Below are 53,769 nucleotides of genomic sequence, written 5' to 3'. Positions count from 1 at the left end.
TCCGGAGGTAGGCGTCGAGGTCACGGCGGTCGGGGTCGAGCGGATCGTGGATCGCGGCGAGTCGTGGATGCCCGAAGCACTCGTCAGACATGCGGCCGGACGTATGCGGGCCGAGAACGAACGGCTACCGGGTTCGGGACGGCGCGTGCCGGTACGCACCTCCAGCGCGCCCATTGATCCCGAAGTCCGTCACTGCGCTGCCGGCCGGGTTTCCGGTGGTCGGCCGGGGTGACGGTCGAGGAGGTCGGCGAAGGCCGCCGCCGCGTTGTCGGCGCGCGCCGGGTCCGCGGCGACCATGCGGTCGAGCGCCAGGCCGTCGAGTGTGGCGAGGATGAGGTCGGCGAGCGGCTCCGCCTCGCCCGCCGCGACCCCCAGGGCGAGAAGGCCGCTCCGCAGCGGCTCGCGCCACGGCCCGCGCAGTTGTTCGACGGCGGCCCTCCAGCGTTCGGGTTCCTTGGCGGCGAGGACGGAAAGGTCGAGATAGAGCCGGGTGGCCTGCGTGCCGCTCGGGTGCGCGAGGCTGGACCACAGATGCCTGACGAGGTCGGCGACGCTGCGCACCGCCTCGCCGGGAGGTTCGGCCGCCGCGGCCAGCCGCTGCTGCGCGAGCGCGAGGGCGGCGCCGACGAGCCGTTCCTTGCTGCCGAAGTGGTAGATCAGCATGCGGTCGCTGGTGTTCAGGGCGGTGGCCAGCGGACGCAGCGACAACCCGATCAGACCGTGTTCGAGCACGTAGTCCAGCACTTGCTCGGCCAGCTCGGCACGACGATCCATGGCTCGACCGTAGCAGTCCCGCCCACGAATGTAGCGCATGCTACATTCGTATGCATGTAGCGACTGCTACATCCAAAGGGGGTGGCGATGATCGTGAACAGGATTGCGCCCGTACTCGCACCGCTGGTGTGGGGAGCGGTCGCGGGGGTGAGTACGCCGCGCGGGCCGCTGACCCCGGCAGCGGCGTTGACCAGCATCGGGCTCAGCCTGGTGGTGGGCGGGGTCGCCGGATACCTCGCCAGGTCGCGATGGGCGATGATCGCGGCGCCGGCGGTGTTCGCCCTGGTCTTCGAGATCGTCCGGACCGGCGCGGAAGGGCCGAGCGTCGACGCGCCTCAGGGCGGGCTGTTCGGAGTGCTCGCGTTCCTCGCCGGGCGGGGCGTGCACGGGCTGCTCGCGTTGCTTCCGATGCTCGTCGGCGCCGCCTGGGGAACCGGCCTGGCCAGATCAGGACAGGGAACCGGCCTGGCCCGATCAGGGTCGGGAGCGGGCCGCGTCCGGCGCCTGCTCGGCCGGACGCTGATCGGCGTGCTCGCGGTGATCGTCGCCGCGCCGGCGATCGGCGTCGCGCTGCCCGCGAGCACCGCCCCGATCGCCGGTGAGCGTGCCGTCGCCGAGCTGACGACCGTCCCGAGCGGCTCCCACCGGCTCGGACTGATGATCCGCGGCCGGGACACGGCCAAGCCGGTCCTGTTGTTCGTCCCCGGCGCGCCCGGCGCGGCCGAACGCGGAGCGGTGCGCAGGCATCTGTCCGCGCTGGAGGACCACGCCGTCGTCGCCACCCTCGACCGCCGCGGCGGCGGCAGCTCCTACCCGGCGCTCGAACCCACCGCCACGCTGACCCCGGCGAGCGAGACCGGCGACATCCTCGCCGCCGCGGACTACCTCAGAACCCGATTCGGCAAGGACCGGATCTACCTCCTGGCGCACTCCGGGGGCACCCTGCCGGCGGTGCTCGCCGTGCAACGGCGGCCCGAGCTGTTCCACGCCTACGTCGGCGTCGGTCAAGCAGTGAACACCGGCGCCGCCGACCGCGTCCAGTACGCCGACACCCTCGCCTGGGCGCGCCGCCACCGTGACCGCGACCTCGTCGCCGCGCTGGAGGCCGTCGGGCCCCCGCCCTATGCCGGCATGTACGGTTACGAGCCGATGCTGCTCGCCGAGAGCAAGGTCTACGCGACCGGGAACGGACAGGGCGGCCTCGACGAGAGCCTGGCGGCGCCCGAATACTCCTTGCTGGACAAAGTGCACCTCGTCACCGGCTTCCTCGACGCCTACGACCGCTACTACCCGCGGGCCCGCGACCTCGACCTGCGGACGCGCGTCCCGCGGCTCGCCGTCCCCGTCCACTTCATCGACGGCGCCGACGAGGTCCCGGAACGCAGCCGGCTGCTGGACGACTGGTACGCCACACTCGTAGCGCCGCACAAGGAACACACCGTCCTGCCCGGCGCCGGGCACCGGTCGCTGTTCGAGCAGCCGGACGGGTTCACCGACATCCTCGTCGGGCGCGTCCTGGCCACCGGCGCCAGAACGCGCATCTGAGCGGGAGCACGCCCCGGTCGCGGTCGCGCCCCTGGTCCCGTTCGGAGGCAGGCGTGCCACGGTTGGAGAAGGCATGAGCGCGGGTACGAATGGCCGTGGCCCCCCGGTCGACCGAACAGCGATCACGGGGGACTCATGGCGCACAGCAACAGCCACAAGCAGCAGCAGCTCGACCAGTACCGGGTGGATTCCGCCAACACGCGCTACACCACCGACCAGGGCGTGCGCGTCGACGACACCGACAACTCGCTGTCGATCGGTGAGCGCGGCCCGACGATCCTGGAGGACTTCCACTTCCGGGAGAAGGTGACGCGCTTCGACCACGAGCGCATCCCGGAGCGGGTGGTGCACGCGCGCGGCTCGGGGGCGCACGGGGTGTTCCAGGTGTATGAGTCGCTGGCCGAGTACACCTGCGCCGACTTCCTGTGCGATCCGGCGCTGCTCACACCCGTGTTCGTGCGCTTCTCCACGGTGGCGGGCTCCCGCGGGTCGGCCGACACGGTGCGGGACGTACGCGGTTTCGCGACCAAGTTCTTCACCCGGCAGGGCAACTACGACCTGGTGGGCAACAACTTCCCGGTGTTCTTCGTGCAGGACGCGATCAAGTTCGCCGATTTCGTGCACTCGGTCAAGCCCGAGCCGCACAACGAGATCCCGCAGGCGCAGTCGGCGCACGACACGTTGTGGGACTTCGTGCAGTTGCAACCGGAGACGATGCACACGGTCATGTGGCTGATGTCGGATCGGGCGATCCCGCGCAGCTTTCGCATGATGCAAGGGTTCGGTGTGCACACCTTCCGGCTGGTCAACGCCGCAGGGCGGGGCACGTTCGTGAAGTTCCACTGGCGGCCGGCGCTCGGCACCCACTCGCTGGTCTGGGATGAGGTGCTGCGCATCCAGGGCAACGACCCCGACTTCAACCGGCGCGATCTGTGGGATGCGATCGAGGCCGGCCAGTACCCGGAGTGGGAGCTGGGCCTGCAACTGGTGCCGGAGGAGGACGAGCACAAGTTCGACTTCGACCTGCTCGACCCCACGAAGATCATCCCGGAGGAGGAGGTGCCCCTGCGGACGGTGGGCAAGATGACGCTCAACCGCAATCCGGACAACTTCTTCGCCGAGACCGAGCAGATCGCCTTCTGCACCGCCAACGTGGTGCCCGGCATCGACTTCACCAACGACCCGCTGCTGCAGGGCCGCAACTTCTCCTACCTCGACACCCAGCTGCTCAGGCTGGGCGGCCCGAACTTCCAGCAGATCCCGATCAACCGCCCGCTCGCGCCAGTGCACAACGACAACCGCGACGGCTTCCACCAGCACATGGTCCATACGAGCCACACCAGCTATTCCAAGAACTCCATCAGCGGCGGCTGTCCCGCGACCGGAGTGCTGGCCGGTGACATGACCGGCGTCTTCAGGCACTACACCGAGCGGGTCGAGGGCGAGAAGATCCGCCGGCGCAGCCCCAGCTTCGCCGACCACTACAGCCAGGCCACCCTGTTCTGGAACAGCATGTCGGACTGGGAGCAGCACCACATCATCAAGGCGTTCCTGTTCGAGCTGGGCCACGTGCAGCGCCGCTACATCAAGGAGCAGGTGGTCGAACGACTGGCCAACGTGGACACCGGGCTGGCCGGGCATGTGGCCGCCGGGCTCGGCCTGCCCGCCCCGGCTCCGAAGGGCAGCAACCACGGCAAGTGCTCCCCGGCGCTCAGCCAGGCCGGCCAGCCCACCAGCCTGGCCACCCGCAAGATCGCGATCTTGGTGAGTGACCAGACCGACGCCGGCGCCCTGCATCCGGTGATGCAGGAATTGGAGAGCGGCAAGGCGGTCTGCGATGTGATCGCGCCGCACGAGGGGATGGCCGGATCGCTGGCAGTGGACAAGCAGGTCAGCGCGGCCTCCTCGGTGCTGTACGACGCGGTGCTGTGCACCGGCGGCGAGGAGCTGACCGGCAACGGGCAGGCCGTGCAGTTCGTCCGCGAGGCGTTCAAGCACGGCAAAGCCATCGGCGTGCTGCCGGACGGCGTACCGCTGCTGGAGGCCGCCGCCCTGCCCGGACGCCAGGGCGTCGTCGACTCCACGGCGGCGAACGGCTTCACCGGGCAGTTCATCGCCGCCATCCTGCAACACCGCCATTACGACCGGGACGTGGCCGCCTTCCCCGCCTGAGCAGGCTCATGACCCGCCGCTCAGCCTCATGCGTCCACGACGCGGCCTCACCCTGGCCACCGGCGAAGGTCACCGGCGAGGTGATCAAACACCGGAGTCCGGAAACGGAGCGCGGGCGGTCCTGCAAAGAGACCCGAACCCGGCCTTGGCCCTATCCAAACGACGAACTGCGGTAACTACCGCCATGGGCGATACGTTCGCGGGCCCGCCCGCCGTCATGTTCCACCGATGCGGCGGTCGGGCCCGCCCGCGCGCGCGGGTTCCATCGACACCAGCCATCGACCCTCGAGAGGGGTTCACGGTGCCATACATCACCACCCGTGACAACGAGCAGATCTTCTTCTACGACTGGGGCAGCGGCCCGCCGGTGATCTTCATCCACGGCTGGCCGCTGAACGCCGACGCCTGGCACGACCAGATGAAGATGGTCGTCGACAACGGGTTCAAGGCGATCGCGCACGACCGGCGCGGGCACGGTCGCTCGAGCCAGCCCTACGACGGCTATGACTTCGACACCTTCGCCGACGACCTGGCCGATCTCATCAACACCCTCGACCTGCGCGACGTCACGCTGGTGGCACACTCCATGGGCGGCGGGGAACTGGCCCGCTACGTCGGCCGGCACGGCACCTCCCGCCTGAGCAAGGCGGTGCTGCTGTCGGCGGTGCCGCCGCTCATGCTCAAGACGCCCGACAACCCCGAGGGCACGCCTCAGGAGGTGTTCGACAAGATCAAGAAGGGCATCCTGGCCGAGCGCTCACAGTTCTGGCGCGACACCGCCGACGGCTTCTTCGGCGCCAACAGGCCAGGCAACAAGGTGACTCAAGGCAATAAGGACGCCTTCTGGCTGATGGCCATGGCCGAGAACATCCAGGCCGGCGTGGCGTGCGTGGACGCCTTCTCCGCCACCGACTTCACCGCCGACCTGAAGAAGTTCGACATCCCCACCCTGATCGTTCACGGCGACGACGACCAGGTCGTGCCGATCGCGGCGTCTGCCGACAAGTCCGCCAAGATCATCCCTGACTGCGTGTACAAGGTGTACCAGGGCGGCTCGCACGGCATCGCGCTGGTGCCTGGCGACAAAGAGAAGTTCAACTCCGACCTGCTGGACTTCCTGAACGGCTGACTTGCTCCATCTGACGGGCGAGACCACCGACCTCCCGCGGCCCCGCCCGTCAGATGGAGGCGACCATGCATCCTGGCGATCAGGGAAACGCCGACTGGTAGGTTTCCCGCGGCATCGCCCTCGCTTGCCGCACCACGTCCGGAGCAGCCCGTGCCCTCCCGCCCACCGGAGCTGAGGGCCGTCCGCTGCGCCCGGCCCGACCTCGGCTCACGGCCGCAGTTGCTCTTCCAGGGCCGACTGCAGCCGCGCGACCTGTTCCGGTCTGGCACGCGGGGCGACCACGGAGGCCAGCTCGGACAGCGGCAGGCGCAACCCGCGAGCGGCCAGGGCCGCCGGATCGCCGATCACGCCATGGGCGGTCATCACCCGTGTCAGGCGCTCCCACAGCCAAGCGTCGTCGACGGCGTCCGCGATCACTTCCGGGGACGCCGGCGGCGGCAGCTCGGCCTTCCACTGATGACGGCCGGGGCCGGTCCTGAACGGTTCGCGCCCCGGCAGGTGCACGATCGCCTCGGTCCCCGGCGGCACCCGCGCTTCGAGGATGAGGGTGCCGTCACTGATCCGCCACGCCACGCCCGCATCGCCGTACGGGGTCTCCAGATCGGCCTCTGCCCAGGTCAGCCCATGTCCCGGCAGCGGGCGGACCTCGATCCGCCGGTAGCCGGGGGCGGCGGGCGCGAGGCCGGCCACCCGCCGGTGCAGCCAGTCGGCGACCGCGCCCAGCGCATAGTGGTTGAACGAGGTCATCTGGCCGGGGTTGATCGAGCCGTCGGGCAGCATGCTGTCCCAGCGTTCCCAGATCGTCGTCGCCCCCATCGTCACCGGGTAGAGCCACGACGGGCAGGAGCGTTCCAGGAGCAGCCGGAACGCCAGGTGCGGGTATCCCGCCTCGGTGAGCGCGTCCGTGATCAGCGGCGTGCCGACGAATCCGGTCGCCACCCGGAAGCCGTTGGCTCGCACCAGGTCGGCCAGCCTCGTTCCAGCCGCTTCCCGCTGCTCCGGCGTCGGCAGCAGGTCCCAGTGCAGGGCCATCGCGTAAGCCGTGGGAGTGTCGCTGACCATCAGCCCGCGGTCCGTGACGTAGGCGGCCGCGAACGCACGCCTCACCTGCGCCGCCAGGTCTCGGTAGCGTCGCGCGTCCTCGCTCATGCCGAGCACGGTGGCGGTCCTGGCCAGCAGGTCGGTGCTGCGGATGTAGTGCGCGGTGGCGACCAGGTCCTTGTCCGTGCGGGAGTCGCCGGGCGCGTCCGGCGGGGCGGCCGGGTCCAGCCAGTCGCCGAACTGGAACCGGCCGGCCCACAGGCCGTCCTCCCCCGCGAAGGCGCGCAGCCGTTCCACCCACGCCCGCATGCTCGGATACTGCTCACGCAGCACCTCGGCGTCGCCGTAACGCTCGTAGAGGGTCCATGGCACGATCGTGGCCGCATCGCCCCACGCGGCGGCAGCGGGAAGGATGTTGTGGTGGACGTTCGGCACCACGAACGGCACGCAGCCGTCCTCGAACTGCTCCGCCGCCAGATCCCGCAACCACGAGGACAGGAAGGACGAGCAGTCGGCCAGGAAGGCGGCCGCGGGCGCGAAGACCTGGATGTCGCCCGTCCAGCCGAGCCGTTCGTCCCGCTGGGGGCAGTCGGTCGGCACGTCGAGGAAGTTGCCGCGCATGCTGCGCACCACGTTGTCGTGGAGCTGCTGCACATCGGGATCCGAGCAGCGGAAATGCCCTGTGGGGCGCAGGTCGGAACTGAGGACGACCGCTTCGACCGACTCGATCTCCTCAGGAGCCACGCCACGCAGCCCCGCGTACCTGAAGCCGTGGAAGGTCAGCGACGGCTCCAGCACCTCGGTCCGTCCACCGGCCAGCACGTAGCGGTCGGTGGCTTGGGCACTGCGCAGGGGGCGGACGCCCAGTTCACCGTCCTCCAGCACTTCGGCGTGCCGGACGACGACTTCCTGCCCGGCACGCCCGCGCACGCGCAGCCGTACCCAGCCCACCAGGTTCTCCCCGAAATCCACCAGCAGCTCCCCCGACGGGGCCGCGTACCGCCTGCCGCCCGGCACCGCGGCGACCGGCCGAACAGGCGGAGAGTCGCCGGGGAAGAGCTGGTCGAGCGGCTCGTCGAGCACCTCCACCGGTTCGCCCGGTCCGCGCCCGATCCGCAGGTCGGTGGTCTGTCCGTCGTAGAGGTCGTCAGCGAGGACGCCCGTGGCGTGGGCCCGCCAGCTCTCGTCGGTCACCACCAGGTGCGTGCTTCCGTCGGCGCACTCGATCTCCAGTTGCGCCAGCAGTGCGAGCCGGTCGCCGTACAGGGCTCGCTCGCCGCGCGAGTAGAGCCTGCCGCGGTACCAGCCGTTGCCGAGCAGCGCGGTGACCTCGTTCTCGCCCGGCCTGAGCAGGGCGGTCACGTCGTGGGTGCGGTAACGCAGCCGCCGGCCGTAACTGGTCCAGCCGGGCGCCAGTTCCTCGTCGGTGACGCGCTCGCCGTTGATCCGCGTCACGTGCAGCCCGAGCGCGGTGACATGCAGGCGGGCGCGTGTCACCGCCGCGGGCAGCTTCACGGTACGGCTCAGCAGCGGCGCGGCGGTGAGCACCCCGCCGAGGGTCCGCGGCGAGACGAAGCGCGCGCTCCAGTCCCCGGCGCCGAAGAGCGGCGTCTCGAAGGCCAGCGGCCGGCTCCAGTCGCCCCAGCGGCCCCGGCTGCCGACGCTGACGCGCAGCGCTCCGGCGGCGCGGGAGTCCAGTGGGGCGAACGGCCATCGCACGCCGAGCTGTTCGGCGCCCTCCGCCGTGTGCACGACGGGTCGCCTGCCGGCGAGGGTGAGCTCGACGCGGTAGGCGTCGAACGGCTCGGTGGTCCGCCAGGACAGACGCGGTCGCGGCGCCGGCATGCCGTGCAGCCGCAGGTCGACGCTCACCGGACCGCCACGGGGTCGGCGGTGGCCGGCATGCGGCGGCGCAGCGGGAAGATCCACGTCCAGGCGATCAGCGCGGCGATGAGCACGGCGGCGAGCAGCACCACCATCAGCGCCTGGGGGCTGGCGTCGGCGATCACCGGGGTGACCAGCGCGAAGCCCGCCGCCACGAACCGGGTGAAGGCTATGGCGACGCCTTGCGCGGTGCCTCTGATCAGGGTGGGGAAGAACTCCTGCGACCACACCTTGAAGATGACCTCGCCGGCAAAGCTCGCGCCGATCGTGATGGCGAACTTCAGGATGATCAGCGTCACCGTGTTCAGCCCCACGATCAGCGGGATCGCCGTTCCGATCGCCATGATCGCGACACCGATCGTGTAGAGCAGCATCCGGGCGGGCCCGTCCACGTACTTCATGAAGATCAGGATGGTGAGGAACCCGAGCGGATAGGCCAGCATCCCCACGAGGGTGGCCGTCGACACCTGCGCCCCGGCCACTTCGGTGAACAGGAACGTCTGGAACTGGCCGAACGTGTTGGCGACCAGGTTGCCGACGGCGTAGAAGAGGCCGAGCCCGACGACGGCGCCGAGGAGCGGCCTGGACGTCAGCACGCGCCAGGAGTCACCGCGCACGCCCTCGGCCGGGCCGGCCTGCTGCCGGTCGCGCTCGCGTACCCACTCCTCCGACTCACGCAGCCTCCGGCGCAGCACGAGCACCACCAAGGCCACGACGATCACGTGCAGGTAGATGATCCGCGCGCCGATCGTTCCGGTGCCCGAGACCAGGAACGCGATGAGGTAGGCAGCGAATCCGCCACAACTCCAGAGCACCTGCGAAAAGGCGACAAGCCTGGCACGCCGGCCTTCCGGCGCCTCCTCGGCCACCAGCGCCAAGGAGGTCGGAATGTCGGCGCCCATCGCCAGCCCCGTGACGGCCACACCGACGAAGATCATCCATGGCTGGACGGCGAAGGCCAGCAGCAGGAGACCGGCGACGAAGACGACCAGATCGTAGGTGAACACCCTGCGCCTGCCCAGCAGATCCCCGAGCCGCCCGCCGAACACGGCTCCAAAGGCCAGGCCCAGCGTCAGGACGGACGACGCCGTGCCGATCATCCACGGGCTCAGCCCGAGCTGCTGCTTGTACAGAACCAGCGCGGTGCCGGTCCCCACGATGGTGGCCGCGTCCATGTAGGAGGCCATGCCGCCGAGCGCGGCCGTCCTCCAGGCACGCCTGGCCGTCGTCTGTGTCATCTGCGTCGATACCTCGTGTAGGGGGTTCCACGGCCCGCACGCCGCTGGTCCGCGTTGTGTGAAGCGACTATTGTGGATCGATCTACATTTTTCAAGAGGGAAGTTCCGGACCGCTATGTTGCTGACATGAGTTCCTCGCGCCCCACGATCTCCGACGTCGCCGCCGCGGCAGGGGTGTCACGGGCTGCCGTGTCGAAGGTCCTGCGCGACGCCTACGGCGTGAGCCCGCGCATGCGCGAACGCGTCGAACGGGCCATCGCCGAGCTCGGCTACCGCCCCCGGGAAGCCGCCCGCGCCATGCGCACCGCCACCCGCACCATCGGGGTGGCCGTCCCCCTGCTGCGTGGCCAGTTCTTCGCCGACATCCTCGACGGCGTCTACGAGGAGCTGGACACCGGCCCCTACCGGATGCTCGTCTCCCCCTTCGACCACGAGACCAGCGAGCGGAACCCCGGCATGGAGTCGTTGTGGGACCGCGAGGTGGAAGCGGTCATCGTCGTCTCGCCGAAGGTGCGCGCGTCCTGGCTCGACTCCTTCGCCCAGCGGCTGCCGACGGTGGTGGTGGCCAGGCACGACGCGAGCGACCATTACGACCGCGTCGTCAACGACGACCGAGCAGGCGCGACCCTGGCCGTCGAGCACCTGGCGACGCTGGGGCACCGGTGGATCACTCACCTCTCGCACAACGTCTCCGGGCCCGGCATGCTGAGCCCGCATGCCGTACGCGAGTCCGGCTACCGCGAGGCGATGCAACGGCTGGGGCTCGACGCGTACCTGTCGGTGGTGACCTGCGGCGGCAGCGAGGCCGAGACCTACCGGGCCACGGCGGCGCTGCTCGACCGGGGGGATCCGCCGACCGCGCTGTTCGTCGGGTCCGACCAGGGAGCCTTCGGGAGCCTGCGGGCGCTGTCGGAGCATGGACTGCGAGTGCCCGATGACGTCTCTGTCGTGGGCTACGACGACACCCAGTTCGCCTCGCACCCGCGCTTCTCGCTCACCACCATCGCCCAGTACGGCACCGCCATGGGCCGCGTCGCGGCCGACCTGGCACTGGAGCGGATCAAGGCGCGCACGGAGGCACGGGAGTGGGTGTCACAGCCGGCGTTGATCGAGCGTGAGTCCACGGGCCCCGTACGCCTTCTCTGACGCCACCGGCCGGTGACGCCGCGGGCGGTCCGCACCAGGGTCGCCATGCGGCGCACGGCCTCCGCAGGAGGACGGAGAGTGCCTGGGTGCGCCCGGCTCAATCGCCTTCACGGTGGAGTCCCGAGCCGGTGACCAGGGCGTCGCCGAGTTCGGAGCGCAGGTAGAGGACCGAGCGGCCGTGGCGGGCGCTGGCCAGCAGGCCGGCGGCGCGCAGGGTGCGAAGGTGCTGGTTGACGGCCGAGGTGGTGACGCCCAGGCGGCCGGCCAGCTCGGTCGAGGAGGCGGGGGCTTCGAGCGCGGTGAGCAGCCCTGCCCGGGTGGCGCCCAGAAGGTCGGTGAGCACCGCCGGGGAGGTACGGGGCTCGGACTGCCAGAGCGTGCCGGCGCCCCGGGTGCCGTACATGACCAGAGGGGGCTCCGACGGCGAGATGGGGGTCGTGGGGGCCCGGCTGAAGAGGGTCGGGACCAGGGTGAGGCCCTCGCCGCTGGTGGCGCGCCGGTAGCGGGCGTCGCTGATCAGCCGCATGCGGACGACCCCGTCCTGCAGCTGGACGCGTTCGTTGAGGCCGGCGAACATCGCCGCCAGGCCGTGGGCCGAGATGACCTGGCCCCGGTGGACCACGTCGGCCTGCAGGACCGCCCGCATCCTGGGCCACCACGGCGCGAAGCAGGTGCGCCAGTAGTCGCGCAGCGCGTCCAGGATGCGGGCCGACGGGTCGCCGCGCAACGGCTCGGGGAGCCGGGGGTGGATGGAGCGCAGGTCGTCGAGCACGCGGCCGGCGGGCACGCGGGCCAGGGCGGCGAACTCGTCGTCGATGCGGGTGAGCGGCGCATGGGGGCGGGGCGACAGGTAGTCCGGCGTCCACATGTCGTCGTTGGTGAGCGCGCGCAGCAGGGGCACGTCCAGCGTGGAGCGGACCTGCTCGGTGCGGCGCAGCCAGGGCAGGTGCACCGGGTAGCGCCCGGGGTCGCGGAACGTGCGCAACGACAGCGTGAGCTCGTTGAGCGGCGAGATGGCGAAGCGGACGTCCGCGACGTCCATGCCCGCGAGCTCGTACTCGATCAGCCCCGGCATGAAGCCATACGCTACATCAATTGGCGACAAACGCCCTATCGCGGGATAAAGGCCCCCGTGATCCAGACGTTCTTCCCCAGCGACCGCGTCGCCCGCTCGCTGACCCTCAGCACGATGGCGTTCGCGCTCTCCAGCGGCGTCTTCTACACCGTCAGCACGCTGTACTTCACGCTCGTCATCGGGCTCGGCGTGCAGACGGTGGGTCTCGGGCTGGGCATCGCGGGCGGCACCGGGGTGCTGGCCTCGTACGCGGGAGGGTGGCTGGCCGACCGGGTCGGCGCGCACCGCGTCCAGACGGTGGCGACGGGGCTCAACGGGCTCGCACTGCTCGCCTACACGTTCGTCTCCGACGCCGTCGTGTTCACCCTGATCGCCTGCACGGCGGTGATCATGCGTTCGGTGGGGTCCTCCGCCAAGCAGGCGATGCTGGCCCGGTGGTACCCCGGCCCGGAGCGGGTCGAGATCCGGGCCCGGATGCGGGTGGTCACGAACGTCTTCATCGGCCTGGGCACGGGCGCCGCCGCGGCGGCGCTGCTGATCGGCACCGCGGCGGCCTACCGGGTGGCGATGGTCGCCGCCGGGGTCCTGCTGCTGGCGGCGACCGTGCCGCTGGCCGGGCTCGGGCGTCAGGTGCCGGAGCTGGCCGCCAGGATGACCGCCGTCAGGCAGCGCGCGGCGTCCGGCGGGCCCTCGCCGCTCAGGGACCGCAGGTATGTCGCGAGCGTGGTGTGCAACGCGGTGGTGGCCATGCAGTTCGGCCTGCTGACCGTCGGCGTGCCGCTCTGGGTCGCCACCACCGACGCGCCCACCGCCATCGTCTCCGTCCTGCTCGTCCTGAACACCGTGGTCGTCGCCGCGCTGCAGGTGCGCGCCTCACGGGGCACCGACGACGTGCGCCAGGCCGGGCTCACGGTCAGGCGCGCCTCGTGGCTGCTCGCTCTCGCCTGCGGTCTGTACGCCCTGGCCGCCTACGGGAACGTGATCGTCGCCTGCGTCCTGTTCGTGCTGGCCGCCTTCGCCCACACCATGGGAGAGATCCTGGGCGAGGCGGGCGGCTGGGGCATGGCCTTCGAACTGGCCGACCCGCGCAGCGCGGGCGCCTACCAGGGGCTCAGCCAGACCGGTTACGCGCTGGCCGCCATGGTCTCGCCGATCCTCGCCACCACCGCCGTCGAACACCGTACGGCGGGCTGGCTCGCCCTGGCCGCGCTCTTCGTCCTGGCCGGCACGGGCGCCGCCGCGGTGGCCAGGCACGCGGCGTAGGGGTCAGGCGAGGGGTCAGCCGTCGACTCCGAGCTGGCTCAGCAGCGTCGCGTTGTCCTCGATGTGCCAGTCCTCGATGATCTTGTCGGTGCCGACGTGCTGGATGTCGATGGCGTTGAAGTCGACGCTCTGGCCCTTGCCCTGGACGCCGTTGAAGGCGCCGGTGAAGTGGCCGCGGAAGACCAGCCGGGCGGTGATCTTGTCACCGGTGACCAGCAGGTCGGCCAGCTCGCAGGTCAGGTCCGGCACGGCGGCGCGGAAGTTCTTCGAGGCGAAGACCGGGCCGGTCGGGCCCTGCGGACGGCCGGCCGGCAGGGTGTTGTCCTTGAACCGCGGGCTGACCGCGGCGTCCAGGTACTTCTGCTCGCCGGTGTTCCAGAACGTGTACAGCTGCTGGGCCAGGTGGACCTCCTGGGCCGCGCGCCTGTCGCCGATCGAGCGGTCCACGGTGATCGCCTTGGGCTGGACCAGGTCGGGTGAGTGGTCGATCAGGCGCTGGGGCCAGGCGTACGGGCCCTGCCGGTGACCGTCGTCGTGCGCGTGGGCGGCCGTGACGATGCCGCCCGCGAGGCTCGCCGCCACGGCGACGACGGCGACGCGGACAAGGGTGCGTGAACGCATGAGCGGTACTCCTCGGATCAGCCGGCACGCTCGGCGCGTGCCGGGAAGGCCGTCCGGTCCCTTCGACCGGGCGGAAGAACGGGGTGATGACGGGTCAGATCTGACGCAGTGCGCCGCCGTCGACGGCCCACTCGGCACCGGTGACCTGGCCCGCGAGCGGCGAGAGCAGATAGGCGATCACCCGGGCCACGTCCTCGGGCTCGCCGAGCCGGGCACTGGGCAGCCGGCGCACCTCGCGGACGAAGTGGTCGACGGCCGCCTCCGGCGGGAGGCCGAACTGGGCGCCGAGCTGCTCGGCGAACCCGCCGGGGGCGTCCCACAGCCGGGTGCGGGTGGGGCCGGGGGCGACGACGTTGGAGCGCACCCCGCGCGGGCCGAACTCGCCCGCCAGGGTCTTGGACAGCGACAGCAGAGCCGTCTTGGCGGCGGCGTAGTCCACCAGCGGCACATCCGGCAGGCGAGCGGCCTCGCTGCTGACATGGACCAGCGAACCGCCGTGCTCCAGCAGGGCGGGCAGCGCGGCGCGGGTCATGCGGACGACCGAGTGGAAGTTGAGGTCGAACGCCGTCCGCCACTGCTCGTCGGTCACCTCCAGGAAGCCGCCGCGCGATTCGAGGCCGCCGACGTTGTTGACCAGGCCGTCCAGGCGTCCGTGACGGGCCAGTACCTCGGCCACGATCTGGGCGGGCGCGCGTGGGTCGGTCACGTCGGCGGCGACGGCGCTCACCCGGGCTCCGAGCCGCTCGATGCCCTCCGTCCCGCGGGCCGTGCCGACCACGAAGGCGCCTTCGTCCGCGAGGGTGCGTACGGTGGCCGCGCCGATGCCGGCGGAGGCTCCGGTGACCAGGAAGACCTTGCCTTCCAGGTGAAGATCCATCAACTGCTCCTGATGTCAGTCGGGTCGGGATGATTCGGCGGGCGGCGGTCAGGCGAGGCGGCCGCCGCCGTCGACGTGCAGCACGGTGCCGGTGACGTAGGGGTTGTCGATGGCGTAGAGAACGGCCTTGACCAGGTCCTCGGGGGTGCCCACCCGGCGGGCCGGGTTGCGTTCGGCCACCCCGCGCAGGAACGCCGCCTTGTCGGCGCCCATGCCGTCCCAGGCGCCGGTGTCGACGATGCCGGGGGAAACAGCGTTCACCCGGACCGGCGCGATCTCCACCGCCAGCGCCCGCACCAGGAAGGCCAGCGCGCCGTTGGTGGTGGCCATCACCGTGCGCGCGGGCGCCGGGCGCCAGGCGACCACACCGGAGAAGAAGGTGAACGAGCCGTGCTCGGACACCTGCCCCGCCAGGTTCTTGGCCAGCAGCAGCGGCCCGATCACCTTGGCCGAGAACGCTCGCTGCACGTCGGCCGCTTCGAGGTCCTTCAGCGGGCCGTTGGCCGGCACCGCGGCGGTGGAGACCAGATGGTCGAACCGGCCGAGACCTCCGGCGAAGTCGGCGATCGACCGCTCGTCGCAGAGGTCGAGCACGCGGACCTCGGCGGGCCCGGACAGCTCGGCGGCCGTCCACTCCAGCTTGCGGAGATCCGGCCCTGCCAGCACGACGGCGGCGCCGGCCGCTGACGCGGACCTGGCCAGCGCGCGCCCGGTGTGCGAACCCGCGCCCACCACGACGAGCCGTTGTCCCTTCAAGCGCGTGTCATCGGACATGGGAGAACTCCTTCGAACAGTCGGGGATCAGCCGCCCGACCTTGCCGGCGGCGGCCACGTCCACGACTCTGGCTCACCCACCTGCCATGAGTCCAAGGCTTGTTTTCTACCGGATCGATAAACTCTGCTCATGGCGATGGCGACGCTCCGGCAGCTCGAATACCTGGTCACCGTGGTGGACCTCGGCTCCTTCACCCGTGCGGCCGAGCACCTGCACGTCACCCAGCCCGCGCTCTCCCACCAGATGCGGGCGCTGGAGACCGCGGTCGGCGGCCCGCTGCTCGAACGGCTCCCTCGCGCGGTACGCCTGACCCCGATGGGCAGGGCGGTGCTGCCGCACGCCCGCGCCGCGCTGGCCGAGGCCGAGCGCCTGCACAGGGTGGCGCGGCGCACGGCCGGACTGGAGGAGGGCGAGGTGGAGGTGGCCGCCATCTACTCGGTCAGCCTGGGCATCCTGCCGCCCGTCCTGCGGGCCTGGCGCGGCCGGCACCCCGGCGTACGGATCCGGCTGCGCGAGTACCCGCACGCCGACCGGCTCCAGGCCGCCATGGCCGCCGGCCGCGCCGACCTCGCCGTCGGCCCTGTGCCCGCCGGTTGGGAGGGACCGATCCGCGAACTCGGCGTCGAGGAGTTCGGGATCGTCCTGCCCGCCGACGACCCCCTGGCCGGCAGCCCCACCGGCAGGGTCGCCCTCAGCGATCTGGCCGACCGCGCCTGGGTCCACTACGCCCCCGACAACGGTCTCGCTGATCTGCTCGACCAGGTCTGCACCCAAGCGGGCTTCCACCCGCAGGCGGCGGTCCGCGCCGAGCAGACCTCCGCCGCTCCTCTCCTCGCGGCCGCCGGACTCGGTCCGGCCCTGGTTCCGGCCAACATCATCCCGCCCCACTTCGACGGCGTCCTGCTCCGCCCCGATCCGCCGATCCGCCGCGCTCTCGCCGCCTACACCCGCACCCGTCCCGACGCCATCACCGTGGCCTTCGCCGACCTCCTCGCCCAGCAGGCGCGCGTCAACCCGGCGTGCTTCCCGGCGACCGCCGTCTCCCAGGAGCGAGCGGCTGCCGACGCGCCGTCGAATCCGCTCTGATCAACGTGGCGTCGGAGGTCCCGCGCCGTTCGACCTCCCAGCGCGACCCCGCACCTCGCGCCGCATCACCGCCGAGTACGGCGCCCGTCCCCCTCGCGAGGCGCCGGCCGTGGCCGCCCTTCGAGGTCGGCCAAGAGCGACAGCGCCAGCTCCTCCAGCCGGCGATAGCCCGTCGAGGACGCCTGGTCCAGCGCTTGACGGGCGTACTGGAGGGCGCGGTCGTGCATGCCCAGGCCGGCATGCGCGCGGGCGAGGCCGAGCAGCGGCCTGACCTGCAGACGCCGCATGCCTGCCGTGACGGCGTAGGTGAGCGCTTGCTGGTGGGCGTCCAGAGCCTCGCCGTGATGTCCGGTCATCGCCCGGACGGTGCCGAGCACGTGCATGGCGCTGCACATGGCATAGACGTGGCGCGCTCCTTCCGCACGCTCACCGGCCAGGAGCGCAGCCTCAAGGGCGAGGTCGAGACGGCCGCGGTCACGGTGGATCTCCGCCAGCGTGGCCAGGCTCTTGGACTCGGGAACGTGCAGGTCGCGTGCGCGGTCGTGGCGGAGCGCCTCGGTGGCGAGGGCCAGTGCCTCGTCCAGGTCTCCGCTGAGGCGCCGGACGGTGGCGAGCTCGTTGAGGGAGTGGCTCAGCTCGCTGTCGCGCAGGTTGCGGTGGAGGGCGAGGGCGTCACGCAGGTGTCGTTCCGCTGCCTCCAGGTCGCCGTATTCCAGGTGCACGGCGCCCAGGTTGCCCGTGGCGCGGGCCTCGCCGTAGGTGTCGCCGATCTCGCGGTTGAGCTCCACGGACCTGACGAGATGGTCGATGGCCTGGCCCAGCTCGCCCTGGTCGTGGCAGGCCGCGGCGGCGTTGTTGTGCGCGGCGGCGGCGCCGGCGGACCAGTCCGCGCGCTCGCTGTGCCGGACGGCCAGCTCGCAGGCGGCTCGGGCGGTGGAATAGGCGGCGCGGCACAGGGCGGCCGTGCCCGCACTGAGATGCGCCGCCGCCAGGCCGAGCGGGTCGTCCTCGACGGTGGCCGCGTGCACCGCGGCGTCGGAGACCGCCACGATGTCGGCCAGGCTGGTGGCGGTGTGGTGGACGAAGTGGCCGCGCAGGGCGTCGGCGATCAGCCAGGCGTGCCGCCTGGGCCCGCTGATCGGAGGCCGGCGGGCGGCGGGGGTGAGGGCGGCGGCGTCGGCGGCGTGCAGGGCGAAGGCGACGAGGTTGGCCTGTTCGGCGCTGAGCCAGGCCATCGCCTCGGCGCGGGGCCTGAGCCCGGAGGTGACGGGGAGCGGCAGGCGGGTGATCGAGGGACAGGCGCTCTCGGCCGCCGCGACGGCCTCGGCCAGGTACCAGTCGCCGAGGCGTTCGAGGGCCTGGACGCCGGTCGCGGGGGCGTCGTCGCGGAGCGTGAGCTCTCCGGCGTACTGGCGGAGCAGGTCGTGGCAGGTGTACCGGTACGGCCGGTGCTCCTCGATCAAATGCGCGGCGGCGAGGCGGTCCAGGAGCTGTTCGGCCTCGGCGGTCTCGACGTCGGCCAGGCAGGCGGCGGCCGGCGCGGTGATGTCCGGCCCTCGGATCAGCCCCAGCAGCCTGAACAGGCGCCGCTCCGCCTCGGGCAGTCCGGCGTACGACAGCTCGAACGCCGCCCGGACCGCCACGTCGCCGTCGATCCGCAGCAGGTCCAGCCCTCGCGCGGACAGCGCGGCGGCGTACTCGCCCAGCGACCTGCGCGGGCGCGTCGCCAGCGTGGCGGCGGCCACGCGCAGGGCCAGCGGGAGGCGGCCGCACAGCCGGACGATCTGCTCGGCCGCCTCCGGCTCGGCGGACAGCCGCTGATCTCCGACCATGGAGGCCAGCAGCCGGACGCTGTTGTCCTGGTCGAGCACGCCGAGCGACAGATCTCGGGCGCCGTGGGAGACGGCCAGCCCGGCGAGCGCGTTGCGGCTGGTGACGAGGACCAGGCAACCCGGAGCGCCGGGTAACAGGGGGCGTACCTGCTCGGCCGTGCGCGCGTCGTCGAGCAGCACCAGCATCCGCCGGCCCGACAGACGTGAGCGGTACAGGGAGGCCGCCGCCTCCTGCTCTTCGGGGATGCGCTCAGGGGGCACCCCCAGCGAGCCGAGCATCCGGACGAGTGCCTCCATCGGCGGCATGGGCGGCCGGGGCGCGTGCCCGCGCAGGTCGACGTAGAGCTGGCCGTCGGGGAACTCCTCGGCCACGAGATGGCTGAACCGTACGGCCAGGGCGGTCTTGCCCGCGCCGGCCGCGCCGGTGACGGTCGTGACGGACGGGGTGCCCGCGGCGCAGGCGTACCGGCGCAGCAGGGCCAGATCGCGCTCGCGTCCCACGAAGCCGGTCACGTCGGCGGGCAGTTCGGCGGGCGCCTGCCCGGCTTCGTCGCACCCGTGGAAGGGTTCGAGGTCGAGGTCGAGGTCGGGGGCGTCGGCGAGGATGGCCGCTTCCAGCCGGCGCAGCTCGGGCCCGGGGTCGAGGCCGAGTTCGTCCGCCAGCAGGGCTCGCCCCTGCCGGTACACCTCCAGCGCGTCGGACCGCCGCCCGGAGCCGTGCAACGCCGTCATGAGCAGCCCCCGCAGGCGCTCTCTCAGCGGATGTTCGGCGAGCAGCTCCGACAGCTCGCCGACCACGTCGCGGTGGCGGCCGAGGGCGAGGTCGAGTTCGGCCCGCTCTTCGAGGACGGCCAGGCGCAGTTCCTCCCATCGCCCGGCGAAGGCCGCCAGCTCCTCCAGTTCCAGGTCGCCGAGCACCGGGCCGCGCCACAGAGCCAGGGCCTGGCCCAGGAGGTCGGCGGCCTCGGCATGCCGTCCCGCCTGAGCCGCCTGCCGGCCCCGTTCGATGCGCTGCTCCGCGAGCTGGGTGTCCACCAGGCCGCCGGCCAGCCGATAGCCGGACCCTTCGGTCCTGATGATCTCCGACTCGGCGCCCGCCCTGCGTAAGGCCTTGCGTAAGGCCGCCACCGCGATCATGACCTGGTTGCGTACGGTCGCCGGCGGGTCATGGCCCCAGGCGGTGGCCAGCCGGTCGATGCTGAGCACCTGACCATGGCCGGCCGCCAGCATGGCCAGCACCTGCCGGGCCCGCGAACCGCCCAGCCGCACCGGCCGCTCGCCGACCGACGCCTCGACCCGGCCCAGAATGTTGAACCGTACGTGGTCTGCCCCCATGTGATCACGATAGCGAGGGCGGTCGCCACACGTCGTCGGCGCGGCGGGCGAGCAGGCCCAGCGGGGTACGGCTGCGAGCGGTGACAGCCGCCGATGGCCGCCACCCTGGTCGGGGTGGCGGCCATCGTGGTGGTGGCGGTCAGTGGGGCCGGTGGGCGAGCTCGGCCGTGGAGGCTCTCTGCTCGTGAAGAGGTTCCGGACCCGAAGCAGGGTTCACTTGACGTCGATCCGGTCGTAGGTGCCGCTTGAGAGCGTCGGCAGCGACACCCATCTGCTTTCAGCTCCGTAGATGCTCATCCCGCTGCTCCCCACCGGGTTGGCGTTCTGGCGCCACCCCCAGACGGTGAAGGTCCTGATCTTGCTTTTCGGGCCGGTGCAGTTGACGGAGAATCCTCTGATGCCTCCACCGCGGACAGTGCGAACCTGCTTGTAACAGTGCAGGTCAGAGGCAATCTGGACGGTAGTGGCGGAGGCCGATCCCGCAGGGACAGCGATGAATCCGCTCACTGCTACGAGCCCGATGATGAATGCGCGGCGCGTTGCCGTCGTAGGTCGCATGCGGCACACCGTAGGACGCAGCCCTATGGATCGCCTTTGGATTCAACGCTTTTGGCCGGCGGCAACGCCCGGCCCGAGATACAGGAGAAGGTCCTGACCTGTGTGTTCCCGCTCAGGCTGAAAGTGGGTGACGATCCCGAGCCCGGCGGGATGAACTGATTCTGCCCGCCAGTGCAGCGATCACTTTGTCTGGGTGGCGAATCCGGGTTCCAGACAATCCATCAGCCATCAAGACTGGCTCCTGCCTGCCCTTATCCGCTCGGTGGGCCGCCCCTTTCACGACCTGGGACCGTCCAGGCAACAAAGCGAGGAGAACTCATGCTGAAAAGGTTCATCCCGGCAGCCGTGGCCGTCGCCGCTCTGACTGGGCTGGCGCTCGCGTCACCGGCGAGCGCGGCGAGCCTTCCCGATCGCATGTACGGCTGCGCGCGGGGCGACATCTGCATGTACTCGTCCCCGGTCCCCTCCGCGGCGACGAAGATCGGGATCGGGCGGGGCGAGGACTGGAAGTCCAGCGCGTCCAGCCCGTCGTACTGGAACGTCCGCTCGGTGTTCAACTACGGATACCCGGACTACGAGGATCACGTCGCCCTCACCGTCCGCGCCATAGGCGACCAGTTCTATGGGCCGGTTTGCATTCATCGGGCAGAAGAGGGCAATCCCGCGGCCGGCATCAGGTCTTGGTCCTACGCGAATGAAGTCCCCGAGATCGACTGGATCAACGCCTCGCAGTACCCCTGCAACGAATAGTCGCCATGAGCGAGCTCCGGCTCTTCGAGGCTCACTCCACGAGCGGAGCAGCAACACTCGAAAGGAACATGATGAAAACCTCAGCTGCCCAAATTCTTACCCGCGGCCTGATTGCGCTCGTCGCATCTGCGATTTTGCTCGCTTTCGCGCCCGCCACTTCGGCTTCCGCCGGCACGGCGACAGTCCGAGGCTGCCGTTCGGGACAGGTGTGTCTCTACAAGGATCGCCTCGAGGCCGACTCGCTCATGGCCGCCAGCTATACGAATCTCGCCAACCGACTGCTGGACAAGGGGCATTACTACTGGGTGTTCAACAACGGGGTCGCCCAACTCGGCGCTGACCACTATCGATACCAGACCCTATCCTGGGGCACATACACGAGCTACTGCATCCACTTCAACACCCAGACCGGCTATTACATCGACCACGGAAGCGCCGGGCTCATCGACGCCATAGGACAGAACATCGATCTGGTGAACAAGGGTTGGGGAGGAGAATGCTGAGGCAAATCGACTCTGACCTGAGCCGGTATTAAACAGTATTCTCAAGGTCGACGCGGTCCCATCTGATCAGGAGAATCAGATGGGACGCCGTCGCTTCGGACGGTTCCTAACCGTACGAGCTGATCCGAGCCGAGCCGCGACCGCCACTTCACGGCAAGCTCGGCAGTTGGCCTGTCGAGGTAGTCGTTCACCCGCAGGCGCGGATTCAGCTTGCCCGTGGTGGTGCCGCCTTCGTAGAGGGTGGTGCGGGTGCCGTCGCAGACGCCGGCGGGCCCTTGTGGACGCCTCCCGCTTGTCATCCTGGTCGGCGGGTGGTCTGGAGCCGGTTCACCGCCTCGACGACGGGTGCCGCGCCGTCCTCTGCCGAGACCTGGGCCGAGAGGGCTTGGGCCCGCCGGCGGCATGCCGGGTCGGTGACTGCGGTGGTGAGCGCGGCGGCCAGCCGTGCGGGCGTCAGGCGGCGGAACGGGACGGCGGCCGGGGCCACGCCGAGTGCCGTCAGCCTGGACGCCCAGAACGGCTGGTCGTTCATGACCGGCACGGCCACGGTGGGCACCCCCGCCCGCACCCCGCTCGCGGCGGTGCCGGCGCCGCAGTGGTGGGCGACGGCAGCCAGCCGGGGGAACAGCCAGTCGTGCGGCACGTCGCCGATCGCCAGCACATCGTCGGAGATGTGTCCCCGCAGGCCGGTCTGCAACACGCCGCGCAACCCGGCCCGCCGCAGTGCCTGCACCGCCAGCTCGGTGTACTGCTCGGCCCGCGTCCCGGCCAGGCTGCCGAAGCCGACGAAGACCGGTGGGGGTCCTGATGTCAGGAAGTCGCGCAGCACGGGTTCCGGCTGCCATCCCCGCGGCCGGGGCGGCCACCAGTAGCCGGTGATCTCCAGCCCTGGCCGCCAGTCGGCCGGGCGCGGCAGCACCAGCGGGCTGATCCCGTGGAAGACCGGCCAGCGCGTGCTCTCCCGGTGCCGGTAGAGGGCGCGCGGGGTCATCGGGGGCAGTCCCAGCCGGGCCCGCATCTTCGTGCCCAACCCGGCCAGCAGCGGACCGGCGGCGGGCAACTCGAACGCGAGCCGGGCCGCCCTGCGGTTCCCCCACCGTCCGAGCGACCGCTGGAACAGGCTCATGACCGGTGGAAAGTCCCCTGTGGGGTCGACCGGCTGCAGGTGCACCCCCATGCTCGGCACGCCCATCGCCTCGGCGACGTGACAGCCGGGCGCGCCCGCGACACCGAGCAGGAGCAGGTCGGCCTCCTGTCCGGCGAGCCCGGCCAGCCCTTCCACGAGCTGCTCGCTGTACTCCTTGAAGGCGCTGATGGACAAGCGGCCGGTCAGCGCGCGGAGCGGGTCTCCGGGAAGCGGGACGTACCCCAGGCCCGCCTCGGTCACCAGCTCCGCGTACGGCTCGTGCGCGGCGATCACCACCTCGTGCCCGGCCTCGCGTAACCGCGTCCCCAGCCCCGCGTACGGCGCCACGTCCCCACGCGTGCCGACTCCGACGATCAGAACCCGCATCTGGATCCCCCTGTCGCCCGCTTTTGTCATACAGTCGCACGATAAACGGGAACGAGAGCTTTTACCATGCGCTCGCATGAGAAAGTGGCGGGAGATGCCGAAGATCGTCGACCACGACGCCCGGCGGCGGCACATCGCCGAGGCCGTGCACCGCGTCATCCACGACAAGGGCATGGAGAGCGTCAGCCTGAGGGAGGTCGCCGCCGAGGCCGGCATGTCCATGGGGGCGGTGCAGTACTACGTCACGACGAAGGACCAGATGCTGCTGCTGGCGCTGGAACGCATCGGGATCTGGATCGGAGACCGGGTGACGGCGGTGGCCGCGCGCCAGTCCACGCCGCTGGAGGTGCTGCGAGCGACCGTGCTGGAGCTGTTGCCGCTGGATGAGGAGCGCAGCTACCTCAACCGCATCGGGCAGGCGTTCCAGGCGAGCTCGGTGGTGTCGGAGAACCAGGCGGCCGCGATGCGGACGGGGTATTCGTCCTTGCTGTCCTTCCTCGCCGAACAGATCAGGGCCGCCCAGACCGCCGGGCAACTCGCCGCCCACCTGGACGCCGGCAAGGAGGCGAGCATCCTGTACGCCTTCGCGCAGGGCATCGTGAACGCCACCCTGGTCGGGCACTACACGCCCAAGGAGGTCGCGGCGTTGCTCGACCACCACCTGGCGCGGCTCCGCGCGGAGCGATCGCCGTAGCGGCCGTGACGTCGTCGGGCAGCGGCTCGGACGCGCTGATCACTCGGCCTCCGTGCCGATGACGCCGCCGTCGAGGGCGGCGGGGGACGCGGCGTCGGGGACGAGAATCCGCGGGGTGCCGGTGCCGTCGGCGGGGACCGTCCAGACGTCGGCCTGCTCCCGTCCCCGGGGGAGGGCGTAGGCGACGGTCCGCTGGTCGATCCAGGCGGCCTGGTCGTCCACGCTGCGGGTCTCGGCGAGCGGGGTGACCCGGCGGGTGGCCAGGTCCAGCACCGACAGGCGCCAGCCACGGGCCGGATCACCGCCGAGCGCGGACTTGAAGGCGATCCGGGTGCCGTCGGGAGAGAGCGAGGGGCACTCGACGTTGTCCGTCAGGGCCCGCAGGCGATGGCTGTCGAGGTCGCCGAGCACCAGGTAGCGGTGCCCGGCGGTGGACATCGTCGCGTAGAAGCGGCGGTCGTCGGGGGTGAAGGTGACGCCCCAGAAGTTGAGGTCCCTGGCCCGGTACGGCCTTCCGTCCACGGTGACCGGCCAGTCCTCCAGGGTGGGGATCAGCTCCTGGGTACGGGTGTCGAGGATGCCGACGCGGGTGGAGAAGCGGCCGCCGTTGTAGGAGTCGCCGGTGACGAAGACCGTCCAGGTCACCAGCCGGCCGCTGGGCGAGACCCTGGCCCTGTTGGGCACGCCGACCAGGGGGATCTCTCTGACCGTCCGGAGCCGCGCGTCCAGGACCGCGAGCTGGTACGTCGTCAGCCCGGGGTCCACGCGCAGGCACAGCCCGGTGCCGCCGGCCGCGTACAGCCTGGCGCACGACAAGGCGGAGACCGCGCGCGCTCCGGCGGGGTCGCCGGCCGCGACGGACACCAGCCGGCCGGAGCTGCCGGCGGTGGTGCCGAGCGCCACCAGCCGCGGCCCGGGGACGAGCGAGACGCTGTCGGCGGCTCCGGCCCGCGAGGACGTGCCGGCCGCTCTGGCGATCATGATGGACACGGCTGCCAGGACGGCGAGCCCGGCGACGCCGGCGACCAGGAGCCGTCCGCGGCCGGTCACGGCGCGTTCTCCACGGTCGTGCGGCGGCCCGTCAGGAGGGCGGCCGTGGAGGTGGCGGCCACGGCGGCGGCGACCGCCGCGGCCCCGGTCGCGCCGGTGCTGCCCCAGTTCGTCCAGGCGAGCCCGAAGGCGAGGGAGGAGGCGAGGTAGGCCAGGGCCTGCACGGTCTGTACGCAGGCCAGCCCGGTGGTACGCAGGCCCGCGGGCAGGAGCGGGCCGGCCAGCGCCATCAGCACGCCGTCGGTGGCGGCGTAGAAGGCGCCGTAGCAGCAGAGCGCGGCCACCGTCACGAGGACGGCCGGCAGGGCGCTGCACAGCAGCAGGTAGACGGCCAAGAGCGCGGCGTACCCGGCCAGCAGGACCGTGCGGCGGCCGTACCGGTCGGCCAGCGCGCCGAAGGGGGCGGCCAGGAGCAGGTAGACGAGGTTGGCGCCCACCGCCAGGAGCGGGAACCAGCCGGTCGGCATGGACTGGCGGCCCATCAGGAGCAGGTAGACGAAGCCGTCGCCGATGGTGGCCAGTCCCAGCAGGCCGGCGGCGTAGAGCAGCCTGCGAACCTCGGCGGCCCGCAGCAGGCCGCCGGCGGCGCGGAGGGTGACGGGGAAGGCCGCGGGCCGCCTGTCGCGGCGGTCGCGGGCGAAGGCGGCCAGGACCAGCAACCCGGCGACGGCGACGCAGAAGCTGGTCATGAACAGCGCGTCGAACGCGGCCGGGGTGGCCGCCCCGACGGCCGCCAGGACGCCGAGCGCGGCCAGCGGCCCCGCGAACGCGCCCATGCTGTCCATCGCCCGGTGGATGCCGAAGGCCCGGCCGAGCAGCGGCTCGGGGACCGACAGGGTGATGAGCGCGTCGCGCGGCGCGGTACGCAGCCCCTTTCCCGCCCGGTCGGCGACGATGACGGCGCCGAGCGCGGGCACCGAGGCGCCGGCGGCCAGCAGGCCCAGCTTGGCCAGGGCGGAGATGCCGTACCCGGCGGCGGCGACGGCCTTGCGCCTGCGCAGGCGGTCGGCGACGTAGCCGCCGGCCAGCCGCAGCAGGGCCGTCGCGCCGGTGTAGAGGCCGTCCATCAGGCCGTAGGCGGCGGGGCTGAGGTGCAGGGTGAGCACGAAGTAGAGCGGGAGGACGGCGGTGACCATCTCGGCGGAGACGTCGGTGAGCAGGCTCACCGCTCCCAGCACGACGACGTTGACGCCGATGGCGCGCAGGCTCCGGCCCGCGCGGCCCCCGGGTGGCCGGTCGATGGTGGACAGGTACACGGGCTGGTTCGCCTCCTCGGTGGCGGTGGGGAAAGGCCCCCGCCGGGCGGGCGGCGGGGGCCTGCTCGGGTCAGCCCTGGGTGATGGACAGGTCGTCGATCTGGGCTTCGAAGAGGCTGGCGGTGCCGGCGTCGGCGGCCTCGATCGACAGCCGTACCGTGGTGCCGGCGTAGGCGGACAGGTCGGCGGTGGCGCTCTGCCAGGCCCCCGCCGTCTCGCCGGCGGCGCCGGTCCGTTCGATCAGGGTGGGACCGCCCGCGACGCCGATCCGCAGGTGGTCGTCGGCGCCGGAGTTGTCACCGTGGGCCAGGTTGTAGGACAGGCGCAGGGTCAGCGGGCCAGTGGCGGGCAGGGTGATCTGCGGGGAGGAGACGGTGGAGGCGCCGCCGTCCAGGTCGTTGTCGCCGTAGGCGGCGCCGGCCGCCGCGCCCGTGGTCAGAGCGTGGGCGCCGGAGGCCGCGGTCAGCTGCTTGATCTGATTGCTGTACGTGGAGGTGGTCTGCTGCGGCACGCCGCGTTCGAACGTCCCCGCGGTCGCCGTGTCGGTCCCGGACGTGTTGACCTGCCAGCCCTGGTCGGACTCGAAGTCGTCGGAGAAGACCGTGGTCCCGGGGGCGGAGGTCGTCCAGGCGTCGGTGACGGGAGACTTGCCGGCCGCGTTGCCGAGCGCGGGCAGGCCGTACATGTCCTCGACGGTGCGCAGCACGTTGTAGTGGTTGATCTGGGTGGTGGACTGGTGACCGGCCTTGACGTGGGCTCCGGCGAAGACGGTGTAGATCTGGTTGACGGAGGTGAAGTCGTCCTCGTCGAAGGTGGCGATGAGCAGGCTGTTGTGCGTCTTGGCCCACTGGACGTACCCGTCGAGCCTGCTCTTGGTCCAGGAGTCGCCGGTGCCGACCGAGCAGTCGTGCATGTCGTTGCACATGTCGGGGATGACGAACGAGACCGTCGGCAGCATGCTGTAGTCGCTGGGGAAGGCGGAGTACGCCACGTGGTACGCGGAGCCGCTCACCGTGGGGAAGTCCGCCCAGGGGGCGTGCTTGCGCCGGTACTTGCCGCTGCTGCAGCCGGTGTACCCGGCGCTGGGCAGGCCCTCGGAGTAGGCCCTGAACGTGCGGCCGGCGCTCAGGAGCTGCTGGCCGAGGTTGCCGCCGCTCAGCGCCTTGGGGCAGTCGTCGTTGGTGACGCCCTGCTGGGAGCCGGAGAACAGCGCGATGTAGTTCGGCTGGCTGGGGTGGGTGACGCCGAAGGAGCTGGTGAACAGCGTTCCCTGCGAGGCCAGGGAGTTGAGGTAGGGGGCCGAGGAGCCGCCCTTGATGGTCGAGTAGTTCTTGTTCTCGAACATGACGATGACCACGTGGTCGAACTGCGGGACGGCCGCGGCGGTGGTTGCGGCAGTGGTTGCGGCAGTGGTTGCGGCGGCGGGCAGGGCGGCGGGCAGGGCGGCGGGCGCGGCGGCGTCCGCCGGGGGTGGTGCGGCGAGCGCGAGCGCGGCCAGGAGCGCCAGAGCGGGCACGCGGGCTGGGACGGCGAGGCGGGAGTGCATCGTTGGACCTCCTTGCAGGGGGGTCGCCGTGGGTGGCGTCGGCGGGAGGACGGGACGGTCCGGACGAGGGCGCATGACATCTCTGGGAGGGGAACGGGGGGCGTGTCGAGTCCGGTGTACTCCCGTCCGCCGCCGGGTGGTGGCGACCCGTCGCCAGTGGCCGGAATGGGCACGGCGGTCCCTCGGCGGACCGGCCGCCGCCGACGCGGCAGTGGGTCCTGCGTGATCGAACCCCTGCATGACAGGATTTGCCCGGCCACGTCAAACCGGACGTGAAGGGATCCTCATGAGCGACGACGACCTGCTCGCGCACCTGCGCCGCCTCGGGATGGCAGCGCAGGAGGCCGAGGTCTACCTGGCCATGCTGCACACCGGCCGGACCACCGCCGCGGACCTGGCCGAGCATCTGGGCTGGCAGCCCGGCGAGGCCGAGCGCTCCCTCGGCCGCCTGGTCGACCTGGGCCTGGCCGCCGCCGGCGGCCCCGGACGGCCGGAGGCCACGGCCGTGGAGCCCACCATCGCGCTGGATCACCTGTCCCACGCCAGGTCGGCGGAACTTCTGCAGGCGCGCACCGCGGCGGTCAACGCCTACCGTCACTACCGGCGTTCGGTGCGCCCCCAGGCCACCGACGATCTCGTCGAGGTGGTGACCGGGCCGCGCATCGTCGAGCGGATCCAGCACATCGAGGGCACGGTGGAGTCGCAGGTGCTGCGCTTCGACTCGCCGCCGTACCACGTCCGCGTGGGGGCCAATCCCACCGAGGTGCACAACCTGGAGCGGGGTGTGGAGTACCGGGTCGTCTACTCCAAGTCCGCGGTGGAGAACGGCCTCTACTACGCCGTCAACATCCGGCCCTGCATCGCGGCGGGCGAGCATGCACGGGTGCTGCCGACCGTCCCGGTCAAGCTCACCGTCTTCGACCGGCGGGTGGCGATCGTCTCGATGTCGTTCGTCGAGGCGGAGGTCAACGACTCGCTGCTGGTGGTGCGTCCCTCCAGCCTGCTGTCGGCGCTGGCCGGGCTCTTCGAGACCTCGTGGCGCTCGGCGTTCCCGATGCATCTGAGCGACCGCGTCCCGGCCGCGTTGCGGCCGATGCACGTACGGATCCTGGAACTGCTCGGGACCGGGATCACCGACGACACCATCGCGCAGCTGCTGGGCATCAGCCGCCGCACCCTGTCCCGCAACCTGGAGCAGCTCAACCAGCGCGCCGGCACCGTCACCCGCTTCCAGCTCGCCCTGTACGCGGCCCGCCAGGGCTGGATCTGACCCGCCCGCCGAACACAATCCTGCACCGAGCACCTCCAGGTCGCCCAGGCGCGAGCAGGGCGGGCATTGAGGGCCTGCGTTGCGGTTCAGGTCAGGGGTCGGAAGAAGGTTCGGAGCTGGCCTGCCAGGTAGTCCGGTTCCTCGTGGGCCATGAAGTGTCCGCCGCGGCCGGGGCGGGCGAAATGCCGACCCGCGGCGACCACCTCGACGACCACGCTGACGGCCACTCCCGCGCGGGCCGTACCCCGCGTCCCGGTGAGGCTTCCGCCCCTCAGGACTTGACAAGAATATACATGTACATGCAACATCTACTTGCACATACAAAGTATGCACATACAAGGAGATGTCATGAAGCGTGAGCGCGTGAGCACCACCCCCGACTGGTACGAGCCCTATGCGATCTCGCAGGCGATCAAGGTGAACGGGTTGGTGTTCGCCTCCGGCCAGGCCGGCTTCGACGAGAACGGCGTCACCGTCAGCGACGACTTCGAGGCCCAGGCCCGGCAGGCGTTCGCCAACCTCGACCGGGTGCTGAAGGCAGCGGGATCCAGCCTCGCCGACGCGGTCAAGGTGACCATCCTCGTCACCGACCTGGAGCCCAACCTGGCCACCATCATCAGGCTGCGCAGGGAGTTCTTCGCGGAGCCCTACCCCGCCGACACCCTGATCCAGGTCTCCCGGCTGGCCCAGGCCGACTGGCAGATCGAGATCGACGCGACCGCGGTGGCGCGTTCATGAGGATCCAGATCTGGTCCGACTACGTCTGCCCGTTCTGCCTGCTGGCCAAGGGGCCGATCCAGGAGGCCGTCGCCGGACGTGACGTCGAGGTCGAGTGGATGCCGTTCGAACTGCGCCCCGAACCCGTTCCGACGCTGGAGCCCGAGGGCGCCTACCTCCAGGACATCTGGAAGCGGACGATCTACCCGATGGCGGAGCGGATGGGCGTCGACATCCACCTGCCGGACGTCTCGCCCCAGCCGTACACACGGCTGGCCTTCGAGGGCTACCAGTACGCCAGGGAGCACGGTGACGCCGAGTCCTACAACGACCGGCTGCTGCGGGCGTTCTTCGAGGACGGCCTCGACATCGGCGACCTGGACGTGCTCACGGACCTGGCCGCCGGGCTGGGCCTCGACGCGGCGGAGTTCCGCGCCGCCCTCCTCGACGGCCGCTACGGCGAGACGCACCAGGCCGCGCTCCGGCAGGCGCACGAACTGCGGATCCGCTCGGTCCCGACGATCATCATCGACGGCGCCCACCGGATCGAGGGCGTCCCTCGGGCCGGCGCGCTCCGCGAGGTCCTCGACAAGCTCGCGGAGCCCGTGCAGACCTCATGCGGCGTGGCGGGCTGCTGAGGGAGGGGGGAACGCGCACGCCTCCGCGCCGCCGTGCGCGTTCCGCAACAGACCTTCGACCCATCAAGGGAGTACATCCATGACGAACCACCACACGCTGCGGCCCGTCCGGGTCGGCGGTCTCGACCTGCCCAACCGGTTCGCCGTCGCGCCGATGACCCGGGTGTCCGCCGCCCCCGACGGCACGCCGACCCGCGAGATGGCCGAATACTACGAGCGGTACGCGGAGGGCGGATTCGGGCTGGTGATCACGGAAGGCACCTATACCGACACCGCCAACAGTCAGGGTTACCTCAATCAGCCGGGCATCGTCTCCGCCACGCACGTGTCGGCCTGGCGTGAGATCACCGGCAAGGTGCGGGCCGCCGGGAGCCGTATCGTGCTCCAGCTCATGCACGCCGGCGCGCTGTCGCAGGGAAATCCGTATCGCGCCGGCACGGTCGGGCCGTCCGCCGTGCGGCCGCGTGCGGAGATGTTGCGCGAGTACGGTGGGTCCGGAAGCTGGCCCACGCCCCGGGAGATGACCGGCGCCGACATCGAGGCGGCGATCGGCGGCTTCGTGGCCTCGGCCGTCCGGGCTCGGGAGGCCGGCTTCGACGGGGTCGAGCTTCATGGAGCCAACGGCTACCTGCTGGACCAGTTCCTCACCGACTACACCAACCGCCGCGCCGACTCCTACGGCGGCCCGGTCGCGAACCGGATCCGGCTGACGGCCGAGGTGGTGGCCGCGATCCGGGCCGAGCTAGGCGCCGACTTCTGCCTCGGCGTGCGGCTGTCGCAGGGCAAGGTCAACGACTTCGGCCACCGCTGGCCTGGCGGCGCGGCCGACGCCCGGATCATCTTCGCCGCGCTGGCGGCGGCGGGTGCCACGTACCTGCACATCGCCAGCGAGGGACGCGACTGGATCGAGACCGCCCGGCTGGACGGCGGTGTCACGATCACGAGTCTGGCTCGCCAGGTGAGCGGTCTTCCGGTCATCGCCAACGGCGGCATGCACGATCTCTCGCAGGCGGCCCAGGTTCTGTCCGGCGGCCATGCCGACCTGCTGTCCATCGGCCGGGGCGCGCTGGCCAACCCCGATCTCCCCCGTCGCGTGTCGCGGAGCCTGCCGCTGGAGACGTACGACCGTCGCATCCTGGAACCCATGGCGACGCTGAGGAACGCGCGGCAGCGGCTCCAGGGCATGCGCCGCGTGCGTCATCCCGCCTAGGATCGCCGCTGTGCCGCCCGGTTTGTCCCGCAGCGGTCAGGGCCCGGCCACCTCTTGGGCGGTCGTGGCGTTGTGGCGCTGGTAGTGGCGCGCGGCCCGGGCGCGGTTGCCGCATGACGGCTTGCACCACTCCTGCCGCCCGTGGCTCTTGACGAAGTAGCGTACGCAGCGCGGCGCGTTGCAGGCCCGCAACTGCTCACGCTGCGGACCGCTCAGGAACTCGATGGCGGCCCGCGCCAGCGCCGCGATCAACTGGACGCCCGCATCGCGCTCGGTCGACAACACTTCCGTACGGGGTGTTCCGCTCGCGGGCCAGTCGAGTTGCGGGACGATCGCCTCACGGGCGGCAGCCGCGTTGAGGTGCGCCAGCGCCTGCTCGACCGGCATCAGCCGGTGGGCGTCGGCCCGGCTCGGAGGCGCCGGGCTGACCGCATGCGCGAACAGCGCCCGCACGGCCCGGCGGAGCCCGACGATCTCGCTCCTGAGCTCCTCCCCCACCGTGAGCTCTGCGACGTCGGCGCGGCCGGCCAGCAGCTCGGCCTGCTGATGGATCCAGCGGGTCGTGCTCTGCGCCGTCGCCAGGTCGTCGGCGACACCGCCGTCGCCGTCGTGGCGGATCGTGCTCGCCAGTTCCAGTGCCGGCCAGCGCTCCACTCCAACCTCCCGGTTGCTCACGTCCTCTTCCGTACTCTATGGTCCCTAACGCTAAATCCCATTTAACCATTAGACAGCTTGGGGATCGCACGATGACGTTGCTCCTGGCCCAGATCAGCGACCTGCACCTGGACGGCACCGACCGGGCGACCCGGCGCGCCACCCAGGTCATGGACCACCTCAGGGCGCTGCCCCGCCCGGTCGACGCCCTGCTGGTCACCGGTGACATCGCCGATCACGGCGCGGAGGCCGAGTACGAGCAGGCCGCCCAGCTCCTGGCCGCCCCCTTCCCGGTGCTCACCTGCCCCGGCAACCACGACGTCCGCCCGGCCTACCGCAAGGCGCTGCTGCGACGGCCACCCGCGCCCGGCCCCGTCAACCAGGTGCACCACGTCGGCGGCACCGCCATCCTGATGTGCGACTCCACCATTCCCGGGCGCGACGAGGGCCGGCTCGACACCGAAACCCTCGCCTGGATGCACGCCACCCTCGACGGGCTCGCCCCGGACACGCCCGCGCTGATCGCCTTCCATCAGCCGCCCGTCGTCCTTCACCACCCGTTGCCCGACTCCGGGCGGCTGGAGGCGCCCGGCGACCTGGCCGCGCTGCTCGACGCGCATCCGCAGGTCGTCGCCGTGCTCACCGGCCACGCTCACACCGCGGCCGCTTCCACCTTCGCCGGTCGTCCCTTGATCGTCGCGCCGGCCGTCACCTGGACCCTGCGCCTGCCGTGGGAGGGCGACCGGCCCGCCGACCGCGACCAACCGCCCGGCCTCGCCTTCCACGTCCTGGACGACGACCACCGCCTCACCACCCACTTCCGCGTCGTGCTCCAGGCATGACCCACACGTACGCGGTCGCCGCGTTCCTCCTGGCGATCCTGCCCGTCATCGCCACTCCGGGCGCCAGCCTGGCCCTGCTCGTCCAGCACGTCACGGCCGGTGGTCACCGGCAGGCCCTCCCGATCATCCTCGGCACGGTCAGCGGCCTGTACGCCCACGCGACCCTGGCCATCGCCGGGCTGTCGGCCCTGGTCATGCACTCCAGCCAGGCCTTCACCGTCGTCAAGCTCCTCGGGGCGGCCTACCTCATCGGCCTCGGCCTGTGGACCTGGCGTTCCACCACCCTGCCCCCGCCTCCCGAGCTCACGGATCGGCCGAGACGTCCCGGCTCCGTCTACACCCAGGCCCTGCTGGCGAACGTGCTCAACCCCAAGGCGGCCTCCATCTACCTGACCCTGGTCCCCCAGTTCATCGTGCCCGGACGTCCTCTCGACGGGCAGATCCTCACCCTGGCCACCGCCCACGCCCTGCTGATGGCGGTGTGGCTGCTGACCTGGACGGTCCTGGTTCGCCGAGGGGCGCACATCCTGCACAGGGCCCGCTTCAGGCGCGCAGTCGCCAGGGTGACGGCGGTGGTGCTCGTCGTCCTCGGCGTCCGGGCCGCCACGACGTAGGCGCTGTCACGGTCGGCGGCGTCAGCGCTCCCGGGGGGCGCGCGGCCGGCTGCCGGCCGGTCCGCCGGCACGTACGTGGTCCGGCGGCGGAACGTCAGCCGCTCGTCACGCGGAGGTGGCGTCGAGCGTTCGCAGGAAGTCCTGGAGCGCGCCGATGAAACCCGCCGGGCCTGGCTGCCCACCGGCTCGTACAGCCGCTCGGAGCCGCCGCCCTGCCACTGGTCCACCCCGCACGACACCGGCGGGGATGGGGCGGGCCGCGGCGACGTGCGCGGGGTTGTCGTGTGGACAGTGGCGGCCAGGCCCTACGCCGACACCGACACCAGCACCGGCACCGGCAACAAACCGAATGCGCCGAACCGGCCGGGTGGTGTTGCATACCAACGTGACCGGCCGACCCTCGCACTTCTCCATCAGCAGTCGACCGCACGCGGGTGCCGACGCAACGCCGGCCGCCCACGGGACGTACCTTGCAACCGCGTCCCCACCGACGACCCCCGCCATTTCGGCCCCTTCACGCTGCCGCGCCCTCCTGGGCAGGCCGACGCGCTCACGCCCACCCTCACCGCGGCCGGCCGCCGGCTCAGCGGCGACGGCTCCAGCACGGCGCTGCTTCGGGTTGATCCGGACGTGAGCGCTCTCCTTGACCGGCCCATGACGGCCCGGGACGACCATGGCCTCGGGGCCGCCATGCCCGGCCGCGCCGGGCTGGTCACGACGTAGAGGACGCTCGGCCAGGCCACGGGCCTGCCCCGCACACATCGACTCCAGCAGGGAGAGGCACCGAACACGTGAAGGACACCGAGATCCCCCGGGCGGTGGCCGCGGCCGTCGACACGGCCGCCGAGTACGGCCTGGGCGCCGACGACGCCGCTGTGCTGCACAACTCGAACCGGATCGCCGTCCGGCTGCGGCCCTGCGGCATCCTCGCCCGGGTCGCGCCCCTCGCGCACCGCCCCGACTTCGAGGTCGAGCTCGTCCGGCGCCTCGCCGGGACCGGCAGCCCGGTGGCGGGGCTCGATCCGAGGGCCGAGCCGCGCGTCCATCTCCGTGACGGCTTCGCCGTCACCCTCTGGACCTACTACGAGCCCACCGCCGCACCCGAGGACCACCCGCCCGCCGCCTACGCCGACGCCCTGGCCCGGCTGCACGCCGGCCTGCGCCGCATCAACCTCGCCGCCCCGCACTCCACCGCACCCCACACCGGCCTGCGCCGCGTTGACCACGCCGCACCGCACTTCACCGACCGCGTCGCCGATGCCCTCCGGGTGGTCGAGGACCTTGCCGTCAGCCCGGACCTCGGCGCCGCGGAACGCGCCCTGCTGACCGACACCCTCCACGGAATCAGCCGCGCGATCCTGGACCGCGGCCCGCGGCAACAGCTCCTGCACGGCGAACCGCACCCCGGCAACCTGCTCGCCACCGCGGACGGACCGCTCTTCATCGACCTGGAGACCGCCTGCCGCGGCCCCGTCGAGTTCGACCTCGCCCATGCTCCGGAGGACGTCGCCGCGCACTACCCAGACGCCGACCCCGGGCTGCTCGCCGACTGCCGGATCCTCAGCCTCGCCCTCGCGGTCTCCTGGCGTTGGGACCGCGACGACCAGCTCCCCGACGGGCGCAGAAGGGGCCGGGAATGGCTCGCCCAGCTGCGGGCCGACCTCGACCGCCGCGAGCACGCCCCCGGTGGCGGCCACTGAGCGGCGGCTCCGCCGTCCCGCGGCCTGTTTTCCCACGGATGCCGTCGGAGGGCGTGCCCGCCTACAGCGGCAAGCTGCTGGTCCCGGAACTGGACGAGCCGCTGGAGGTGCGGTTCTGGACCACCTGCCCCGAGGTCGCGATCCGCGCGGTCGCGACGGCCCGCCGTGGCACCGCCGAGTGCGGCCGCTCCGGCGATGACGCGCTCAAGGACGTGACCGCTTTCAACCAGTGGGGATGGCGTGATCACCCGGAAGATCCCGAGCCGGTCGGGGCATGCTTCGCGGGCGAGGAACAACGGGACAGCAATCAGCGCTACGGGCTGTTCGAGCCAGAGCAGCCGCCGCGGGCCCATGGGCGGGGTGCTCTGGCGCAGATCCGGCAGCCAGGGCCGGGACGGCAGGAGGTCGTGGGTGAGCCGGGTCCACGTGGCGAGGTGGTCGCGCCAGGCCAGGTTCCCGCGTTCGGGCGGTGCGGGCACGGCGCTGTCGGCCATGACGGTCAGCAGTTCGTCCTTGTTGCCGACGTACCGGTAGAGCGCCATCGGAGCGACGCCCACCTGGGCGGCGACGTTGCTCATGGAGACGGCGGCCAGCCCCTCGGTGTCGGCGATCTCGATGGCGGCCATCGTGATCGTGGCCAGGTCCAGGCGCGGCCTCGGGCCTCTGCGCGTGATGGGGTCGCGGCCCCACATCCGCGCCACGACGGGCGGCAGCTCTTCGTCGCCGTCGCCGGGGCGCCCTGGTGGGCTCCCTGACGGGATGCCTCGACAGTGCGAGGTTCCCCGGCGAGGGCGAGCGCATGGAGCAGGCGATGCGGACCTACCGGCTGGTCCTCCGTCCCAGGCCCGCGGCCTTCTTCGCGCGCAGTCCGGCCGATCTGGCGTTGGCCGCGATCCGCAGGCAGCCTGGCGCCGGCGAGTTCGCCGACGACAGGTGGCTCGCGCACCTGCACATCAACGTGGCACCCGAGGCGCGAGGGACCGGCGCCGCCGACGGGCTGATGAGCCGGTGGCTCGACCGGCTCAGGAAGGCCGGATCTCCGGGCTGCCGCCTGCAGACCCTGGTCGAGAACACCCGGGCGGTGCGGTTCTTCGAGCGCACGGGCTTCGCCGAGCACGGCCCGGCACCACTGGTGCCCGGCCTCCGCGACGACGGCCGACGAGTCCACCAACGGACGACGGTCTGGAGCGCCGGCCGCGCCGCCGAGGAGGCCGGAACGCGGACGTCCGCCGAGCGCCCATGATCCCGGGCTAAACCCAGTGGCCGTTCCAGAGGTGGACAGCGAGAATACGATCATGACTAGAGGCACGGTGAAGTTCTTCCTGCCCGAGAAGGGGTGGGGAGCGATCTCCTCCCCCGACCTTCCGGCAGATCGTGATGCGTTTGTGCACTTCAGCGATATCTCGGCGAGTGGGTATCGCGTTCTGGAGGCCGGTGACGAGGTCGAATTCGACTGCGTCCAACGGTCCCAGGACAGCTTCGACTACGTGGCCGAGAACGTCCGCGTGCTGTAGCGGAGGACAAGATGAGACGGCCGGCGCCGGCGGCAGCCGCACCTTCATGACGACGGCGGCATAGGCAACATTGGGCGGCAGCCAGGCAGGCCGCCGTGGCGCTCTGCCGTCCATCGCATCGGGATCGTGCTCGTCGCGAACGACAAGGACCACGTCACCACCGACCCCGCCGCCGAGTCCGTGACCATCGACCTCTCACGGGAGCCAGGTCTCGTGCAGGTGCAACCACGTGGCGGACTGGAGGACCGCGGTGGACTGCCGGGTCCGGCCCGGCTGGACCTCCTGGTAGGTGGCCGCCACGAGCGCGCCGTCGGAGGCGATGATCCGTACGTCGCGGATCTCGATGGTCAGCTCCGGCGCCCTGCCGTGGAGTGCCTCGACCTCGGCGAGGACCTGGTCGCGGGTGAGCGTCCGGCCGTCGGGGGTGATGAGCGTGAAGCCGGGGGCGTGGGCGTCGGCGAAGCGGGCGAACTCCTCCTGCGCGGCGGCGCCGGTCAGCCAGCGTTCGATGACCTCGTGGTGACGGACGATCTCCGCCTCGACGCCGTTCACCGGTTCGCCCAGGGCTGGGCGGCGATCCAGGCGCGTAGCGGCGTCAGCCGGAGGCCCAGCAGCTCGGCCGCCGCGGGATCGGGCGCGAACAGGTCGCGGTCGGCGGCGGCCCAGCGGTAGGTGGCAGCCACCGCGGCGGCCGTCGGCGCGCCCAGCGCCATCGTCAGGCCCGACGCGAACTCGGCCGGATCCTGCGCGGCGTAACGGGCGCCGAAGGCGGCCGCCAGCTCGTCGCCGGTCACCACGTCGGGCCCGCCGAGCCTCAGCACGGCTCCCTCCAGATCGTCACGCACGAGCGCGGCGTGCGTGGCGGCGGCCAGGTCGTCGTGCGAGAGCCAGGGCACCGGCAGGTCGGCGGGCAGCGGGTAGCGCAGCACGCCCTCGGCCGCCAGCGGCCCCGTCACCCACGGCGCGGCCAGGTTGTCCAGGTAGACCGGCGGGCACAGCACCACGACGGGCAGTCCGGCCGACCGCAGCGTCCGCACGGCCCAGCGGCGTGTCTCGAAGGCCGCCACCTGCGTGGCGGCCTCGGGCAGCCGGTTGGCGGTGTTGAACACCAGCCGCCGCACCCCGGCCGCCAGCGCGGCGTCGCGCACATGATGGACGTGGGCGGCCACCGTGTCCGGCTCGTAGACCATGGGCAGCGTCACCGAGGCGTGCGTCACCCCGGCGAAGGCCGCCTTCACCGCCTCGGCGTCGCCGAGGTCGCCGGCGACCGGCTCCACTCCGTGCGGCACGCGGCCGCTCCTGGTCAGGCCGCGCACCGTGTGGCCCTCGGCGACGAGCCGCCGCGCGACCGCGCCGCCCTGGGCGCCTGCCGCGCCGATCACAAGAAAGGTCATGCCGGACAGCCTCCACCGAGTCGGCGATACGCTCTATAAAGCGAAATATCGGTTTATTTAAGGATCGTCCGGTGGATGGTGACCTGCTGAGCGCCCTGCTGGCCCCGCTGCGGCTGGAGGGTGTCTTCCACAGCCGCTGGCAGGCCGGGGCGCCCTGGGGCGTCGCGGGCGAGGCCGAGGACTGCGCGCTGCTGCACTATGTGCACGAGGGCACATGTGCCGTCGAGTTGCCCGGCGCCGAGCCCGTCCTGCTGCGCGCCGGGGACCTGGCCGTCTTCCCGCACGGCAGCGCCCACCGGCTGGGCGACCGGCCGGGGCGTCCCGCCGTGCCGCTCGCGGCTGTGCTGCCCGAGCGGCCGCAGGGCGGCGTGCGCACCGTCGAGCTGGGCGGGCCCGGCGAGCGGACCGTCCTGCTCTGCGGCGGGCTCCACTACGACCGGGCCGCCGGCTCGCCGATCTACCGGGCGCTGCCACCCGTCCTGGTGCTCGACCGGGCCACGCTGGAAGGTCACGGGCTGCTCGGCGGCACCCTCGGACGGCTGGCCGGCGAATGGGACCTGGCCGAACCCGGCGCGACGCTGGTCGCCCTGCGCGCCTTCGAGCTGGTCTTCGTGCTGGCGTTGCGGGCCGCGGTGGGTGAGATGGCCGAGGGCTCGCCGGTCCTGCGGGCGTTGCGTCACCCGGCGATCGGGGCGGCGCTGCACGCCGTACAGACGAGGTTCGCCGAGCCCTGGACGGTGGAGTCACTGGCGGCCCAGGCCGGGATGTCGCGCTCGGCGTTCGCGGCGACCTTCCGCGAACTGGTCGGCGAGGCGCCGATCCGGCACCTGACCGCCCGCCGCATGCAGGAAGCCGCACGCCTGCTGAGCGAGACCGCGCTCCCCCACAGCCGGATCGGCGAACGCGTCGGCTACCACTCGACGGTCGGCTTCCACCTGGCCTTCCGCCAGCAGTACGGGACCACCCCCGGCGACTACCGCCGCCGCTGGACGCAGGACACCGCACCCGGGACAGCAGACGTGACGCGGAACCCGCCCGGACCCCCGCCCCGGAAGCAGCGTCCGCCGACCCGGTGACGGCAACCGGACGCGGCCGACCCCTGCTGACCAACCACCCGGTAAGCCGCGGAGGACGTCGATGTCGCCCCACCGCCCTCGCCGGACGACCTTGCTCCGCCGTACATCGCCCCTGGCGGAGTTTCGCCGGCGGACCTGACACAGCACTACTCGGCGTCTGGTCGCAGGCCCTTTTCGATGAGGTCGATCAGGTCGTGCACGGCTGGATCGGCGAGTTCGTCGGGGAGTCCGCGCAGGGGGCCGTCGATGAGCAGGACCGCCAGGCCGTGGACGCATGACCAGACCAGGAACTCGGCTCCTGGACGGCGTTCGGGGGACATCAGGCCGCAGGAGACCAGGTCGTCCAGGGCGGCACCGAGCAGCTGGAACGGGGTCAGGCCGCCTGGTCCGGCGGAGGCGGGGACCTGGGCCCGGGTCATGTCGTCGGGGACGTAGAAGGTGACGCGGAACAGGCCGGGTTCGGTGCGGGCGAAGCGCAGGTAGCCGGTGCCGACGGCGCGGAAGCGGGCCAGGGCGGTCCGGGCCGGGTCGCCGGTCGGATCGAGGGCGGCGAGGTCCTCCTCCATGGCGTGGGCGAGTTCGGCCATGGCTCGGAGTGAGACCGCCTGCACCAGGGCGTCGCGGTTGGGGAAGTGCCGGTAGGCGGCGTTGGGGGCGACCCCGGCCTGCCGGGTGACCTCGCGCAGGGTGATCGCGTCCGGGCCTCCGGCGCGGGCCAGTTCGGTGCCCACCTCCACGAGCGCCTGATGCAGGTTGCCGTGGCGGTAGGTGTCGCGGGTGGGTCTGCCGGGGCGCACTTCCCGTACCTGAGCGAGGAGATGGGCGCGGCGGTGGGCGGCATGTACGCCGAGGCCGACACGCTGCTGATGGGCCGGGTCACCTACGAGGCGTTCGCCGCGGTGTGGCCGCACCAGAACGGGGAGATGGCCGAGGCGATCAACGGCATCACCAAGGTCGTGGCCTCCACGACCCTGACCCAGGTCACCTGGAACAACTCCACCTTGATCGAAGGGGACCCGATCGCGGCGGTCAAGGAACTCAAGGACCAGCCCGGCGGCACGATCACGCTGCCGGGCAGCATCAGCCTGGTCCGCGCCCTGCTCGCAGCCGGTCTGCTGGACGAACTGCGGCTCCTGGTCCACCCACTGGTCGTCGGCACCGGCATGCGCCTGTTCCCTGAGGGCACCCCGCCGGTCCCGCTGGAGCTGACCCGGTCGGCCACCTTCGCCAACGGCGTCCTCGACCTGACCTACCGGCCTGCCTGATCCCCCTTTGATTCACCCTCACCGACCGAGAACGGAACCCTCATGAACGACGTCCAGATCAAGGCCGAGACCAGGACGCTCCAGGTGCCCGGTGCGCGTCTGCACTACGAGGTGCGGGGGTCCGGGCCGCTTCTGCTGATGATCCCCGGCGCACCCGCCGACGCCGGGGCGCCGGCCGGACTGGCAGCCATGCTGGCCGACCGCTACACCGTGGTCACCTACGACCAGCGCGGCCTGTCCCGCAGCCCCCTCACCGGGCCACCCGCCGACACCGACGTCACGGTCTTCGCCGCCGACGCCTCCCGGCTGCTGGCCGTCCTGACCGACGAACCCGCCTACGTGCTGGGCAACAGCGGCGGCGCGCTCACCGCCCTGGAACTGGCGGCCCGCCACCCCGAGCAGGTGCGCGCGCTCGTCGTGCACGAGCCGCCGCTCCCGGAACTGCTGCCCGACCACGACCGGTGGCGGGCGGCGTTCCAGGACGTGCACGACACCTACCGCGACCACGGCGCCGGCGCGGCGATGGGCAAGTTCATCGCCACCGTCGACGGGCCGGACGCCCCGCCGCCGGCCATGCCCGACCCTTCCCGGATGCCGCCCGAAGCGCTGGAGATGATGGGCCGCATCCAGGGCAACCTCGACTACTTCCTGGGCCACGTCCTGCTGCCCGTGCTGCGCTTCGAGCCGGACGTCGCCGCGCTGCGCTCCGCTTCCGTGCCGATCTTCGTCGGGGTCGGGGCCGCCTCCGGCGACGGCGTCCCCGCCCTGTCGGCCAAGGCGCTGGCCGACCGGCTCGGCACTGTGCCGCTGGTGTTCCCCGGCGACCATCAGGGCCTGGCGATGGACCCTCTCACCAGCGCCGACATCGTCCGCAGGGCCCTGGCCTGACCCTCATCAGCAGAAACGGAGCTGAACCGATGCTGCTGGTGGCCCAGTAGAGGGAGGCCACGGCGAGCGTGTCGTCGAGCTCGCTCGACCATCTATTGCGGTCCGGCCTCGGAACGGCTCGCGGTGGCGGGCAGAGTCACGCGGAAGGCGGTACGGCCTGGCCGACTCTGGAGGGACACGGCTCCCCCATGGGCGAGGGTCACGGCCTTGACGATGGCCAGCCCGAGCCCGCTGCCGCCCAGGGCACGCGAGCGGCCCTTGTCGGCGCGGACGAACCGTTCGAACAGCTCCTGCTGGATCTCCTCGGAAATGCCCGGCCCGTCGTCGGTCACGGTCAGCTCCACCTCCCCTGACAGGACGCGCACGGATACCGTCACCGTGGCGCCCCGAGGGGTGTGGAGGGCGGCGTTGCCGAGCAGGTTCACCACCACCTGGTACAGACGCGCGGCGTCGCCGATCACGGTCACCGGGTCTTCGGGCAGTTCCAGTCGCCAGAGGTGGTCGGGGGCCGAGACTCGGGCGTCGCCGGTCGCGTCAATCACCGCGCGGGTCAGGTCCACCTCCTCGCGGGCCAGCGACCGTCCCGCGTCGATCCTGGCGAGCAACAGCAGGTCGTCGACGAGCGTGCCCATCCGTGCCGACTCGGCCTCGATCCGCTCCAAGGAGTGCCCCACCGCGGCCGGCAACTCGGCGGCATGACGGCGAGCCAGCTCCGTGTGAGCCCGAATGGTGGCCAGAGGGGTTCGCAGTTCATGGCCGGCGTCGGCAGCGAAGGTCCGCATCCGCTGCTCGCTGGCGTGCCGCCGGGTGAGCGCATCAGCTACGTGCCCGAGCATCCGGTTGAAGGCCTCGCTCAGCCGGCCGATCTCCGTACGCTGGTCCTCAACCGGTACGCGGTCGGGCAGCGCCACCTCACCGCTGGACAACGGAAGCGTGCTGACCCGCTGCGCCGTGGCGGCCATCCGCTGCAGCGGCCGCAGGGACAGCCGCACCCACAGCGCGCCCGCCGTCCCCGCCGCGGCCATCACCACGGCGAACACCACCAACTCAGCCAAGATCAGCCGGTGCACCGTGGCCTCGACTCCCTCCATCGGGAGCCCGTCGATGAGCACGTCGCCGTCCTTGCCCCGGGTCGCCATGACCCGGTAGTCGTCCAGCTCGGACAGCTCTACGGCGTGGCCGCGCCCGTCCACCGGTACGGCGGCCAAGGCGGCGACGTCCTGGGCGGAGAGACTGGGCTCGGCGTCGTCCGCGCTGCGGGACCGGACCACGGCTGCGTTGATCACCTGGCCGTTCACCATGCGCACGCCAAGGGTGCCGATCGACTGACCACGGCTGTCGCCGCGCTCGCGCTCCTCCTCCCGGCGGTGCTCCAGTGTGACGGCGAACCGGCCGGCCGCCATGGACAACTGCTGGTCCAGCCGGTCCACCAGGAAGCGCTCCAGCTCGATCGAGGTGCCCACGCCGATCGTGGCGCAGGCCAGCGCGAGCAGGACCAGCACTCCGGCCATCAGCCGGCCGCGGAGGGTGTGCGGCCTCATGATGGCTTGAGCACGTAACCCACGCCCCGCACCGTGTGGATCAGCGGCGTGCGCCCGGAGTCGATCTTCTTGCGCAGGTAGCTGATGTACAGCTCCACCACGTGCGCCTGGCCGCCGAAGTCGTAGGACCAGACCTCGTCCAGGATCTGGGCCTTGCTGAGCACCCGGCGCGGATTACGCAGGAGGAGACGCAGCAGTTCGAACTCGGTCGGGGTGAGTTCCACCAGCTCCCCCGCGCGGGTCACCTCCCGGGCGTCCTCGTCCATGGTCAGGTCGCCGACGACCAGCCGGTTCCCCGCGGCGATCTGGGCCATGCCGGCTCGGCGCAGCAGGCCGCGCAACCGGGCGACGACCTCCGCGAGGCTGAACGGCTTGGTGACGTAATCGTCGCCGCCTGCCGTGATCCCGGCGATCCGGTCCTCCACCGCGTCCTTGGCGGTGAGGAACAGCACACACACCTGCGGCGCGTCGGCCCGCAGGCGACGCAGCACCTCCAGGCCGTCCAGGTCGGGCAGCATGATGTCGAGCAGCACCGCGTCCGGCCGGAAGTCACGGGCCACGTTCACGGCGACGGCACCACCGCCCGCGGTGCGGACCTGCCAGCCCTCCTCGCGCAGCACGGTGCCGAGCACCTCGGCGAGGTCGGGTTCGTCCTCGACGACGAGCACGCGAACGGGCGCGCCGTCGGCGCGGCGCAGTTCGGGAAGTTCACGGGCACTGGCTTGCATGATGTCTATCAGGATCCCCCTGTCCGCTCTGCGGACCGTCTGTCTCACCTATGAGAACCCTCTGAACGGCGGAGATATGCCTCGTTCAGAGGGAACAGAGAAGTTCGGCTGGCAGTGTGCTCGCGATGGAGAAGGAACTCCGCCCAAGGGGGACGATCGTGAGCATCGCTTCGGCCGGACGAGTCGCGACCGGGGCAGGGACAGGGACAGGGACAGGGCGGCGCGGAGCCGTCCGCGCCCATCCCGCCGCCGTCCTGTCGGTCATCGCCGCAGGGGTGCCGGCCGTGCTGGGCCTGTGGTGGTGCGGTACTCCACGTGTCGCCGGCCTCGGGGACTGGCTCAGCGGGGCCGGCCGGATCACCGGTCTGCTGGCCGCATACGGGATCGCCGTGCTGCTCGCGCTGATGGCCAGGATCCCGCCGCTGGAGCGCGGCGTGGGCTCCGATCGCCTCGCCCGCTGGCACGCGATGGGCGGTCGCTACGTGGTCGCACTGGCGACGGCCCACACGCTGCTGATCATCTGGGGCTACGCCGTGGCGGACGGCACCGACGTGGCCAGCGAGACGGTGACGCTGAACCTGTCGTACCCCGACGTGCTCGCGGCCACGGTGGCCGTACTGCTCCTGGTGGGCGTGGGCATCATCTCGGCACGCGCGATCCGGCCGCTCCTGCGCTACGAAACCTGGTTCCACCTGCACTTCTACACCTATCTGGCGGCATGGCTGGCCTTCGGGCACCAGTTGTCGACCGGCAGCGAGTTCGTCGGCTCGCCCGTCGCCCGCACCGCCTGGTACGCCCTCTATCTCGGGGTCGCGGCCGCGCTCGCCTGGTACCGGTTCCTCACTCCGGTCCGCCAGGCGCTGCGGCACCGGCTCAGGGTCGACCGGGTAGAGCCGGAGGCGCCGGGCGTCGTCTCCGTCTACCTCTCCGGCCGCCGCCTGGGCAGGCTGAGGGCCGAGCCGGGTCAGTTCTTCCGATGGCGGTTCCTCACCAGGGATCTGTGGTGGTCAGCCAACCCGTACTCGCTGTCGGCCGTCCCCCAGCCCGACGAACTGCGCATCACCGTCAAGGACCTGGGAGACCAGAGCAGACGTCTCGCTCGTCTGCGACCGGGTACCTGGGTCGTCGCCGAAGGCCCCAGCGGCGCGTTCACCCCTGGCCGGCGACGCCACGGGCGCAAGGTGCTGCTCGTGGCGGGCGGGGTCGGCATCACCCCGCTGCGTGCCCTGTTCGAGTCGATCCCCGCCGCGCCCGGCGATCTCACCCTCCTCTACCGCGCACGCAGCGAAGAGGATCTGGTGTTCCGTACGGAGCTGGAGGAGATCGCCGGTCGGCGTGAGGCGGCCCTGCACTATTGCGTCGGCCCGCGCGACCAGGTCGGAGATCCGTTCACGCCGGAGGTGCTGGCACGGTTGGTGCCCGAGCTTGCGCGGCACGAGGTCTACGTGTGCGGCCCCACCGGGATGACCGGCGCGGCGGTGTCCGCGCTGCGCGCCGCCGGAATACCTGATCGCCACATCCATCATGAGTCGTTCGAGTTCTGAGGAATCCCCATGCGCAGAGCGATGTTCGCCGTCCTCGTCACCGCCGTCGGCCTGGTGCTGCTCCTGTCGTTCAAGCCGCACGAGCTCACCGCGGTGGCGTCCCCGCCGTCCGCCGTCTCCCAGGCCACCGCCCCGCAGGTCAACGGCACCTGGACCGGGCCGGGCGCCGTCGCAGGCGCCACCGGCGGGGACAAGGTTGTCACAGGTGACGTCGCCACCACTCGCTGGGGGCCGGTGCAGATCGAGCTCGTCCTGGCCGGCGGCAAGATGGCCGGCATCCGGGTGCTCCAGGCCCCCGACGGCAATCATCGCGACATCGCCATCAACAGCCAGGCGCTGCCGACGCTCAATGACGAGGCGCTGGCCGCGGGATCGGCCCAGATCGACGCTGTCTCCGGGGCCACGTACACCAGCGAGGGATACGTCCGATCCTTGCAGAGCGCCCTGGACCGGGCCGGGCTGTGATGCGACACGTCGAGCACGTCATGGGCACGGTCTTCTCCTTCGACCTCCGCCCCCCGTTCGGCGACGGGCGGCACGCCGTGGCCGAGGCCGTCGCCTGGCTGCACCAGGTGGACGCCGTCTTCTCGACCTACCGCGCGGACAGCCCCGTCAGCCGCCTGGACGCGGGCGAGATCGGCCTGGACGACTGCCCGCCGCAAGTGGCCGACGTCCTCGAACTGTGCACGTCGGTGACGGAGGTGTCCGGCGGCTACTTCACCACCCGCCCCTCGGGCCGCCTCGACCCGTCCGGTCTGGTCAAAGGATGGGCCATCGAGCAGGCGTCACGCATCCTCACCCGCTGCGGAGCCGTGAATCACTGCCTGAACGGCGGCGGAGACCTCCAGTGCGCAGGAAGACCCGCGCCCGACCGGCCGTGGCGGATCGCGGTCGCCCACCCACTGTGCCCGGGGACGACCGCCACGGTGATCGCCGGAGACGACCTGGCCGTGGCGACCTCCGGCACGGCCGAACGCGGGCCGCACATCACCAACCCCCACACCGGCCGGCCCGCGCTGGACCTGGCTTCGATCACCCTCACCGGCACCGGCCTCACCATGATCGACGCCTACGCCACCGCCGCCTTCGCGATGGGCACGGCGGCCCAGGCCTGGATCGAAGGGCTCTCCGGCGTAGAAGCGTTCGCCGTCACTCCTACCGGCGCCACCTGGCACACCTCCGGCTTCCCGGACCTGGCCACCCTCCGCATCGGCCGCGTCCGGTCCGGGCCCACCCCTCCCGGACGAGAAGGCGCCGGGCGGCGGCACGCGTGATGGCGGTCAGCGCCCCCCGTCTGCTGGCCGTACCGGGCGCAAGCCACGCAGCAGGCGTTCACCCCCCACCGTTGCGGACCCGCTGGTCGGACACCGCGCCCGGAGTGGCGTACGCATGAGATTGGGAAGTAACCACGAGTGGCTGACACCCGGTTCGACCAGATCTTCCCGCTCGGAGAGCCCGACGACGCCTACGCGCGGCACTTCATCGGCCAGAGCCACCTGGCCCCGCCGGCCGACGGCAGCGTCCCGGTCAGCGACGTGAGGTTCGAGCCGGGCTGTCGCAACAACTGGCACATCTGGGGCGACGGTTCGCTGCCTAAGAACGGAACGAGCGCATGACCATCCTGAACGAGACCTACACCCTGTCGAACGGCGTCCAGATCCCCAGGCTCGGCCTCGGCACCTGGTTCATCGACGACGACCAGGCAGCCGGAGCCGTCCGCGAGGCGGTCGGGATCGGCTACCGCAACATCGACACCGCGCAGGCCTACGGCAACGAGCGCGGCGTCGGCGAGGGCGTGCGCACGGCGGGCGTACCTCGCGACGAGCTGTTCGTGTCCACGAAGCTGGCCGCGGAGATCAAGGACCACGACCGGGCTGTCGCCGCGATCGACGGGTCGCTGGAGAAGCTCGGGCTCGACTACGTCGACCTGATGCTGATCCACAGTCCGCAGCCGTGGGACGATTTCCGCGGCGACGACTACGCCGAGGGCAACCGGCAGGCCTGGCGCGCGCTCGAGGAGGCGCACAAGGCCGGCAGGATCCGCTCGATCGGCGTCTCGAATTTCCTGCAGCAGGACCTGGAGAGCCTCCTGCGGGGCGCGACCGTCACGCCGCACGTCAACCAGCTGCTGGTGCACGCCGGCAACACGCCCACCGAGCTCCTGGCGTACTGCGCGGACAGGCAGATCCTCGTCGAGGCCTACTCGCCCATCGCGCACGGCGAGATCCTGAGGAACGCCGAGCTGGTGGCGATGGCGGAGAAGTACGGCGTCACCGTCCCGCAGCTGTGCATCCGCTACACGCTGCAGCTGGGCACCGTGTCCCTGCCCAAGACCTCCAACCCCGAGCACATGCGCTCCAACGCCGAGGTCGACTTCGAGATCTCCGAGGCGGACATGGACACCCTAAAGAACCTGCACGCCCAGGACTACGGCGACTCCAGCGTGTTCCCCGTCTACAGCGGTAGGTGACGGCCGCGTCAGGAAGAGGCCCCGGCCGGTCAGCGCTGGTCGGGGCCTCTCGCCGCCTTCGTGCGGCCTGGGCCCCTCGGTTCGTCGTGGGCACCGGCTCCCTACGGGGTCGCCACTCTCCGAAGGTCGGCTCCGCCGGCGCCCGCATCCGCGCCGCTGCAGGCGTGTTCGGCTCGGCGCTGTACGCGGTCGGGTGGTTGTTGATCAGCTTCGTCACGCGCACAGCGCTGGGCCTGCTCCTGGTGGTTGCCGCGTCTCCGGCCCTGGTCTGCCACGCGCTGCCGCACACGGAAGGGGTGGTGGGGTTGTGATGGCGGGCGATCCGCCACCGGGCGGCTGGTCGACTCCCTGTCCGGCCCTGCTCAGATCCTCGTCCGTGCAGTGCGCCCGCAAGCCGTTGGGCTGGGCAGGCGCGGCGAGCGGGTCACGTCCAGCGAGCCGGTGTTCGCGGCGTGTGCCATGAGAGGCTTCCATGCTCGCCATAAATCGACTATCGTCGATGTTCGATGAATGAGACAGAGGGGCCTCTGCCGCGCGCCGAGGCCGAGGAGTATGCGAGCTGGTTCAAGGCCCTGGCCGACGCCACTCGGATTCAGATCGTGTCGCTGCTTGCGCGGAGGCGAGCGCCGATGAGCGTGGGCGAGATCGTGACCGCTTCCGGGGTAGGTCAGTCCACCGTCTCGCACCACCTGAAGATCCTGGCCGACGTGCGGTTCGTACTGGTCGACAAGCAAGGCACGTCCAGCCTGTACCGGGTCAACGAAGCCTGTGTGAGCTGTTTCCCCACCGCCGCCGACGTGGTGATGGGCAACCCCGTGCCGGCCGCACCGGTCTGCGACTGAGGAGATCCCATGGCGCACGACGAGATCGTCGACCACCACTCCGCCCTGGCCCGCAACGCGCTCAGCGGGGAGCGCATCGCCCAGTTGCACGCCGGTGAGACGGTGCTCGACCTTGGATCCGGTGACGGCATCGACGTGCTGCTGTCAGCCCGCCGGGTCGGCCCGCACGGCACGGTCTTCGGCCTGGACGCCCGCCCTGCCATGGTGGAACTGGCCCAGCGCAACGCCGAACAGGCGGGTGTCGCCAACGCGCAGTTCCTGCACGGCACGATCGAAGCGATCCCGCTGCCCGGCCACACGGTGGACGTGGTCATCGCCAACTGCGTGATCAACCTGTCCGACGACAAGGCGGCGGTGCCGGCCGAGGCGTTCCGGGTGCTGCGTCCGGGGGGCCGGTTCGGGGTCAGCGACGTCGTCACCGCCCAGGGCCTCGACGAGCAGGCGCGACCGCGGGCCGAGCAGCGCATCGGCCATGCCGCCGGATCGCTCACCGTGCAGGAGTACCGGGATCTGCTCGTCGCGGCCGGCTTCGTCGCCGTCACGATCACGCTGACCGCCGATCACGGCGACGGTGTGCACTCGGCCATCGTCCAGGCCGTCAAGCCCGCCATCGGGCCCGGCCTGGAGATCCGGCCGATGCGCGAGGGCGACGCCGCCGAGGTGCTGGCCATCTACCAGGCCGGCCTGGACACCGGCCAGGCCAGTTTCGAGACCACCGCGCCCATCTGGGAGGGGTTCACCGCGAGCCGGTTGCCGCATCTGCGGTACGTGGCGACCGACAGCGACTCCGGCGAGGTGCTCGGCTGGGTGGCCGCCTCGGCGGTGTCGTCCCGCCCGGTCTACGCCGGAGTGGTCGAGCACAGCATCTACGTCCACCCCGGCTGCCAGGCTCACGGCATCGGCCGGGCGCTGCTGGGGGCGTTCATCGCCGCCGCCGAAGATGCCGGCGTCTGGACGATCCAGTCCGGCGTCTTCCCCGAGAATGCCGCCAGCCTGGCCCTGCACCAGGGCCTCGGCTTCCGGGTGGTCGGCACCCGCGAGCGCATCGGCTGTCACCGCGGCCTATGGCGGGACGTGCTGATGATCGAGCGCCGCAGCACCTTGACCGGGGTCTGAGTCGCCGCTCAGGACGGCGGTTCGCGGACTACCGCTCGGCTGGAGCCGTACGAGATCTCACCCAGGCTCCGCCGGGTCCCTCCTGGCTTTGATATCTGCCAATATAGAGAGGCATCGATTTCGATGCCTGTCTATACGGAGAAGATGTGGAACCTCTGGAGCTCTTGGAGTGCAGCCCGCCGCTGATGCGCGAGCCCCTGGACGCCGAGCGGGCGGCCGGGGTGGCGCGGGTGTTCAAGGCGCTGGGCGACCCCGTGCGGCTGCGCATCCTGTCGATCGTGGCCAGCCGCGCCGGCGGCGAGGTGTGCGTGTGCGACATCACCGGCGCCTTCGAGCTGTCCCAGCCGACCATCAGCCACCACCTGAAGGTGCTCAAGGAGGTCGGGCTGCTGACGTCGGAGCGGCGCGCCTCCTGGGTGTACTACCGGCTGGTGCCCGAGACGCTGGGTGAGCTGTCGGCCCTGCTCGACGTGCCCGCCACCGTCTGAGAAGCGCCGCGATGTCCTCTTCGACCGCGCCCGCGCAGGGCGTCATCGCCGGCCTGTCCACGCTCGACCGGTTCCTGCCAGTCTGGATCATCGCGGCCATGGCCGCCGGACTGCTGCTCGGACGGCTGGTACCGGGGCTGAACACCGCGCTGGAAGCGGTGAGGATCGGCGACATCTCCCTGCCGATCGCGCTCGGACTCCTGCTGATGATGTACCCGGTGCTGGCCAAGGTCCGCTACGACCGTCTGGGTACCGTCACCGGCGACCGCCGCCTGCTGCTCTCCTCCCTGGTGCTGAACTGGGTGCTCGGCCCGGCCGTCATGTTCGCGCTGGCCTGGACCTTCCTGCCCGACCTGCCCGAGTACCGCACCGGCCTGATCATCGTCGGGCTCGCCCGCTGCATCGCCATGGTCCTCATCTGGAACGACCTGGCCTGTGGCGACCGTGAGGCCGCCGCCGTCCTGGTGGCGCTCAACTCGGTCTTCCAGGTGATCGCGTTCGGCGCGCTGGGCTGGTTCTACCTGCAGGTGCTGCCCGGCTGGCTGGGCCTCGCGCAGGCCGCGCTTCAGGTCTCGGCCTGGGACATCGCCCAGTACGTGCTCATCTTCCTCGGCATCCCGCTGGCCGCCGGATATCTGTCCCGCCGGCTCGGCGAACGCGCCCGCGGCCGGGACTGGTACGAAAGCCGTTTCCTGCCACGCGTCGGCCCGCTGGCCCTGTACGGGCTGCTGTTCACCATCGTCATCCTGTTCGCCCTGCAAGGCGGCACGATCACCGCCCAGCCCGGCGACGTCGCGCGCATCGCGCTGCCGCTGCTGGCCTACTTCGCGCTCATGTGGGGCGGATCGTTCCTGGCCGGCAAACTGATCGGCCTGGGCTACGAGCGCTCCACCACCCTGGCCTTCACCGCCGCCGGCAACAACTTCGAGCTGGCCATCGCCGTGGCCGTCGGCGTCTTCGGCGTCACCTCCGGCCAGGCGCTGGCCGGAGTGGTCGGCCCGCTCATCGAGGTCCCCGTCCTGGTCGCCCTGGTCTACGTCAGCCTGGCCGGCCGCCGCCTGTTCGCCAAGGAGCCCGTGCATGCCTGACCAGCCCAGCGTCCTGTTCGTCTGCGTGCACAACGCCGGACGCTCCCAGATGGCCGCCGGCTGGCTCACCCACCTGGCAGGCGACCAGGTCGAGGTCCGCTCGGCCGGTTCCGCCCCGGCCGAGCGGGTCAACCCGGTCGCTGTCGAGGCCATGGCCGAGGTCGGCATCGACATCACCGCCGCCCGCCCCAAGGTCCTGTCCGTCGACGCGGTCCAAGCCTCCGACGTGGTCATCACGATGGGCTGCGGCGACGCCTGCCCGATCTTCCCCGGCAAGCGGTACGAGGACTGGAAGCTCGACGACCCCGCCGGACAGGGCATCGACGCCGTCCGAGCCATCCGCGACGACATCCGCCTCCAAGTGGAGAAGTTGCTCGGCGAGTTGCTGCCCGGCTGACTCGCCTGCACTGAACGACGGCGAAGGCGGCCACGAGACGGATGTGGGCGTGGGCGTGCCATGGCTCTGTCGGGGCAGGGGACCTGGGTGAGGTGTCCTCACCCAAGTCCTCAGGACGGCCGGCCTCAAGCGGGGGCGGAGCGACGGAGGTGCCGAGCATGTGGCTGCACAAGATCAGTTACACAGCGATGAGCGCCGTCATGTGCGCAGACCTCGGCCTGGGAGGAGCCGCGTTGGCTGCGGCGATCACGCCACGCCAGCAGCCTGCGTGCACTGCGCCACCGCTTCAAGGGCATGTGGTGGATGTGTCCCTCGCGGAGATGGGATCAGGCATGGTGAGCCCTGGCCCTCCGTACGGCTCAGGGCCGCACGGCACGCGGATGAGACTGACGGCAAAGCCTTCGAGCGTTCCAGCCGGCAAGGTCTCGCTGCGTGCGTACAACGAGGGGGTCCTCGCCCACGAGGTCGTCGCGCTGCCGCTCCCGGCGGGGCACGCGCCGGGACAGCGGGTGACCGGTTCGGACGGGCGCGTCAGCGAGGCGGGTAGCCTCGGCGAGGCGTCCCGTACGTGCGGGGCGGGCGCCGGGAACGGCATAGCTCCTGGATCCACGAGCTGGACCACGCTGACACTGCGACCGGGCCGATACGAACTGCTGTGCAACTTCCCGGGCCACTACGCGGCCGGCATGTACGCCGAACTCGACGTCACCGGTTAGGCCATGGGCCTGATCAGATCGAGGTCCGGGCGGCCAGCAGCCCCACGGTGGCGGCCAGCAGCCGGGCCGCCGCCACGAGGGTGTCCGGTTCGACGCGGTCGGGGGTTTCGGCGGGGGTCTGGTAGCCGGGCATGCCCATGCCGATGCCGATCGCGGCCAGGCCGGCGGCGGCGTAGCGGCGGTTGTCGGACGCCATCGCGCCCGCTCGCAGCGGCACGCCGGTCAGGCGGGCGGCCCGGTCCAGGGTGGCCAGCAGCGCGTGGGCGGGTCCCCCGGCCTCGACCGAGGCGGCCTGGTGCAGGTGCGCGGCGCCGTCGAGGTTGATCACCAGCGTGTCGGACGGCAGCGCGGGCGCGTGGTGGGCCGAGCCCCATGCCCCGGCCTCCTCGGCGTCCAGGAAGACCACCGACAGCTCGGCCCGGACGGCCGGGTCCGCCGTCAGGACGCGGGCGGCCTCCAGGACGGCGGCCACGCCGGAGGCGTTGTCGGCGGCCGCGGGCAGCCGCAGGCCGGGGTCGTCGCCGACGCCGTCGTAGTGCGCGGCCAGCAGCACCCGCGGCCCGCTCCCCGCTCCCCCGGCGTGGGGGAAGCGGGCGTGCACGTTGCGGCCGTCCGTGGAGATCTGCCGGAGCGGCATCGACGCGGTCACCCGCACCGGCCCGGCGGCCAGCGCGTCGGCCAGGCGGGCGTGCAGGTCGGCGCGAAGGGCGATGATCGGGACGGCGCGGGGGGCCGGTCCGGCGATCATCTTGGGCATCCACCCCTCGGCGTCGGTGCCGCGCGCGGTCAGCACTCCGGCCGCGCCGTGGGCCTCGGCTCGTTCGCACGCGTGCGCCCAGTCTCCGGCCTCGGCCAGCACCCATCGGCCGCGCAGGTCGGCCGCGGAGGCGGCGGCGAGCGGCGCGGTGCGCGGGTCCGGCGAGTCGGCGGTGGCGAGGTGCTCGACGAAGTCCCGCCGGTGCTCCAGGCGCAGCTTTTGGTCGCCTGCGTTCCATTCGAGCACCGGGGTGGCATACAGCTCCCGCACGTCGGCGACGGGGAAGGAGTCGAGTTCGACCTCGGCGCCCAGCTCGCGCAGTCGCTCGGCGAGCCGGTCGGCGGCGGCCCTGCCTCCGAGGGTGCCCACGCGCCGCCCGGCGTAGCGGTCGCGGGCCAGTTCGTGCACCGTGGCCTGCATCCGCGCCGCCGACACCCGCTCCACGACGGCGGCCAGGCCGGGCGCCTGAGGGAGGTCCGGCATGGTGGAGGTCATCCGCAGCAGCCGGTGGCGGCTGCCTCGACGGCCGGGGTGGCGGCTGGGGCCTGACCGCAGCAACCGGCCTGGGCGGCCTGCTGGGCGGCGGCCGTGCTGCCACAGCAGGCGTTTGCGGCTGCCTCTGCCTGGTCGTCCGTGT

General features: G+C 71.7%; 55 protein-coding genes (2 of these 55 running past the window's edge). 33 read left to right on the top strand and 22 right to left on the bottom strand.

The window, feature by feature from the left end:
* Window positions 1–91, bottom strand: partial view of a hypothetical protein gene (locus ACFYUV_RS34085; protein WP_387675864.1) — the start only. It extends 197 nt beyond the left edge of the window; 91 of the gene's 288 nt are visible here — the first part of the coding sequence; its start codon is at window positions 89–91; the stop codon falls past the left edge of the window.
* A gap of 98 nt (window positions 92–189) precedes the next feature.
* Window positions 190–774 carry a hypothetical protein gene (locus tag ACFYUV_RS34080; RefSeq protein ID WP_387675862.1) on the bottom strand — a complete coding sequence of 195 codons (585 nt, stop codon included), beginning with the start codon at window positions 772–774 and terminating at the stop codon, window positions 190–192.
* A 93-nt stretch (window positions 775–867) separates the two neighbouring features.
* Here ACFYUV_RS34080 and ACFYUV_RS34075 point away from each other — a divergent pair, with 93 nt between their 5' ends.
* From ACFYUV_RS34075 to ACFYUV_RS34065, 3 genes are all read left to right on the top strand, one after another.
* On the top strand, window positions 868–2,319 hold the full coding sequence (locus tag ACFYUV_RS34075; protein WP_387675859.1) for an alpha/beta fold hydrolase: 1,452 nt from the start codon (window positions 868–870) through the stop codon (window positions 2,317–2,319).
* Window positions 2,320–2,454: 135 nt separating this feature from the next.
* Window positions 2,455–4,491, top strand: coding sequence for a catalase (locus tag ACFYUV_RS34070; protein ID WP_387675856.1), 2,037 nt, complete (start codon window positions 2,455–2,457; stop codon window positions 4,489–4,491).
* 301 nt (window positions 4,492–4,792) lie between these two features.
* Window positions 4,793–5,620 (top strand): alpha/beta fold hydrolase, encoded by an 828-nt coding sequence (locus ACFYUV_RS34065; protein WP_387675853.1) that lies wholly within the window; start codon window positions 4,793–4,795, stop codon window positions 5,618–5,620.
* A 207-nt stretch (window positions 5,621–5,827) separates the two neighbouring features.
* Here ACFYUV_RS34065 and ACFYUV_RS34060 read toward each other — a convergent pair whose 3' ends face one another.
* Window positions 5,828–8,533: a family 78 glycoside hydrolase catalytic domain gene (locus tag ACFYUV_RS34060; protein WP_387675850.1), complete on the bottom strand. Its 2,706-nt coding sequence runs from the start codon at window positions 8,531–8,533 to the stop codon at window positions 5,828–5,830.
* Window positions 8,530–9,783, bottom strand: a complete 1,254-nt coding sequence (locus tag ACFYUV_RS34055; RefSeq protein ID WP_387675847.1) for an MFS transporter — start codon at window positions 9,781–9,783, stop codon at window positions 8,530–8,532. The genes ACFYUV_RS34060 and ACFYUV_RS34055 overlap by 4 nt, the downstream gene beginning before the upstream one ends.
* Before the next feature lie 126 nt (window positions 9,784–9,909).
* Here ACFYUV_RS34055 and ACFYUV_RS34050 point away from each other — a divergent pair, with 126 nt between their 5' ends.
* The gene (locus ACFYUV_RS34050) at window positions 9,910–10,929 is read left to right on the top strand and encodes a LacI family DNA-binding transcriptional regulator (RefSeq protein ID WP_387675844.1); all 1,020 of its coding nucleotides are present in this window, start codon (window positions 9,910–9,912) and stop codon (window positions 10,927–10,929) included.
* Between the two features lie 97 nt (window positions 10,930–11,026).
* Here ACFYUV_RS34050 and ACFYUV_RS34045 read toward each other — a convergent pair whose 3' ends face one another.
* Window positions 11,027–12,004: a helix-turn-helix domain-containing protein gene (locus tag ACFYUV_RS34045; RefSeq protein WP_387675841.1), complete on the bottom strand. Its 978-nt coding sequence runs from the start codon at window positions 12,002–12,004 to the stop codon at window positions 11,027–11,029.
* A 57-nt stretch (window positions 12,005–12,061) separates the two neighbouring features.
* On the opposite strand from ACFYUV_RS34045, the gene ACFYUV_RS34040 reads away from it, so the two are divergent.
* Entirely contained in the window at window positions 12,062–13,267 is a 1,206-nt protein-coding gene (locus ACFYUV_RS34040; RefSeq protein ID WP_387675838.1) for an MFS transporter, read from the top strand.
* A 15-nt stretch (window positions 13,268–13,282) separates the two neighbouring features.
* Here the strand turns inward: ACFYUV_RS34040 and ACFYUV_RS34035 are convergent, their stop codons facing one another.
* From ACFYUV_RS34035 to ACFYUV_RS34025, 3 genes are all read right to left on the bottom strand, one after another.
* The gene (locus ACFYUV_RS34035; RefSeq protein ID WP_387675835.1) at window positions 13,283–13,888 is read right to left on the bottom strand and encodes an ester cyclase; all 606 of its coding nucleotides are present in this window, start codon (window positions 13,886–13,888) and stop codon (window positions 13,283–13,285) included.
* Window positions 13,889–13,982: 94 nt separating this feature from the next.
* Window positions 13,983–14,765 (bottom strand): SDR family NAD(P)-dependent oxidoreductase, encoded by a 783-nt coding sequence (locus ACFYUV_RS34030; protein ID WP_387675832.1) that lies wholly within the window; start codon window positions 14,763–14,765, stop codon window positions 13,983–13,985.
* Between the two features lie 48 nt (window positions 14,766–14,813).
* Window positions 14,814–15,539 carry an SDR family oxidoreductase gene (locus ACFYUV_RS34025; protein ID WP_387675829.1) on the bottom strand — a complete coding sequence of 242 codons (726 nt, stop codon included), beginning with the start codon at window positions 15,537–15,539 and terminating at the stop codon, window positions 14,814–14,816.
* Between the two features lie 130 nt (window positions 15,540–15,669).
* On the opposite strand from ACFYUV_RS34025, the gene ACFYUV_RS34020 reads away from it, so the two are divergent.
* Window positions 15,670–16,626, top strand: a complete 957-nt coding sequence (locus ACFYUV_RS34020; RefSeq protein WP_387675827.1) for a LysR family transcriptional regulator — start codon at window positions 15,670–15,672, stop codon at window positions 16,624–16,626.
* 65 nt (window positions 16,627–16,691) lie between these two features.
* On the opposite strand, the gene ACFYUV_RS34015 is transcribed toward ACFYUV_RS34020, so the two are convergent.
* Window positions 16,692–19,793, bottom strand: a complete 3,102-nt coding sequence (locus ACFYUV_RS34015; RefSeq protein ID WP_387675824.1) for a BTAD domain-containing putative transcriptional regulator — start codon at window positions 19,791–19,793, stop codon at window positions 16,692–16,694.
* Between the two features lie 213 nt (window positions 19,794–20,006).
* Window positions 20,007–20,351, bottom strand: coding sequence for a hypothetical protein (locus ACFYUV_RS34010; protein WP_387675822.1), 345 nt, complete (start codon window positions 20,349–20,351; stop codon window positions 20,007–20,009).
* Window positions 20,352–20,669: 318 nt separating this feature from the next.
* Between ACFYUV_RS34010 and ACFYUV_RS34005 the strand changes: the two genes are divergently transcribed.
* Together ACFYUV_RS34005 and ACFYUV_RS34000 are read left to right on the top strand one after the other, a co-directional pair.
* Window positions 20,670–21,101, top strand: a complete 432-nt coding sequence (locus tag ACFYUV_RS34005) for a hypothetical protein (RefSeq protein WP_387675819.1) — start codon at window positions 20,670–20,672, stop codon at window positions 21,099–21,101.
* Between the two features lie 5 nt (window positions 21,102–21,106).
* The gene (locus tag ACFYUV_RS34000) at window positions 21,107–21,604 is read left to right on the top strand and encodes a hypothetical protein (RefSeq protein ID WP_387675816.1); all 498 of its coding nucleotides are present in this window, start codon (window positions 21,107–21,109) and stop codon (window positions 21,602–21,604) included.
* Between the two features lie 295 nt (window positions 21,605–21,899).
* On the opposite strand, the gene ACFYUV_RS33995 is transcribed toward ACFYUV_RS34000, so the two are convergent.
* On the bottom strand, window positions 21,900–23,117 hold the full coding sequence (locus ACFYUV_RS33995; RefSeq protein ID WP_387675813.1) for a glycosyltransferase: 1,218 nt from the start codon (window positions 23,115–23,117) through the stop codon (window positions 21,900–21,902).
* 76 nt (window positions 23,118–23,193) lie between these two features.
* Between ACFYUV_RS33995 and ACFYUV_RS33990 the strand changes: the two genes are divergently transcribed.
* Window positions 23,194–23,811 carry a TetR/AcrR family transcriptional regulator gene (locus ACFYUV_RS33990; RefSeq protein WP_387675810.1) on the top strand — a complete coding sequence of 206 codons (618 nt, stop codon included), beginning with the start codon at window positions 23,194–23,196 and terminating at the stop codon, window positions 23,809–23,811.
* Between the two features lie 39 nt (window positions 23,812–23,850).
* On the opposite strand, the gene ACFYUV_RS33985 is transcribed toward ACFYUV_RS33990, so the two are convergent.
* From ACFYUV_RS33985 to ACFYUV_RS33975, 3 genes are all read right to left on the bottom strand, one after another.
* A complete protein-coding gene (locus tag ACFYUV_RS33985; protein WP_387675807.1) occupies window positions 23,851–24,861 on the bottom strand; it encodes a hypothetical protein in 1,011 nt (336 codons plus the stop codon).
* Window positions 24,858–26,117, bottom strand: a complete 1,260-nt coding sequence (locus ACFYUV_RS33980; RefSeq protein WP_387675804.1) for an MFS transporter — start codon at window positions 26,115–26,117, stop codon at window positions 24,858–24,860. Before ACFYUV_RS33980 ends, ACFYUV_RS33985 begins: the two co-directional genes overlap by 4 nt.
* Before the next feature lie 70 nt (window positions 26,118–26,187).
* Window positions 26,188–27,663: an alkaline phosphatase family protein gene (locus tag ACFYUV_RS33975; protein ID WP_387675801.1), complete on the bottom strand. Its 1,476-nt coding sequence runs from the start codon at window positions 27,661–27,663 to the stop codon at window positions 26,188–26,190.
* A 286-nt stretch (window positions 27,664–27,949) separates the two neighbouring features.
* Between ACFYUV_RS33975 and ACFYUV_RS33970 the strand changes: the two genes are divergently transcribed.
* From ACFYUV_RS33970 to ACFYUV_RS33955, 4 genes are all read left to right on the top strand, one after another.
* Complete coding sequence (locus ACFYUV_RS33970; RefSeq protein ID WP_387675798.1) at window positions 27,950–28,933, top strand: helix-turn-helix domain-containing protein; 984 nt, start codon at window positions 27,950–27,952, stop codon at window positions 28,931–28,933.
* Window positions 28,934–29,281: 348 nt separating this feature from the next.
* The gene (locus ACFYUV_RS33965; RefSeq protein WP_387675795.1) at window positions 29,282–29,671 is read left to right on the top strand and encodes a RidA family protein; all 390 of its coding nucleotides are present in this window, start codon (window positions 29,282–29,284) and stop codon (window positions 29,669–29,671) included.
* Window positions 29,668–30,288: a DsbA family protein gene (locus ACFYUV_RS33960; protein WP_387675792.1), complete on the top strand. Its 621-nt coding sequence runs from the start codon at window positions 29,668–29,670 to the stop codon at window positions 30,286–30,288. Before ACFYUV_RS33965 ends, ACFYUV_RS33960 begins: the two co-directional genes overlap by 4 nt.
* A 79-nt stretch (window positions 30,289–30,367) precedes the next feature.
* Window positions 30,368–31,498, top strand: coding sequence for a tRNA-dihydrouridine synthase (locus ACFYUV_RS33955; protein WP_387675789.1), 1,131 nt, complete (start codon window positions 30,368–30,370; stop codon window positions 31,496–31,498).
* A gap of 36 nt (window positions 31,499–31,534) precedes the next feature.
* Here the strand turns inward: ACFYUV_RS33955 and ACFYUV_RS33950 are convergent, their stop codons facing one another.
* The gene (locus ACFYUV_RS33950; RefSeq protein ID WP_387675786.1) at window positions 31,535–32,173 is read right to left on the bottom strand and encodes a CGNR zinc finger domain-containing protein; all 639 of its coding nucleotides are present in this window, start codon (window positions 32,171–32,173) and stop codon (window positions 31,535–31,537) included.
* Between the two features lie 71 nt (window positions 32,174–32,244).
* Between ACFYUV_RS33950 and ACFYUV_RS33945 the strand changes: the two genes are divergently transcribed.
* The 5 genes from ACFYUV_RS33945 to ACFYUV_RS33925 all read left to right on the top strand — a co-directional run bounded on the left by ACFYUV_RS33945 (window position 32,245) and on the right by ACFYUV_RS33925 (window position 36,822).
* A complete protein-coding gene (locus tag ACFYUV_RS33945; RefSeq protein WP_387675783.1) occupies window positions 32,245–32,994 on the top strand; it encodes a metallophosphoesterase in 750 nt (249 codons plus the stop codon).
* The gene (locus ACFYUV_RS33940) at window positions 32,991–33,608 is read left to right on the top strand and encodes a LysE family translocator (RefSeq protein WP_387675780.1); all 618 of its coding nucleotides are present in this window, start codon (window positions 32,991–32,993) and stop codon (window positions 33,606–33,608) included. Before ACFYUV_RS33945 ends, ACFYUV_RS33940 begins: the two co-directional genes overlap by 4 nt.
* A 791-nt stretch (window positions 33,609–34,399) precedes the next feature.
* Entirely contained in the window at window positions 34,400–35,308 is a 909-nt protein-coding gene (locus tag ACFYUV_RS33935) for a phosphotransferase (protein ID WP_387675777.1), read from the top strand.
* An 811-nt stretch (window positions 35,309–36,119) separates the two neighbouring features.
* Window positions 36,120–36,551 (top strand): GNAT family N-acetyltransferase, encoded by a 432-nt coding sequence (locus ACFYUV_RS33930; RefSeq protein WP_387676616.1) that lies wholly within the window; start codon window positions 36,120–36,122, stop codon window positions 36,549–36,551.
* A gap of 52 nt (window positions 36,552–36,603) precedes the next feature.
* Window positions 36,604–36,822: a cold-shock protein gene (locus tag ACFYUV_RS33925; protein WP_387675774.1), complete on the top strand. Its 219-nt coding sequence runs from the start codon at window positions 36,604–36,606 to the stop codon at window positions 36,820–36,822.
* Window positions 36,823–37,017: 195 nt separating this feature from the next.
* Here ACFYUV_RS33925 and ACFYUV_RS33920 read toward each other — a convergent pair whose 3' ends face one another.
* Both ACFYUV_RS33920 and ACFYUV_RS33915 read right to left on the bottom strand, forming a co-directional pair.
* Window positions 37,018–37,374 carry a DUF4440 domain-containing protein gene (locus ACFYUV_RS33920; RefSeq protein WP_387675771.1) on the bottom strand — a complete coding sequence of 119 codons (357 nt, stop codon included), beginning with the start codon at window positions 37,372–37,374 and terminating at the stop codon, window positions 37,018–37,020.
* Window positions 37,371–38,216 carry an SDR family oxidoreductase gene (locus tag ACFYUV_RS33915; protein ID WP_387675769.1) on the bottom strand — a complete coding sequence of 282 codons (846 nt, stop codon included), beginning with the start codon at window positions 38,214–38,216 and terminating at the stop codon, window positions 37,371–37,373. The genes ACFYUV_RS33920 and ACFYUV_RS33915 overlap by 4 nt, the downstream gene beginning before the upstream one ends.
* A 71-nt stretch (window positions 38,217–38,287) precedes the next feature.
* Between ACFYUV_RS33915 and ACFYUV_RS33910 the strand changes: the two genes are divergently transcribed.
* Entirely contained in the window at window positions 38,288–39,292 is a 1,005-nt protein-coding gene (locus ACFYUV_RS33910; protein WP_387675766.1) for an AraC family transcriptional regulator, read from the top strand.
* Window positions 39,293–39,438: 146 nt separating this feature from the next.
* Here ACFYUV_RS33910 and ACFYUV_RS33905 read toward each other — a convergent pair whose 3' ends face one another.
* Window positions 39,439–40,089 carry a TetR/AcrR family transcriptional regulator gene (locus tag ACFYUV_RS33905; RefSeq protein ID WP_387675763.1) on the bottom strand — a complete coding sequence of 217 codons (651 nt, stop codon included), beginning with the start codon at window positions 40,087–40,089 and terminating at the stop codon, window positions 39,439–39,441.
* On the opposite strand from ACFYUV_RS33905, the gene ACFYUV_RS33900 reads away from it, so the two are divergent.
* Together ACFYUV_RS33900 and ACFYUV_RS33895 are read left to right on the top strand one after the other, a co-directional pair.
* Complete coding sequence (locus ACFYUV_RS33900; RefSeq protein WP_387675759.1) at window positions 40,039–40,557, top strand: dihydrofolate reductase family protein; 519 nt, start codon at window positions 40,039–40,041, stop codon at window positions 40,555–40,557. The two genes, ACFYUV_RS33905 and ACFYUV_RS33900, sit on opposite strands and share 51 nt — an antisense overlap.
* A 42-nt stretch (window positions 40,558–40,599) precedes the next feature.
* Window positions 40,600–41,445 (top strand): alpha/beta fold hydrolase, encoded by an 846-nt coding sequence (locus ACFYUV_RS33895; protein ID WP_387675756.1) that lies wholly within the window; start codon window positions 40,600–40,602, stop codon window positions 41,443–41,445.
* A gap of 92 nt (window positions 41,446–41,537) precedes the next feature.
* Here ACFYUV_RS33895 and ACFYUV_RS33890 read toward each other — a convergent pair whose 3' ends face one another.
* Entirely contained in the window at window positions 41,538–42,986 is a 1,449-nt protein-coding gene (locus ACFYUV_RS33890; RefSeq protein WP_387675753.1) for a sensor histidine kinase, read from the bottom strand.
* On the bottom strand, window positions 42,983–43,714 hold the full coding sequence (locus ACFYUV_RS33885) for a response regulator transcription factor (protein WP_387675750.1): 732 nt from the start codon (window positions 43,712–43,714) through the stop codon (window positions 42,983–42,985). Before ACFYUV_RS33885 ends, ACFYUV_RS33890 begins: the two co-directional genes overlap by 4 nt.
* Window positions 43,715–43,872: 158 nt before the next feature.
* On the opposite strand from ACFYUV_RS33885, the gene ACFYUV_RS33880 reads away from it, so the two are divergent.
* The 12 genes from ACFYUV_RS33880 to ACFYUV_RS33825 all read left to right on the top strand — a co-directional run bounded on the left by ACFYUV_RS33880 (window position 43,873) and on the right by ACFYUV_RS33825 (window position 52,375).
* The gene (locus ACFYUV_RS33880) at window positions 43,873–45,258 is read left to right on the top strand and encodes a ferric reductase-like transmembrane domain-containing protein (RefSeq protein ID WP_387675747.1); all 1,386 of its coding nucleotides are present in this window, start codon (window positions 43,873–43,875) and stop codon (window positions 45,256–45,258) included.
* A 9-nt stretch (window positions 45,259–45,267) separates the two neighbouring features.
* Window positions 45,268–45,723 (top strand): FMN-binding protein, encoded by a 456-nt coding sequence (locus ACFYUV_RS33875; protein ID WP_387675744.1) that lies wholly within the window; start codon window positions 45,268–45,270, stop codon window positions 45,721–45,723.
* Window positions 45,723–46,532 carry an FAD:protein FMN transferase gene (locus tag ACFYUV_RS33870; RefSeq protein ID WP_387675741.1) on the top strand — a complete coding sequence of 270 codons (810 nt, stop codon included), beginning with the start codon at window positions 45,723–45,725 and terminating at the stop codon, window positions 46,530–46,532. Before ACFYUV_RS33875 ends, ACFYUV_RS33870 begins: the two co-directional genes overlap by 1 nt.
* Window positions 46,533–46,670: 138 nt before the next feature.
* Window positions 46,671–46,874 carry a hypothetical protein gene (locus tag ACFYUV_RS33865; RefSeq protein WP_387675738.1) on the top strand — a complete coding sequence of 68 codons (204 nt, stop codon included), beginning with the start codon at window positions 46,671–46,673 and terminating at the stop codon, window positions 46,872–46,874.
* Entirely contained in the window at window positions 46,871–47,728 is an 858-nt protein-coding gene (locus ACFYUV_RS33860) for an aldo/keto reductase (protein WP_387675735.1), read from the top strand. Before ACFYUV_RS33865 ends, ACFYUV_RS33860 begins: the two co-directional genes overlap by 4 nt.
* Before the next feature lie 86 nt (window positions 47,729–47,814).
* On the top strand, window positions 47,815–48,039 hold the full coding sequence (locus tag ACFYUV_RS33855) for a hypothetical protein (protein WP_387675732.1): 225 nt from the start codon (window positions 47,815–47,817) through the stop codon (window positions 48,037–48,039).
* 195 nt (window positions 48,040–48,234) lie between these two features.
* Complete coding sequence (locus ACFYUV_RS33850; protein WP_387675729.1) at window positions 48,235–48,570, top strand: ArsR/SmtB family transcription factor; 336 nt, start codon at window positions 48,235–48,237, stop codon at window positions 48,568–48,570.
* Window positions 48,571–48,579: 9 nt separating this feature from the next.
* Entirely contained in the window at window positions 48,580–49,686 is a 1,107-nt protein-coding gene (locus tag ACFYUV_RS33845) for a GNAT family N-acetyltransferase (protein WP_387675726.1), read from the top strand.
* Between the two features lie 146 nt (window positions 49,687–49,832).
* Window positions 49,833–50,174: an ArsR/SmtB family transcription factor gene (locus tag ACFYUV_RS33840; RefSeq protein ID WP_387675724.1), complete on the top strand. Its 342-nt coding sequence runs from the start codon at window positions 49,833–49,835 to the stop codon at window positions 50,172–50,174.
* A gap of 11 nt (window positions 50,175–50,185) precedes the next feature.
* Window positions 50,186–51,262 carry an ACR3 family arsenite efflux transporter gene (arsB, locus tag ACFYUV_RS33835; protein WP_387675721.1) on the top strand — a complete coding sequence of 359 codons (1,077 nt, stop codon included), beginning with the start codon at window positions 50,186–50,188 and terminating at the stop codon, window positions 51,260–51,262.
* Window positions 51,255–51,659 (top strand): arsenate reductase ArsC, encoded by a 405-nt coding sequence (locus ACFYUV_RS33830; protein ID WP_387675718.1) that lies wholly within the window; start codon window positions 51,255–51,257, stop codon window positions 51,657–51,659. The genes arsB and ACFYUV_RS33830 overlap by 8 nt, the downstream gene beginning before the upstream one ends.
* A gap of 380 nt (window positions 51,660–52,039) precedes the next feature.
* On the top strand, window positions 52,040–52,375 hold the full coding sequence (locus ACFYUV_RS33825; protein ID WP_387675715.1) for a sulfocyanin-like copper-binding protein: 336 nt from the start codon (window positions 52,040–52,042) through the stop codon (window positions 52,373–52,375).
* Window positions 52,376–52,388: 13 nt separating this feature from the next.
* Here ACFYUV_RS33825 and ACFYUV_RS33820 read toward each other — a convergent pair whose 3' ends face one another.
* Complete coding sequence (locus tag ACFYUV_RS33820; RefSeq protein WP_387675713.1) at window positions 52,389–53,615, bottom strand: M28 family metallopeptidase; 1,227 nt, start codon at window positions 53,613–53,615, stop codon at window positions 52,389–52,391.
* Between the two features lie 8 nt (window positions 53,616–53,623).
* On the bottom strand, window positions 53,624–53,769 hold the 3' portion of the coding sequence (locus ACFYUV_RS33815; RefSeq protein WP_387675710.1) for a hypothetical protein. Its footprint extends 112 nt past the window's final position; the window shows 146 of its 258 coding nt (coding positions 113–258); its start codon lies beyond the right edge, outside the window; its stop codon occupies window positions 53,624–53,626.

The sequence above is a fragment of the Nonomuraea sp. NPDC003560 genome, from assembly GCF_042878785.1.
GTDB lineage: Bacteria > Actinomycetota > Actinomycetes > Streptosporangiales > Streptosporangiaceae > Nonomuraea.
The sequence above is the reverse complement of the archived record's forward strand: the minus strand, read 5'-3'. Positions and strand labels throughout refer to the sequence as shown.

What these genes read in the sequence shown, in the direction of transcription:
- ACFYUV_RS34010 (WP_387675822.1), bottom strand. Translation starts at nt 20,351, where the DNA reads ATGCGACCTACGACGGCAACGCGCCGCGCATTCATCATCGGGCTCGTA.
- ACFYUV_RS33925 (WP_387675774.1), top strand. Translation starts at nt 36,604, where the DNA reads ATGACTAGAGGCACGGTGAAGTTCTTCCTGCCCGAGAAGGGGTGGGGA.
- ACFYUV_RS33945 (WP_387675783.1), top strand. Translation starts at nt 32,245, where the DNA reads ATGACGTTGCTCCTGGCCCAGATCAGCGACCTGCACCTGGACGGCACC.
- arsB (WP_387675721.1), top strand. Translation starts at nt 50,186, where the DNA reads ATGTCCTCTTCGACCGCGCCCGCGCAGGGCGTCATCGCCGGCCTGTCC.
- ACFYUV_RS33990 (WP_387675810.1), top strand. Translation starts at nt 23,194, where the DNA reads ATGAGAAAGTGGCGGGAGATGCCGAAGATCGTCGACCACGACGCCCGG.
- ACFYUV_RS34055 (WP_387675847.1), bottom strand. Translation starts at nt 9,783, where the DNA reads ATGACACAGACGACGGCCAGGCGTGCCTGGAGGACGGCCGCGCTCGGC.
- ACFYUV_RS34025 (WP_387675829.1), bottom strand. Translation starts at nt 15,539, where the DNA reads ATGTCCGATGACACGCGCTTGAAGGGACAACGGCTCGTCGTGGTGGGC.
- ACFYUV_RS34000 (WP_387675816.1), top strand. Translation starts at nt 21,107, where the DNA reads ATGAGCGAGCTCCGGCTCTTCGAGGCTCACTCCACGAGCGGAGCAGCA.
- ACFYUV_RS33915 (WP_387675769.1), bottom strand. Translation starts at nt 38,216, where the DNA reads ATGACCTTTCTTGTGATCGGCGCGGCAGGCGCCCAGGGCGGCGCGGTC.
- ACFYUV_RS34015 (WP_387675824.1), bottom strand. Translation starts at nt 19,793, where the DNA reads ATGGGGGCAGACCACGTACGGTTCAACATTCTGGGCCGGGTCGAGGCG.
- ACFYUV_RS33995 (WP_387675813.1), bottom strand. Translation starts at nt 23,117, where the DNA reads ATGCGGGTTCTGATCGTCGGAGTCGGCACGCGTGGGGACGTGGCGCCG.
- ACFYUV_RS33965 (WP_387675795.1), top strand. Translation starts at nt 29,282, where the DNA reads ATGAAGCGTGAGCGCGTGAGCACCACCCCCGACTGGTACGAGCCCTAT.
- ACFYUV_RS33955 (WP_387675789.1), top strand. Translation starts at nt 30,368, where the DNA reads ATGACGAACCACCACACGCTGCGGCCCGTCCGGGTCGGCGGTCTCGAC.
- ACFYUV_RS34030 (WP_387675832.1), bottom strand. Translation starts at nt 14,765, where the DNA reads ATGGATCTTCACCTGGAAGGCAAGGTCTTCCTGGTCACCGGAGCCTCC.
- ACFYUV_RS34050 (WP_387675844.1), top strand. Translation starts at nt 9,910, where the DNA reads ATGAGTTCCTCGCGCCCCACGATCTCCGACGTCGCCGCCGCGGCAGGG.
- ACFYUV_RS34045 (WP_387675841.1), bottom strand. Translation starts at nt 12,004, where the DNA reads ATGCCGGGGCTGATCGAGTACGAGCTCGCGGGCATGGACGTCGCGGAC.
- ACFYUV_RS34080 (WP_387675862.1), bottom strand. Translation starts at nt 774, where the DNA reads ATGGATCGTCGTGCCGAGCTGGCCGAGCAAGTGCTGGACTACGTGCTC.
- ACFYUV_RS33830 (WP_387675718.1), top strand. Translation starts at nt 51,255, where the DNA reads ATGCCTGACCAGCCCAGCGTCCTGTTCGTCTGCGTGCACAACGCCGGA.
- ACFYUV_RS33930 (WP_387676616.1), top strand. Translation starts at nt 36,120, where the DNA reads ATGCGGACCTACCGGCTGGTCCTCCGTCCCAGGCCCGCGGCCTTCTTC.
- ACFYUV_RS34005 (WP_387675819.1), top strand. Translation starts at nt 20,670, where the DNA reads ATGCTGAAAAGGTTCATCCCGGCAGCCGTGGCCGTCGCCGCTCTGACT.
- ACFYUV_RS33875 (WP_387675744.1), top strand. Translation starts at nt 45,268, where the DNA reads ATGCGCAGAGCGATGTTCGCCGTCCTCGTCACCGCCGTCGGCCTGGTG.
- ACFYUV_RS34035 (WP_387675835.1), bottom strand. Translation starts at nt 13,888, where the DNA reads ATGCGTTCACGCACCCTTGTCCGCGTCGCCGTCGTCGCCGTGGCGGCG.
- ACFYUV_RS33940 (WP_387675780.1), top strand. Translation starts at nt 32,991, where the DNA reads ATGACCCACACGTACGCGGTCGCCGCGTTCCTCCTGGCGATCCTGCCC.
- ACFYUV_RS33845 (WP_387675726.1), top strand. Translation starts at nt 48,580, where the DNA reads ATGGCGCACGACGAGATCGTCGACCACCACTCCGCCCTGGCCCGCAAC.
- ACFYUV_RS33890 (WP_387675753.1), bottom strand. Translation starts at nt 42,986, where the DNA reads ATGAGGCCGCACACCCTCCGCGGCCGGCTGATGGCCGGAGTGCTGGTC.
- ACFYUV_RS33885 (WP_387675750.1), bottom strand. Translation starts at nt 43,714, where the DNA reads ATGCAAGCCAGTGCCCGTGAACTTCCCGAACTGCGCCGCGCCGACGGC.
- ACFYUV_RS33870 (WP_387675741.1), top strand. Translation starts at nt 45,723, where the DNA reads ATGCGACACGTCGAGCACGTCATGGGCACGGTCTTCTCCTTCGACCTC.
- ACFYUV_RS33975 (WP_387675801.1), bottom strand. Translation starts at nt 27,663, where the DNA reads ATGCACTCCCGCCTCGCCGTCCCAGCCCGCGTGCCCGCTCTGGCGCTC.
- ACFYUV_RS33860 (WP_387675735.1), top strand. Translation starts at nt 46,871, where the DNA reads ATGACCATCCTGAACGAGACCTACACCCTGTCGAACGGCGTCCAGATC.
- ACFYUV_RS34020 (WP_387675827.1), top strand. Translation starts at nt 15,670, where the DNA reads ATGGCGATGGCGACGCTCCGGCAGCTCGAATACCTGGTCACCGTGGTG.
- ACFYUV_RS33970 (WP_387675798.1), top strand. Translation starts at nt 27,950, where the DNA reads ATGAGCGACGACGACCTGCTCGCGCACCTGCGCCGCCTCGGGATGGCA.
- ACFYUV_RS33820 (WP_387675713.1), bottom strand. Translation starts at nt 53,615, where the DNA reads ATGCCGGACCTCCCTCAGGCGCCCGGCCTGGCCGCCGTCGTGGAGCGG.
- ACFYUV_RS33895 (WP_387675756.1), top strand. Translation starts at nt 40,600, where the DNA reads ATGAACGACGTCCAGATCAAGGCCGAGACCAGGACGCTCCAGGTGCCC.
- ACFYUV_RS33825 (WP_387675715.1), top strand. Translation starts at nt 52,040, where the DNA reads ATGAGACTGACGGCAAAGCCTTCGAGCGTTCCAGCCGGCAAGGTCTCG.
- ACFYUV_RS33960 (WP_387675792.1), top strand. Translation starts at nt 29,668, where the DNA reads ATGAGGATCCAGATCTGGTCCGACTACGTCTGCCCGTTCTGCCTGCTG.
- ACFYUV_RS33850 (WP_387675729.1), top strand. Translation starts at nt 48,235, where the DNA reads ATGAATGAGACAGAGGGGCCTCTGCCGCGCGCCGAGGCCGAGGAGTAT.
- ACFYUV_RS33900 (WP_387675759.1), top strand. Translation starts at nt 40,039, where the DNA reads ATGCAGGTTGCCGTGGCGGTAGGTGTCGCGGGTGGGTCTGCCGGGGCG.
- ACFYUV_RS34070 (WP_387675856.1), top strand. Translation starts at nt 2,455, where the DNA reads ATGGCGCACAGCAACAGCCACAAGCAGCAGCAGCTCGACCAGTACCGG.